The sequence below is a fragment of the Streptomyces abyssomicinicus genome (assembly GCF_008974245.1).
GTDB classification, from domain to species: domain Bacteria; phylum Actinomycetota; class Actinomycetes; order Streptomycetales; family Streptomycetaceae; genus Streptomyces; species Streptomyces abyssomicinicus.
This window is the reverse complement of the sequence record NZ_BBZI01000005.1, coordinates 1,043,711-1,101,381: the sequence shown is the minus strand read 5'-3', so window position 1 is coordinate 1,101,381 and position 57,671 is coordinate 1,043,711. Positions and strand designations below refer to the sequence as shown.

Here is a 57,671-nt window from a genome sequence, read left to right as displayed (position 1 = left end):
GTGCCCGAAACCCGGGGTCGTACCGACTCCGAGATCGCTGACGCCATGGCCCGTCCGTGAAGACCGACGCCGTTCCAGGCTCCGAACGCTCTGCGCCGAGCATCAGCTCTTCCCCGTGGGGAGACCATCGAGCCGGGCGAACACGTCAGCAACGAATGGCTCGAGCCAGTCACCGACAGGTGCGGCGGCAGCTGCCGAAGAAGGAGCGAACACATGACCATCCTGGACGAGACCTACACGCTGACAGGCGGCGTCGAGATCCCCAAGCTGGGCCTCGGCACCTGGTTCATCCACGACGACGAAGTGGCCGACGCGGTCCGCGCAGCCGTGGAGATCGGCTACCGCAACATCGACACCGCCCAGGCATACGGCAACGAGCGGGGCGTCGGCGAGGGGGTGCGCGCATCGGGAGTGCCCCGCGACGAGCTGTTCGTGTCGACCAAGCTGGCTGCGGAGATCAAGGACTACGACCAAGCCCTCATCGCGATCGACGGCTCTCTTGAGAAGCTGGGCCTGGACCACATCGACCTGATGCTGATCCACAGCCCTCAGCCGTGGGACGACTTCCGCGGCGGCGACTACGCGCAGGGCAACCGCGAGGCATGGCGTGCCTTGGAGGACTCCCACCAGGCCGGCAAGATCCGAGCCATCGGGGTCTCCAACTTCCGGCAGCACGACCTGGAGAACGTCCTGCAGGGCGCGTCGGTCGTCCCGCATGTGAACCAGTTGCTCGTGCATGCCGGCAACACCCCCACCGACCTCTTGGCCTACTGCCGGAGCAAGCGGATCCTGGTCGAGGCGTACTCGCCGATCGCCCACGGCGCGATCCTGAAGAACGCCCAGGTCCGGGCGATCGCGGAGAGGTACGGAGTGTCCGTCCCCCAGCTGTGCATCCGCTACACCCTGCAGTTGGGCACCGTGTCGCTGCCGAAGACGGCGAACCCCGAGCACATGCGGTCCAACGCCGAAGTCGACTTCGAGATCTCCGTCGACGACATGGACCTCCTGCGAGACCTGCGCGGCGTGGACTACGGCGAGCACATCGTCTTCCCTGTCTACCGCGGCGAATGACGTCAGGCCGGCCCACCCGGGGTGACGTGCGCTGACGCGTTGTCCCGGATCGCGCGCCGAGCGGTGCGCGACGTCTCCGGTCCCGCTGCAGGCCACGCCTGCCGCGGCGCGATCCCCCACGGGACCCCGATGCCGCGTGCCGCTCCGGCGTCCGCCCCGGGGTGGTTGAGCGCATCGAGGAGGGGATCAACACCTGAAAACCTGTCAAATCACCCCGCCGAGCGCGATACTGGGCCTTCCGACGACGAGCAGCAGGGGAGACGCATCGGTGGATTCCGCACGGAGGACAGGTCGTTCGGACAGGAACAAAGATCGGCACGCGGTCGTGGTGGGCGGGAGCCTCGCAGGGCTGCTCGCCGCTCACGTCCTCGCCGGGCACGCCGACCGGGTGACCATCGTCGAACGGGACCGGTTCCCGGCCGGTACCGGGCCGCGGCCCGGGGTGCCGCAGGCCCGGCATCCGCATGTCCTGCTGGAGGGCGGGCAGGTGGCCCTGGAGTCGCTGCTTCCCGGCTTCGTCGCGGAGCTGCGGGCGGCGGGTGCGCCGCGCGTGGGCATGCCGTCGGACCTGGTGCAGCAGCAGGACGGGCGCTGGTTCAGGAGGCTTGCCGCGACGACGCACATCTACACCGGTTCCCGTGTTCAACTGGAGGAGCTGGTGCGGCGGCGCGTCCTCGCCAACCCGTTGATCAGCGTGGCGGAGAAGACCGAGGTCCTCGGCCTTCGCGGTGACGCCCGGCGGGTGCGGGGCGTCCTGGTCCGCGAGCGCTCCGGTGACGCCCGGGGGACGCGACAGGTCCTCGAAGCCGACCTGGTCGTCGACGCCTCCGGCGCGGGGACGAAGGCTCCGCAATGGCTGACGGCCGTCGGAGCCGAGGCCGTGCGCGAGGAGACCATCGAGACGGGCCTGGCGTACTCCTCCCGCGTGTACCGCGGCCGCAACGGCGTCCTGGACGGCGACACCCGCGGTTACTACGTCTACCCCAGTCCCGCCCAGGTCTACGCCGGTGGTGCGCTGCCCCTGGAGGACGGCACCCACGTGGTCGTCGTCTCGGGGCTCCGCGGCGACGAACCGCCCACGGGCGGCGACGAGTTCGTGACGTACGTCAGGAAGAGGCTGCCGCATCCGCTCCTGCACCGATGGCTGGACGAGGCCGAACCGCTGACTCCCGCGTTCGCGTTCCGGCGGACCGCGAACATCCGCCGCCGCTACGACCTTCCCGGCCGCCGTCCGGCCGGATTCCTCGCCATCGGCGACGCCCTGTGCACGTTCAACCCGATCTACGGTCAGGGCATGGCCGTCGCCGCGATGAGCGCGGTCGTCCTGCGCGACGCACTGGCCGATCCGCGTCGGCCCGCCACGACGCGGCGCGTGCAGAAGGCGCTGCTCGCGGCGTCCAGGCAGGCGTGGGACATCTCGGCCGGGTCCGACCGGTCGATGCCGGGCGCGGTGGGCAACGCCGTGGCGGCCGGGCCGGCGGACCGCATCGCGGACCTGTATCTGCGGCGCGTCCTGGAACGCTACCCCGGTGACCCCGTGGTGGGGCCCGCCTTCCGTTCCGTACTGGGCCTTTGCGCACCGGTCAGCAGCCTGTTCGCCCCGTCCGTGGCCCGGGCCGTGCTCTTCGAGCCGCCCGCGCCGACGCCTGCCGAGCCGCCGACGGCACCGGAGGTCCCCGGGAGGTGAGCGAGACCGCCGGCCGGGCGGGGAGAGGCGGGCCCTCCCCGTTCAGCCGGCCTCGGTGACCTTGCCGTCGACGACCTCGACCCGGCGCGTGGTGCGCACCGAGTCCAGCATGCGCCGGTCGTGGGTCACCAGCAGCAGCGTCCCGGTGTACACCTCCAGCGCCGACTCCAGCTGCTCGATGGCCGGCAGGTCGAGGTGGTTGGTCGGCTCGTCCAGGACCAGCAGATTGACCCCCTTGCCCTGGAGCAGGGCGAGACCCGCGCGGGTGCGCTCGCCGGGCGAGAGCGTGGTCGCGGGCCGCAGCACATGAGCGGCGCGCAGGCCGAACTTGGCGAGGAGCGTGCGCACCTCGGCGGGCTCTGTCTCGGGGACGGCGGCGCAGAAGGCGTCCAGCAGGCTCTCCGTGCCGTGGAAGAGCTTGCGCGCCTGGTCCACCTCGCCCACCACGACGCCCGATCCGAGCGATGCGTGGCCTGTGTCCAGCGGCAGCCTGCCGAGCAGGGCGGCGAGCAGGGTGGACTTGCCCGCACCGTTGGCGCCGGTGATGGCGACCCGGTCGGCCCAGTCGATCTGCAGGGTGGCCGGACCGAACGAGAAGTCACCCCGGGTGACGACGGCGTCGCGAAGGGTGGCCACCACGGAGCCGGAGCGCGGCGCCGAGGCGATCTCCATCCGCAGCTCCCACTCCTTGCGGGGCTCCTCGACGACGTCGAGGCGCTCGATCATGCGCTGGGTCTGCTTGGCCTTGGCCGCCTGCTTCTCGCTGGCCTCGCTGCGGAACTTGCGGCCGATCTTGTCGTTGTCGGTGGCCTTGCGACGGGCGTTCTTGACGCCCTTGTCCATCCATCCCCGCTGCATCTGGGCACGGCCTTCGAGCGCGGAGCGCTTGTCGGCGTACTCCTCGTACTCCTCGCGGGCGTGGGTGCGGGCGCGTTCGCGTTCCTCCAGGTAGGAGGCGTACCCGCCGCCGTAGAGGTTGATCTGCTGCTGGGCGAGGTCCAGTTCCAGGACCTTGGTGACCGTGCGCATCAGGAACTCGCGGTCGTGGCTGACCACGACGGTGCCGGCCCGCAGCTCGGAGACGAAGCGCTCCAGGCGTTCCAGACCGTCGAGGTCGAGGTCGTTGGTGGGCTCGTCGAGGAGGAAGACGTTGTAGCGCGAGAGGAGCAGCGAGGCCAGTCCGGCGCGTGCGGCCTGCCCGCCGGAGAGGGCGGTCATCGGAAGGTCGAGGCCGACGGTCAGGCCGAGGTCGGCAGCGACCTCGTCGGCCCGCTCGTCCAGGTCGGCGCCGCCGAGCGCGAGCCAGCGCTCCAGGGTCTCCGAGTAGGCGTCGTCGGCACCGGGTGCGCCGTCGACCAGCGCCTGGGTCGCGGCGTCCATCGCGGTCTGGGCGTCGGCGACCCCCGTGCGGCGGGCGAGGAACTCCCGCACGGACTCCCCCGCGCGGCGCTCGGGTTCCTGTGGCAGGTGGCCGACGGTGGCGGTGGGCGGGGAGAGCCGGAGCTCGCCCTCCTCGGGCCGGTCGAGTCCGGCGAGCAGGCGGAGCAGCGAGGACTTGCCTGCGCCGTTGGCTCCCACGAGACCGATCACGTCTCCGGGCGCGACGACGAGGTCGAGTCCGGTGAAGAGGGTGCGGTCACCGTGTCCGGCGGCGAGTTCCTTGGCGACGAGGGTGGCAGTCATCAGGGTGCCGATCCTAACGAACGGGAGCGTGGCCCCCGGCCACCCCGGTGGGCGAACCCCGCCCCCCTGACACCCGTGGGCGGCGGCGGGCGACCGAGGCTCGACCCTCCGGCGCACCGCCCGCCCCCACAGGGCCGTCACAGGCGCCGCTCCCCCTGCATCCTCCCGGCACCGGGAACCCCGCCTCTCGCGCCCCACCCTGACGGAGAGCGTTGCTTCGGCAACTCCATGCGACGGTAGAGCCCCGTACTTGTGAGGACAGGCATGGGGCGCGCGTCACGTACGAGAGAAGTTAGAGGTCGCGAGCGATCGACCGACCCCTCTGAACTGGAACGACGCACTCTCGCAGGGAATCGATGACAGTGACCTACGATCCAGCACCGTAGATCACACCTTTGCTTTGCGATTTCCCCGTCGCTAAGAATTGCACTCGTCGCTCAGCAAGCCGCGTCATCCGACCGCGGCACCCCCGTGCCAATGAGGGCACCCCCTGGTCCGCAGCGAGCGGACACCGACCGAGGAGCGACTCCCGCGCCAAGTCGAAGAGGTGCCCCATGCGTAACTTCACCTTCACCGCCCCCGCCGCAACCAAGATCCAGAAGGTGGGCATCGCCGGCGGTTTCGCCGCGCTCGCCGCGGCCACCACCTTCGGTCTCGCCGCGACCGCGGACCAGCAGCCGGCACAGGCCGCCGCGAAGCCCGCCGCCGCCACGACCGCCACCACCGCCACCGTCCTGTCCGGCACCACGGACAAGGCCGTCGGCGAGCGCGCCGGTGACGCGGTGAGCCGCTCCGCCGACCGCGTCGAGGTCCAGCAGGTGGCCTACAAGATGCCGGTGTCGCCCGAGAAGTCTGAGAAGTCTGAGAAGTCCGAGAAGAAGACCTACACGGACAACCTCGACGGATGGATCCGCGAGTCGCTCGACATCATGCAGGCGAAGGGCATCCCGGGCACCTACCACGGGCTGCACAAGAACATCATCCGTGAGTCCTCGGGCAACCCGAAGGCCATCAACGACTGGGACATCAACGCCGTCAACGGCATCCCGTCCAAGGGCCTGCTCCAGGTGATCCCCCCGACCTTCGAGGCCTACCACGTCGACGGCACCCCCGACGACATCTGGAACCCGGTCTCCAACATCACCGCCGCCGCCAACTACGCGGCCGACAAGTACGGCTCCATCGACAACGTCAACAGCGCGTACTGAGCGGACACCACACCTCTGACGAAGAGGCACCACGCGGGACCGAAGGGCGGCGCCCCCACCAGGGGCGCCGCCCTTCGGCACGCCCAGCACCCCCTGCCGCGTGCCGGTCGGCGGCCGAGGAGCCACCGGAGCGGTGATGGACGGGTTGTGAAAGATGCAGTGAACAACGGTTATTGAGTGCCAGTCAGCTCCTATCCTGCTGGACCGGTCACAACGCAGACTGCGCAGGGGGCTTGTGTGAGGGAGCAACTGGGGTCCACGGACCCGCGGCAGATCGGACCGTACGTCCTCGTGGGAACGCTGGGCCGCGGGCGGACGGGGCGGGTGTTCCTGGGCCGCTCCCGCGGCGGCCGCCTCGTCGCGGTCAAGGTCGTCGACGGCACCCTCGCCGACGACCCCGAGTTCCGCGTCCGGTTCGCGCAGGCGGCCCGGGCCGCACGCGGGGTCGGCGGCTTCTACGCCGCCCAGGTGCTGGACGCCGGGCCGGACGACGACCCACCGTGGCTCGCGTCGGCCTACGTTGCCGGGCCCTCCTTGGAGGAGGCTGTGCGCGCGCACGGCCCGTTGCCGTACGCGACGGTGCGGGTGCTCGGCTCCGGCCTGGCCGAGGGGATCGCCGCCCTGCACGGCGCGGGGCTCGTACACGGCGGCCTGAAGCCGGGGAACGTGATCCTTTCCGACGACGGGCCGCGGATCACCGATTTCGCCCTGGCCCAGGCGGTGGAGGCCGCGCATCCGTCGTTGACGGTGAGCATCGAGCACGGCGCGTTCATGGCGCCCGAAACCGCGCGCGGGCAGGGCACCGGACCTGAGTCGGACGTCTTTTCCCTGGCCGGTGTCCTGGTGTTCGCCGCCACCGGACGCGGCCCCTTCGCGGGGGGCGCCGGGGCCGAGTTGCTCCACCGTGTCGTCCATGCCGAGCCGGACCTCACCGGCGTCCCGGAGCCGCTGGCCGGCCCGCTCGCGGCCTGCCTGGCGAAGAACCCCGCCGAGCGGCCGGGCCTGGACGAGCTGCTCGCGCGGCTGGCCCATGACGACGGGCACGGCGCGGCCTGGCTGCCGCCGCCGGTCGCCGCCATGGTGGACGGTCGGCGGGACGTGCCCGAGGCGGCCCCCGTACGGCGGCGGGCGCTCCTGCTGGGCGCGGCCGGGGCCGCGGCGGCGGTGGCGGTGACCGCGGGCCTCTGGCTCGCCTCCGGATCCGACGGCGAGGACGGGGCGGGGGGCGGGTCGGACGGCGGGGCGAAGGGCAGGACGCCCGCCGAGGGGGCCGCCCTCGAGCTCACGCCGACGCGGACGTTGGACGCGGGCAAGACCGACGACGGCGTGGCGGTCGCCTACAGCCGGGACGGCAAGCTGCTCGCCGCGGGCCTGAAGAACCAGGTCGTCCTCTGGGACACGACCACCGGCTCCCGGACCGCCGTACTGGTACCGAAGTCGCGGGGCCGCGCCCACTGCGTGACGTTCGGCGCCGACGGTCTGGTGGCCCTCGGCTCCCTGCGGTCACCGTCCGCGGCCAACGGCGCTTCGCTGGGCGACGGCGGGGTCACGGTGTGGGACACCTCCTCGCACGAGGAGGTCGCGGACTTCACCGCGTCCTTCGAGGGGAGCTTCCTCGGTGTGATGGAGTCGCTGGCGTTCAGTCCGGACGGCCGCGTCCTCGTCGGCACCGGCCCCGGACCGGACGGCAGCTGCGGCGAGCTGGCCCTGTGGGACATGGGCTCCGCGAAGCACCTGCGGAACCTGGTCGTCGGAGCGGGCAGGGGCCCGGAGATGTCCACGGTGCACGACGTCGCCTTCAGCCCCGACGGGAAGCTGCTGGCCGCGGGGTACGGCGGCGCTCTGAAGGGCGGAGTGGTCCTGTACGACACCGCGTCGTGGTCGGAGGTCGCCACGCTGCCGCTGGAGGACACGGACGCCTTCGGCATCACCACGGTCGCCTTCACCCCGGACGGCAAGACCCTGGCCGCGACCTTCGGCGGTGTCGCGCTGTGGGACGTCGCCACGCGCAAGCTCGTCACCAGGATCGGCGAGGCGGGTGACCAGAAGCAGAGCCTGGTGATCAGCCCGGACGGGTCTGTCGTGGCCGCGGCGGGCGGCGGGCACGCGGTGGCGGGCCACATCGGCGTGTGGGACCTGGCGAGCCACAAGGAGCTGGTCTCCGTCCCCGCGGGCCGCAGCGGCGTCGGCGACATGTCCTTCCATCCCGACGGCAGCAGCCTTGCCACCGCCCACACCAACGCCAAGATGCTCACCACCGTCCAGTTGTGGAGCGTCGGGTGAGCCACCCCCTGACGCCGGGCGACCCGCGCCGGGTCGGCCCCTACCACCTCGTCGGCAGACTCGGCCGGGGCGGGATGGGGCAGGTGTTCCTCGGCCGGTCGCAGGGCGGGCGGCTGGTCGCCGTGAAGCTGGTCAACCCGGAGCTGGCCGAGGACACCGAGTTCCGCCGCCGGTTCGCGCTGGAGGCCGAGGCCGCCCGCAGGGTCGGCGGCTTCTACACCGCCCAAGTGGTCGACGCAGGTGTGGACGAGGACCAGCCGTGGCTGGTCACCGCGTACATTCCCGGGCCGTCCCTCCAGCAGGCGGTGCGTGCGCACGGTCCGCTCCCCTGCGCCGCGCTGCGCGTGCTCGGCTCGGGCCTGGCCGAGGGGCTCGCGGCCATCCACAAGTGCGGCCTGGTGCACCGTGACCTGAAGCCCGCCAACGTCATCCTCGCCGACGACGGGCCCCGCGTCATCGACTTCGGCATCGCCCGGGCCCTCGACTCGGAGCACCTGACCGCCTCGGCGATCGGCACGCCCGGATTCATGTCGCCCGAGCAGTGCCTGGGCCGCGAGACCGGTCCTGCCTCCGACGTCTTCGCCCTCGGCTGCGTCCTGGTGTACGCGGCCACGGGCCGCAGCCCCTACGGGCAGGGCAACGCCGTCGCGCTGCACTACCGGACCGTGCACGAGGCTCCCGACCTGACCGGTCTGCCGGCCGAGCTCGTGCCGTTCCTTGAGTCCTGTCTGTCGACGGCGCCGGAGCGGCGGCCGTCCGTCGCCGAGGCCCTGGAGTTGCTGGCACCGGACGGGACGGACCCCGAGTGGCTGCCTCCTGGGGTCAGCGAGATGGTGCGCGAGCGTCGCGAGGAGACGAAGGTCCTGCCGACGGGCGAGATCCCGGCGGACACCCTCGGTGCCCCCTCCGGCCGCGACGGGACGCGGTGGGCCCGGCGGATCGCCCTGTCGGCCGCCGCCTGCGCGGCGCTCGCCGCCGGTGTCTGGGGAGCGGTGACCTGGCTGGGCGAGCCGGACGGCGGGGGCGGCGCAGACTCCGCGGCTTCGGGGGCCTCCCCCAGCGGGAAGCCGGCCGGGAACCCCGACGATCCGTGCGGGATCATCGACAACGGCCTCATCCAGAAGCACCAGCTCGTGGACACCGGGTCGCGGGGCGGCCACAGCGGTGGTGGGACGACCGTGGCCTCCTGCCGGTGGCAGACAGCCGAATTCGGCGACCCCGACACGGACACGGAAGGCTTCTACACCCTGGCCTACGGGCCCGGACCCGTCGAGGCGATCACCGACGGCCGCCGGAGCGACCCTGTGGACCTGTCCGGCATCCCGGGTGCGAAGGCCTACTCCAATGCCACGGAGACCGCCTGTGAGGTGGCGTGGCCGACGTCCTTCGGCCACGCCACCGTCTTCGCCACCGAGGCGGACAACGTCCTGGGCGGCCTGGACTGCGAGATCGTGGGCCGGTTCGCGGAATCGGTGTACGCGAGGGCGCCGAAGTAGCCGAGCGGCCGACGTGCACGGGCGCCGGACCGGCCGGGAGTGCTCGGCCTGAGGGGCTCGGGAAACCGTTGAGCACGGCCTTGGCCGGCGGCCGTCCTGCTGGACAGCGGGGCGGCCGGCCGGCACCGGCCCGCGGTGACGACGTTCGGCTGCCGCGCCTCGGCCGCCCGTCCGGAGAACGGCGAAGTCGCCCGGCTCGCACGCCCGTTGTCCTGACGCACACGCCGCCGGCGACGACGAGGCCGGCCGCGTCAGCCGAGATCCAGCCGCTCCGCGAACCGCTCATGCGCGTGACGGCTGGCGCGAGTCTCCGGATGGTCGACGCCCAGCACCCAGGCGCGGTCGACCACCAACGCGGCGAGCAGCCGGACCGCCTCCTCCACCTCCCCCGCATCACCCACACTCGTGGCATGCAGGTGGCGGCTGACGAAGGTGTCCGGGTGGTCGACGCCGAGCACCCGGGTCCGGGCCTCGACCACGCCCGCGTGGAGATCCCTGGCGATGAGCGTACGGCCCGACAGCCCCGCCCAACGCGCGTGCTCGCTGCGGCTCACCAGCGTGTGCGGGTGGTCCGCGCCGAGAACCCGCACACGGTCCTGCACGAGGAACGCGAACAGCAGCGCCGCGCCGTCCTCATCACCGGCCTCACCGACGTGGAAGGCGTGCTCGTGCCGGCTCAGCAGCGTGTCCGGATGGTCGGGGCCCAGGATCCGGACCCGGTCCTCCACCACGGAGACGAACAGCCGCACCGCCTCGTCCGGGGCTTCCGACCGGCCCACGTACAGCGCGTGGGCGTGGCGGCCGGCCAGCGTCTCCGGATGGCCGGGACCGGCGATCCGCGCCCGGTCGGCGACGAGCGTGGCATACAGGTCCGCGGCACGCTCAGGATCACCGGACGCGCCGACGCAGTGCGCGTGGAGGTGACGGCTCAGCAGCGTGTCCGGGTGGTCGTGGCCCAGAACCCGGGCACGGTCGGCGGCGACGGCCGCGTGGAGGTCCACGGCCTCCCGGGTGCGGCCCGCGTCGTCGAGGGAGTCGGCGCGGTTGTGGCGGCTGAGCAGCGTGTGGGGATGGTCCGGCCCCAGGACCCGGGCGCGGTCCCGCACGATCCCGTCGTACAGAACCACCGCCCCCGCGAAGTCCCCCGTCGCCGAGACGTAGAACGCCTGGTTGTGGCGGCTCATCAACGTATCGGCATGGTCCGGCCCGAGCACGCGGGCGCGGTCCTCGACCACCGAGGCGTACAGCCGCACCGCCTCCTCGGGATCACCCGCGTCCCCGACGTGCGACGCGTGGTTGTGCCGGCTCATCAGCGTCTGCGGGTGATCCCCGCCGAGTACCCGGCCACGGCCGGCCACCACCGCGGCACCGACCCGCACCGCCTCGGCCGCGCGGTCGGTCAGCCCCAGGAAGTACGCGTGCTCGGCGTGGCTGAGCAGTGCCTCGGGATGGTCGGCCCCGAGGACACGGTCCCGGTCGGCGGCGACGGCCGCGTGCAGCCGCGCGGCCAGTTCATGATCACCTGACTCCCCCGCGCAGTACGCGTGAAGGTGGCGGCTCAGCAGCGTGTCCGGATGGTCCGGGCCCAGGATCCGCGCACGGTCGGCCGCCACCGCCGCGTGAAGACCCGCCGCCTCCGCCGTGCCGCCCGCATCGTCCAGACAGTCGGCGTGCCGGTGCCGGGCGAGCAGCGTGTCCGGGTGGTCGGGCCCGAGCACCCGGCAACCGTCCTCGGCGATCTCCGCGAACAGCTTCACCGCCCCGGCGTGATCACCGGCCTCGGCCACCGCCTCCGCCCGCGCACGGCGCACCGCCCAGTCGTCCACCACCACGCCCCCGCCGACTCGGACCATGTCCGCCGTGTGCCTCTCGATGCTCTGCAAGGAGCCCTGTCCAACCTCACGCCGAGGTGGGCCGGTTGGGCCGGCAGACAGGTGAAGCCCCTGGTAGATGGGTTCTCGACCAAGGAATCCGTCTCCGTCAGAGGCTTCGTGTGCTTGTCTACCCGTCCGGTTTCGACATGTCCAGTTCTGCCCTGCGCTTCCTGTCCGCCCAGCTCCGCCGGCGCCGCCGGGAGCTCGGCAGCCGGTGGAGGCGCCTGAGCCCGGGCCGGCAGGCCCTGCTCACGCTCGCCCACCTCCGCAACGGCCACCCGTACGCCCAGCTCGCGGCCGGGTTCGGCATCGGCACCACGACGAAGGCAAAGAAGCGCGGCGTGAACGTGCAGGTCCTGGCCGGTCATCCGGGCAGAGCTGGACACGTCGGCGCCGGACGGGTGGACGAGCAGACGAAGCCTCCGATGGAGATGGTTCTTCTCGGTCGAAACCCCATCCACCAGGGGCTTCACCTGCCTGCCAGCCCAACTAACCATCCAGGCAGCCAGGTTGGAACAATGGCCTCACTGCCGCGGTAGGAGCCGCAGTAGGATGCGTACACCTCACCTGCGGCGGCCGGAGAACCCGCCGCCGCAGGTCGCGAAGATCACCGTTGAGGACCTGTCGCGGTAATTCCGGTATCCACTGCGCCAGTAACCGTCTCGGGGGCGAGTTCAGGCCGGGGAGGGCTGTTCCAGAGCAATGGACTACCGAACACCCGATGTCCCTGCACCAGACATGCCGTCGGCCTCCATCACGGGCATGTGATCCCCTGGACCGGCGCCGTGCTCGCCTCAGGGCGGTGATCCGTGACAAGGGCGGGGACGGGGGCGCGGGTCATCGGAGCCGGTGGTACGACACGGCCGGTGGGTACGACACGGGAGGAAGACCATGCACGCGAACGACAGCGCAAGGAGCAACGGGACGAAGAACGGCCGGTCATCGGCCCGCACGACCACCGGCCGCGCCGCGACGCCGCTTCTGGCCCTCCAGCGCAGCGCCGGCAACGCGGCAGTCGTCCAGATGCTCCGCCGAGGCGGCCACCCCTGGGCCCAGGAAGAGCACCGGCACAGCGCCGACTGCGGCCACCAGCAGGCCGGGCAGCCAGTTCAGCGCTCCACCGTCCCAGACGTCCTGCGCTCCCCAGGCCGCCCCCTCGACGACAACACGCGCACCGAGATGGAAGCCCGACTCGGCGCGGACTTCTCAGACGTCCGCCTCCACACCGACACGGCGGCGCAGGTCTCGGCGGCGCAAGTAGGCGCCCGCGCCTACACCTCGGGCAGCCACGTCGTCATTGGCGACGGCGGTGCCGACAAGCACACCCTCGCGCACGAGCTCACGCACGTCATCCAGCAGCGGAAGGGGCCCGTCACCGGGACGGACAACGGCAGCGGACTCAAGATCTCCGACCCGTCCGACCGGTTCGAGCGCGAGGCCGAGGCCAATGCCCGACGGGCGATGTCCGGCTCGGCACCCGTCCAGCGCACGACCGTGCCCACCGCCGGCCGCCCGGCGCACCAGTCGTCACCCGTGTTGGCCCGGATGCCTGCCGAGGGGGCCGATGCCGAGGTCAAGCCCTGGCTCGTCTTCGGCGTGGACGGTCGCAGCAGGGAACAGCTGACCTCTGCCGTCGCAGCCGGCTACCGGCGCTTCGACACGGCGGAGAGCTACGGGAACATCGAGACCGTCGCCGAGGTGCTGAGTGGCCGGCCCCGGGACTCGTACGAGGTTCTCTACAAGTTCGACGTCAGGTCCGGCGAGTCGGCCGCCATGCTGCGCGCCCGGCTGGAAGGGATCGGCGAGCTGTTCGGGGGAAGGCTCGACAGCCTGCTCATCCACAACCTGGACGCCGACCACCGTGTGCTCGCGGATGCCTGGCAGGTCCTCAATGAGCTCAAGAGCGCCGGAAGGACCGGCCAGATCGGGCTCGGCAACATCGGCGAAAATCACGCGGCGCTTCTCTCCGAGCTCGGCGGAGTCGACGTCGTGGAGAACTCCGTCGAAAGCGTTCTGCTCAACAGGACAGTGGAGAACGCGATCAAGGAGTCGGGCGCCCACCTGTACTACTACGACGTCATCAGGACAGCCCAGCAGATGGACCTCGACCTGTCCTCACCCAACGATCTGAACGGCCTCATCTACACCATGGCGGGCATTTTCCCCCGGGCCGATGGCACGTCCAACTCCACCATGATCAGCAGCAGCGGATCGTCCGGCAGGCAGGCGGCCAACCTGCAGGACTTCGGCGGCGGTCCCGACCACGAGGACTTCACAGGCGACGAGCAGTACGACGCGATGGAGAAGATCGATCGGTGGCGCAAGCAGCAGAGCGCCGGCCAGGAGAACGACACCTCGTTCGCGCTCCGCACCGAACTCAGAACCTGGCTCGTCAGCCTCTGCGAGGGTGACGCCGCCAACGCCCTGCGCAGCAGTATCGACGAGGCCGCGAAAAGGGAGTCACGCCTGGTGGACCAGGCGTTCATCCGGGAGTGGCTGCTGGGCCAGGGTCATGTCACAGCGGACGACCTCACCTCGGTGAGGGTCCCGTCCCGGGTGGGGCTGAAACGGCGTTACATCGGCATGCCGCTGCAGGACACCCTGGCCGCGCTGTTCGGGACGAAGAACTGCGACTGGAAGTGGTCCATCCAATTGGTCCAGCTGATGTTCAGCGGTGCTGAAGCATGGGATTCCTTCCTGCGCTTCGGGGCGGACGAGATCGTCCAACAGTGAGCCGTTGCCAACCTGTCGCAGCGATCCGGTAGTTGGCTCGACAGTTGAGTGAAGCCCCTGGTGGACGGGGCCATACTCGCGCTCCATCACGCCTGCGCGGAAGCAGGATGAAAAGCCTCAAGGTTACCCGCGGGCTGCTGTCCGTCCCTGGAGCCGTGCCGCGCCCCGTCGGGAGGTCACCCGGCCGGATAGAAGTGGGTGAGGGACTCCGCCACGCAGGCCGGCTTCGCCGAGCCGTCGAGTTCGAAGGTGAAGGCGCGCGTCATCTGGACGCCGCCCCGCTTCACCGGCTGCACGTCCGTCACCGCGGCGTGCAGCCGGACGCGGCTGCCGACGGGCACGGGGGCGGGGAAACGGACCTTGTTGACGCCGTAGTTGAGGGCCATGCCGACGCCGGAGACCTGGAGCAGTTCGGCGAAGAGCGGAATGCCCCAGCTCAGCACCATGTAGCCGTGCGCGATCGTCCTGCCGTAGGGGCCCCTCGCCGCGCGCTCGGGGTCCGTGTGGATCCACTGGTGGTCGCCCGAGACGTCCGCGAAGCCGGAGATCAGCTCCTGGGTCACCTCCTTCCAGGCGGAGTGCCCGAGGTCCTTGCCCGACAGCCGCATGATCTCGGGGATGCCGTGGACGGTCAGTGCCATGGTGTGCGTACCTCCTGGTGCGGGCCCGCCCCCTCCCGGACGGAAGGGGGCGGGGAGAACATGGTCGAAGCGGTGGACGGACGGCTCGCGGCCGGTGGCGGGCGCCTGCGTCGTCAGGCCGGGACGGCGGCCGGGGCCGGGGCCTCGGCGGGACGGTCCTCGGCGCGCTCGTCGTGGTTCGGGCGCTTGAGCAGCAGGAGCATGCAGCCGAGGGTCAGGGCCACCTGGAAGACGGCGTAGGCGATGACCGCGACGATCGACTGGGTCTGGTTCAGCAGGAACTGGCCGATGATCGGAGTGGTGCCGCCGAGGAGCGTGCCGCAGAGCTGGTAGCAGAGCGAGATGCCGGTGTAGCGCACGCTCGCCGGGAAGCGGCTGGCGAGCATGCCGGCCAGGGCGGCGTAGTAGAGGCAGTGCGGGATGGTGGCGACGGCCATGCCCAGCATCGCCAGCCCGTAGTTCTCGGTGCCGATCAGCAGGAACATCAGCGGCATCAGGACGAACTCGGGCAGCAGCATGAACGTCACCGCACGGGACCAGCTCCGCATCCTGGTCGCGATGACGGCGCCGAACGGCTGGACGAAGATCTGAACGATGTTGGCGACCAGGATGATCGTCAGGAAGGAACTGCGGTCGAAGTCCAGGCTGGAGGTCGCCCAGGACAGGGCGAAGGTGGACTTGAAGTACGTCGCCGACAGGCCGATCGTGCAGGCGCCGATGCCGAGCACGATCAGCATCGGCTGGGTGCGGATCACCTCGGCCACCGGAAGCTTGGCGACCTTGCTCTTCTCGATCAGGTTCGCCATCGCCGGCGACTCCTCGACCTTCAGTCGCACGAACAGGCCGACCACCACGAGCAGCGCCGAGGCGAGGAACGGCACCCGCCAGCCCCAGGAGACGAACGCGTCGTCCGGCAGCTGGCTGATCGCCAGGAAGGCGAGCGTGCTGAGCGTGTTGCCCACCGGCGAGCCCTGCTGGGCGAACGCGCCGTACAGCACCGACTTGCCCTTGGGCGCGTGCTCCGAGGCGATCAGGACCGAACCGCCCCACTCGCCGCCCAGGCCGATGCCCTGCACCATGCGGATGCACACCAGCAGGATCGGCGCGGCGATGCCGATCGAGGCGTAGCCGGGCAGCAGGCCGATCAGGGTGGTGGAGACGCCCATCATCAGCAGCGTGATGACCAGGGTCTTCTTCCGGCCGAGCCGGTCACCGATGTGGCCGAAGATGATGCCGCCGAGCGGACGGGCGAGGAAGCCGACCCAGAACGTCGCGAAGGCCACCAGGGTGCCCAGCGCCCCGTCCAGCTCCGGGAAGAACACCTTGTCGAAGACGAGCGCGGAGGCCGTGCCGTAGATGTAGAAGTCGAACCACTCGATGGTGGAGCCGATGAAGGCCCCTATACCGGCGCGCTGGGCGGTCTTGTTCCGCCCTGTCGTGGCAGCCGCGCTCATTGTTGCTCCCAGAGGTGTCGGTGAGTCTCGGTGAGTCGAAGTGCAGGGGACGGGCTCAGGCGGCGACGCGCTCGAAGACGGCGGCGAGGCCCTGGCCGCCGCCAATGCACATGGTCTCCAGCCCGTACCGGGCCTGGCGCCGGTGCATCTCGCGCGCGAGGGTCGCCAGGATCCGCGCCCCGGTGGCGCCCACCGGGTGGCCCAGCGAGATCCCGGAGCCGTTGACGTTGATCCGCTCGTGGTCGGCGTCGGTGAGGTCCAGCGCCCGGGTGCAGGCCAGCACCTGCGCCGCGAACGCCTCGTTGAGCTCGATCAGGTCCATGTCGGCCAGGGTGAGACCGGCCCGGCCCAGGGCCGCGCGGGTCGCCGGCACCGGACCGATGCCCATGGTCTCGGCCGGCACGCCGGCGCGGGCGAAGGACACCAGCCGCAGCAGGGGGGTCAGGCCCAGGCGCTCCGCCGTGGCGCGGGTGGTCACCAGGCAGGCGGCGGCCGCGTCGTTCTGGCCGCTGGCGTTCCCCGCGGTGACCGTCGCCTCCGCGTCCTTCCGTGCCATCACCGGCCGCAGGGCGGCCAGTTGGTCCGCCGAGGTGTCGGGACGCGGATGCTCGTCCGCGTCGACGACGGTCTCGCCTTTGCGGGTGCGCACGGTCACCGGGACGATCTCGTCCCGGAACCTGCCCTCGGCCACGGCCCGGGCGGCGCGCTGCTGCGAGCGCAGCGCCAGGGCGTCCTGGTCCTCACGGCTGATGGCGAACTCGCGGCGCAGGTTCTCCGCGGTCTCGATCATCCCGCCCGGCACCGGGTGGTGGACGCCGCCCGCGGTGGCCCTGCCGCGGGCGAGGGAGTCGTGGAACTCCAGGCTCGGCGTCCGGATGCCCCAGCGGCCGTCGTGCGTGTAGAACGGCGCGGCGCTCATGACCTCCACGCCGCCGGCCACCACCACGTCGCTGAAACCGCAGCTGATCTGCATCGCGGCGTCGAGGACGGCCTGCAGGCCGGAGCCGCAGCGCCGGTCGACCTGCACCCCCGTCACGGTGTCCGGCAGGCCGGCGTCCAGGGCGGCGACCCGCCCGATCGCGGGCGCCTCGGAGGTCGGATAGGCGTGGCCCAGGATCACCTCGTCGATCCGCTCCGGGTCCACTCCGCTGCGGGCGACGACCTCGGAGACGACGAGCGCGGCCAGGGCCGCCGGCCGCTGGGAGGCGAGCGCGCCGCCGAAACGGCCGATCGGGGTGCGCAGCGGTTCGCAGACGACCACGTCTGCGGAGTGATCGGACATCGTCGTCCCTTCACGGGTGGAAAGCGGTCCCGCCGACCTTGGCATCCCTCACCATGAAGGTCCAATATCTAATTCGTCCTCCATTGAGACGTCCCCGCTCTCAGTCGGGCGAGGGGAGGCCCGGTGTCGGCAGCGCCTTCTCCGCCGCCGCCAGCACCGTGCGCAGTGCAGCGGACGGGTTGTCGGTGCGCCAGGCGAGCGCCGCCTCCAGGCGGACGGGCGGCCCCGCGAGCGGGCGGTAGACCAGGCCGGTCTGCTGGATGTGCTGGCAGGAGGTGAGGGTGAGCGTCACGCCCACGCCGGCCGCGACCAGCGCCAGGATGGTGTGGGAGTCGGGCGCCTCCTGCACCACCCGCGGATGGAAGTCCGCCGTCTCGCAGGACGCCACCATGGCGTCCCGCAGCGAGGAGCCGGCGTTGGCGGGGAAGCTGACGAAGGGCTCCTCGGCAAGCGCGGCGAGCGGGATCTCCTCGCGCTGCGCCAGCCGGTGGTCGGAGGGCAGCGCGCAGACCAGGGTCTCCTCCGCGATCACCCGGGTGGACACGCCGGGCAGGTTCACCGGCAGACGGACGAAGCCCAGGTCGAGCGAGCCCTCGGCGACCCGGGCGAGCGCCACGTTGGCGTAGGTCTGGCCCGCCATGACCAGCTCGATGCCCGGATGTGCGGCCCGCACCGCACGCGTCAGCAGCGGCAGCGTCTCGTGGCTCGAAGCGCCCGCGAAGCCCACCGTGACCCGCCCGAACTCGCCCCGGCCGGCCGCCTTGGCCGCCAGCACGGCGCTGTCCAGGTCGTCGAGGACCGTGCGGGCCGGGTCCAGGAAGGACCGGCCCGCACTGGTCAGCCGCACCGAACGGGTGTTGCGCTCGAAGAGCTGGACACCCAGCTCCTTCTCCAGTTGCCGGATCTGCTGACTCAGCGGCGGCTGGGCCATCTGCAGGCGTTTGGCGGCCCGGCCGAAGTGGAGCTCCTCGGCCACGGCGAGGAAGGCGGTCAGGTGGCGCAGTTCCATGGGCGGCTTCCCGGTGCTGGTCGGCTGGTCGGGCCGCCCGGCGGACGTGCCCGCGCGATTGATATGCCTGCGGTATCAGTGCGACCTTAATTCGGTATTGGACACTAATCAATAGGTGCTGGCACGGTGTGGAGACCTTGATTTCCATGACGCCGAGGGAGCACCACCATGGGACCGGACGACCCGGCAGTCCCCGCCACGGCACCCGCGCCCGCGCCCGCCGCGCGACCGGTCGCGGACAAGACGATGACGATGCGGGACGCGATCGCCGCCTTCGTCCACGACGGCGACACCGTCGCGATCGAGGGCTTCACGCACCTCATCCCGACCGCCGCCGGGCACGAGATCGTCCGGCAGGGCCGCAGGAACCTCACCGTCGTCCGCATGACCGCCGACATCGTGGTGGACCAGATGCTGGCGGGCGGGTGCGTGTCGAAGCTGGTGTCCTCGTTCGTGGGCAACTCCTCGGCCGGTTCGCTGGGCGAGCTGCGCCGCCGCATCGAGCACGCGCTGCCCGAACCGCTGGAGTTCGAGGAGTACAGCCACTACGGCATGGTCTGCCGCTACCTGGCGGGCGCCCAGCGGCTGCCCTTCTACCCGCTGCGGTCCTACGCCGGAAGCGACCTGGCATCCGTCAACGACGGCATCCGCACGGTCACGTCGCCCTACCCCGGACCCGACGGGCAGGAGGAGCGCATCCATGTGGTGCCGCCCGTCAACCCCGACGTCACGATCGTGCACGCACAGCGCGCCGACCGGGCCGGCAACACCCAGATCTGGGGGCTGACGGGCGTCCAGGCGGAAGCGGTCTTCGCGGCCCGCAGGGCCGTGGTGGTCGTGGAGGAGGTCGTCGACGACGAGGTCGTCCGCTCCGACCCCAACCGGACGGTCATCCCCGCGCACGCCGTGGACGCCGTCGTCGCCTGCCCGCGAGGCGCCCATCCCTCCTTCGCCCAGGGCTACTACGACCGGGACAACGCCTTCTACCGGTCCTGGTCGCACATCAGCAAGGACCCCGAACGCCTCCAGGAATGGATGCAGCGGTGGGTCCTCGGTACGCGTGACCACGCGGAGTACGTCGCCATGCTCGGCGAGGAGCACTGGGCCGGCCTGGCCGTCGGCGACGCCCTCAGCCTGCCCGTCAACTACGGGCGGCGTCTGTGACACGGAACGAACGAGTAGAGGAGAGGGACATGAACGCCGCCGCCTCCGCGACCGCACCGCACGCTCCCGACGGCGCGAGCACCGCCCCTGCCGACGCCCCTGCCACCGTCTCGGCCGACGGCCCTGCCACCGGTTCGACCGACGGCCCTGCCACCGGTTCGGCGTCCCGTGAGCCGGTGACCTCCTCCGAGCTGCTGTCGGTGGTCGCCTCGCGCGAACTGGCGGGCCGGCGCACCGTCTTCGCCGGCATCGGCCTGCCGACACTCGCCACCGCGCTCGCCCAGCTCACCGTCGCCCCCGAGGTCGAGATCGTCTACGAGTCCGGGGTCTGCGGCGCCCATCCGTCGCACCTGCCCGAGACCATCGCCGACGCCGTGCTCATCACCGGCGCGGAGGCCGTGCTGTCGATGCCCGCGCTGTTCGGCTACGTCCTCCAAGGCGGTCACATCGACGTCGGGTTCCTCGGCGCCGCGCAGATCGACAAGTGGGGAAACCTCAACTCGTCGGTCATCGGCGATCGTTGGGACAGGCCGTCGGTCCGGCTGCCCGGACCGGGCGGGGCCATGGAGGTCATGGCCAACTCCCGCGAGGTCTTCGTGGTGATGCGCCGCCACACCCCGCGCTCCTTCACCGCCGAACTCGACTTCTGCACCTCTCCGGGCCCGGACCGCGCCCTGGCCGAGGGCATCCGCCCGCTCGGCGCGGGCGTGACCCGGGTCATCACCGACCTCGGCATCCTGGCCCGCGCCGGCGTCGGCGAGGAACTGCGGCTGGTGGCGACCCACCCGGGCGTCACCGCCGAGCAGGTCAGGGCCGCCACCGGCTGGGACCTCCAGGTCGCCGACGCCCTCGCGACCATCGAGCCGCCGACCGCCTCCGAACTGCGCCTGCTGCGCGAGGACGTCGACCCGGGCCGCGTCTACCTGCGCTGAACCCGCCACAGGGCTCGGCGCCGAACGACCGCATCGCCGAACGACCGCATCGCCGACAAGAAACACGCGTGAGAAGGAGGAAGCAGGTGCGTATCAGGATTGCCGGCGCCGGCGTCATGGGCCGGGGCATCGCCCAGTGGGCGGTGGCCGCGGGCCACACCGTCGAGCTGTGCGACGCCCGCCCGGAAGCCGTGCCGGAGGCCGTCGGCTTCGTCCGCGCCATGCTCGAACGGGCCGCGGCGAAGGGCAGGACCACCCCCGCGGAGGCGGCCGCCGCCGTCGCGCGGCTGGTCCCGCTCGACGACCCGGCCGCTCCGGGCGAGGAGGTCGACCTCGTCGTCGAGGCGGTCCGCGAGGACCTGGCCACCAAGACGGACCTGTTCCGGGCGCTGGAGCGGGTCCTGCCCGCGCGGACCGTCTTCGCGACCAACACCTCCTCCCTGCCGGTCACACAGATCGCCGCCGGACTCTCGGACCCCACGCGTCTGGCCGGGCTGCACTTCTTCAACCCCGTGCCGCTGATGAAGATCGTCGAGGTGGTCCCGGGCGCGCTGACCCGGCCGGACATCCCCTCGGCCCTGGTGGAGCTGGTCCAGGACACCGGACACGCGGCGGTGGTCGTGGCCGACACCCCGGGGTTCCTCGTCAACCACGCCGGCCGCGGGCTCGTCACCGAGGCGCTGGCCCTGCTGGAGGAGTCGGTCGCCGACACCGTGGGCATCGACCGCGTCGCGCGCGACGTACTGGGCCTGCGCATGGGCCCGTTCGAGCTGATGGATCTCACCGGTCTGGACGTCACCGCGGCCGTGATCGACTCCATCTGGCACGGCTTCCGGCACTCCGACCGACTCCGCCCCTCGTTCCTCACGCCCGGCCGGGTGGCCGCCGGACTGCACGGCCGCAAGACCGGCCGCGGCTTCTACCCGTACGGCGACGGGGACCCCGCGCCCGCCGCCGTGCCGGAGGAGCCGGTCACCGGTGACACGGCGCGCCCCGTCCTGGTCCACGGCGAGGGCCCGGACGCCGACGCGCTGCGCCAGGCGCTGACCCGCGCCGGAGCCTTCCTGGAGACCACGCCGGAACCCTCGGCACGGGCCCTGGTCCTGGTCCCCACCTGGGGCACGACCGTGTCCTCGGCCGTGGCCGCCGCCTCGCTGCCGCCGGACCGGACGCTGGGCGTCGACCCGCTCTCCGTCCCCACCGGCCGCCGGGTCCTCGCCCTCACCCCGGCGACGGCGCCGGACGCCGTGCGGGACGCGCGGGCCGTGCTCGCACTGGCCGAGGGCCCGGGCGCGGGCGCGGAGGGCGCGGGCGACGCCGCGGAACCCCGCCGGGTGACCGTGGTCCGCGACACGCCCGGCTCGGTGGCGCAGCGGCTGCTCGCCTCCGTCGTCGGGGTGGCTGCGTCCATCGCCGAGCGGTCAATCGCCGCTCCCGACGCCGTCGACGCGGCGGTCACGGCCGGTCTGGGCTACCCGCGAGGGCCGCTGGCCTGGGGCGACCTGATCGGCGTGCGGCGCGTCCTCACCCTGCAGCAGCGCCTGCACGCCGCCACCGGAGACCCCCGCTACCGCCCGACCCGCTGGGTCACCGAGCGGGCCCAGCTCGGGCTGCCGCTCACGGAACTCGGTACCGTCCCGCCGCACGCCGCCCCTCCGCACGCCGGCCCCTGACGGCCCGGCCGCCGCGGCCCGCACCTCACGACACCCCCTCTCAAGAGGCCGCGCCTGCCGGCCCTTGCCTCACTCACGGAACCACGGGAGAAGACACAGTGTTCTCAAGGGACTTCGGTCTGACCGAGACCCAGCGCGACATCCGGGCCATGGCCGCGGAGTTCGTCGACACCGAGATCGTTCCGCACGCCCGCGACTGGGACCGCGACGAACGGGTGGACCCGCGCATCGTCAAACGCCTCGGCGAACTGGGCTTCCTCGGCCTCGGCATCCCCGAGGAGTACGGCGGCGTGGAGGCCGACATGCTCTCCTACGTCCTGGTCACCGAGGAACTCGGGCGGGGCGACTCCTCGGTGCGGGGCATCGTCTCGGTCTCGCTCGGCCTGGTCACCAAGACCATCGTCTCGCACGGCACCGAGGCGCAGAAGCAGGAGTGGGTGCCGCGGCTGGTCAGCGGCGAGGCGCTGGGCTGCTTCGCCCTCACCGAGCCCGGCACCGGCTCCGACGCCGGCTCCCTGGCCACCCGCGCGACCCGCGACGGCGACGACTGGGTGATCAACGGGACCAAGATGTTCATCACCAACGGCACCTGGGCCAAGGTCGCCCTCCTCTTCGCCCGCACCGGCGAGAGCGCCGTCACCGCCTTCCTGGTCCCGACCGACACCCCCGGCTTCACCGCCACGGAGATCCACGGCAAGCTCGGCCTCCGCGGCCAGGCGACCGCCGAACTCTCCCTCGACGGGGTCCGGGTGCCCGACTCCGCCCGCATCGGCGAGGTCGGCAAGGGGCTCGGCATCGCGCTCGGCGCGCTCTCGCGCGGGCGGATCTCGGTGGCCGCGGGAGCCGTCGGCGTCGCTCAGGCAGCGCTCGACGCCGCCGTCGCCTACTCCACCGAGCGGGAACAGTTCGGCAAGCCGATCGCCTCCTTCCAGCTGGTGCAGGAGCTGCTCGCCGACGCCGCCGTCGACGTCCACGCCTCCCGGCTGCTCACCCACCAGGTCGCCCGGATGGCCGACGCGGGAGCCGGGCCCAAGGAGTACGCGACCGACGCCTCGGCGGCCAAGTACCACGCGGCCGAGACGGCCGTGCGGGTCAGCAACAACTGCCTCCAGGTGTTCGGCGGTTACGGCTTCATCGACGAGTACCCGGTCGGCAAGTACCTCCGCGACGCACGCGTCCTCACCCTCTACGAGGGCACCAGCCAGGTGCAGAAGCTCATCATCGGGCGCGCGCTCACGGGCGTGAACGCGATGGCGTGACCCCGTGTCCGAAGTCCCGCCGGGCCGCGCGGCCCGGCGGGAGTTGGCGTCAGTCGGCCGAAGCGTGCTCGACGGAGAAGGCCCCCGTAGGCGGCGGCCGCGGCACAGCGATCCCCGGAGTGCATACCGTGGGGTGCGCGGGGACGTCCGCAACCGGGCCGGCTCCCTGACCCGCCGCCTCGGCCAAGGCCGCAGCCGGCTCGCGCCTCTCGACAACCCGAACGTCGGCACCTCTGCCCGCCTCCCGGATCCAGCGCAGACGAGCCGTCGGCGGCGCCCATCGACACGTCCCGCCCGACGGGCTGATCGGGTGACAAAGCCACTGGTCGGGCCGAGTGAAGCGAGGACGAAGGGGCAGGCGGCATCCCTGGCGGGCCGACCCAACTCACCAGCCTTGTCGAGCCCTTTCGCCCACCCCGTCCCGTTCGCCGAGGTTCTTCACCACCGTCCCGCCTTCCATTACCCTCCCGGGCAAGGGGGTGGGAATGCCACGAGTTCGGGCGTGTCTGCGGATTCTGTACGGGGCGTGTCTGGCACTCAGCTTCAGTGTGGCGGCCAACCAAGTGCTGTCCGAGGAGCGGTTCAGCTGGTCATGGCTGTACGCCTCACTCTGCGTCGGCACGCTGCTGGCCGTCTACACCGAGATTTTCTCCCCGCAGTCCGCGACGAACAACGCGCCCCGTGTCCGGCGCGGCAACCCCCGCTCGGTCTATCTCCGCCAATTACGGGCGTCCGTCCAGGACATGGAGACGGTCGGCATCGCCACACAGAGCGAGTTCGTCTTCGGTATGCGGCAGGTCTACGTCGATGTCAGCATCGCCTCACAGCCGCTGCACACCGCCGTCCGGGAACTCCATGTCGGCCCGCTGCCCCAGACACCTCCCTCTCCCGCACCCCGACGCACACTCCGTTCGTTCCTGGACGACGCCGAGCGGAACGCCGCTGCCAAGGTGCTGACGGTCATTGGCGGGCCCGGCTGCGGCAAGACCACCCTTGCGCGCAGGACCGCCCTGGAACTCTGCGACGGTTCGACCCCTTTCCGTCGCCGGGGAGCGAGCCGCCTCCCCGTACTTCTTTACCTCCGTGACCACACCACCCAACTCCTCTCCGACACCCCACCCCCGCTCCCCGATGTGGCCGCGTCCACGCCCTGGCTCGACGGGCACGTCCCAGCCTCCTGGCTGTGCAGCCGTCTGGAGCGGGGGGAGTGTCTGGTTCTGCTCGACGGCCTCGACGAAGTCGGCGACCCCGCCGCCCGCGCCAAGGTCGTCACCTGGGTCTCCCACCAGATCCAGCGCTACCCGGGCAACCAGTTCGTCGTCACCGCCCGTCCCCACGGTTACGAGTCCAACCCCCTCCCGGGAGCTGAGGTATTACAGGTGCGCCGGTTCACCGGCCCACAGATCGAGTTGTTCCTCGAGCAGTGGTCATACGCCACCGAATGCCGTCGGCGCGGTGCCTCAGGTCCCGAAGTCCGAGCCGTTGCCCGGAACCTGGCTCAGGACCTGCTGGCGCGACTCCGCCGGCAGCCGGCCCTCTACGACCTCGCGTCCAACCCACTGCTACTGACCATGACGGCCAACGTGCACCGCTATCGGGGCAAACTCCCCGACAGTCGAGCCGCGTTGTACGACGAGATGGTCGACGTGATGCTGCACCGGCGCTACGAGGCCAAAGGGCTGAGCGACGCCACCGGGCTCACCGGCGCGCAGAAGCAGCACGTCGTCCAGCACCTGGCGCTCGCCATGATGCACGCACGGGTCCGGGACTGGCCGGAGACGGGGGTGACAGGCGCGATCCGCAGACCGCTGAGCCAGGTGGGCAGGCAGGTGGCTCCGGCCGTGTTCCTGCGCGAGGTCCTCAAGAGCGGTCTTCTCGTGGAGCGAGAGCACGGGGTGTACGGCTTCGCACACCTGACCCTGCAGGAATACCTCGCCGCTTCTCAGCTTGGTTCGTCCTCGGGCGACCTGGCCGTGCTCACCAGTGTCATCGAAGACCCCTGGTGGCGGGAGACCATCCTTCTTTGGGCTGCCACCCACGACGCCACCCCGGTGATCGCCGCCTGTCTGGACCGCGGCACCGTCCACTCCCTCGCCCTCGCCGTGGACTGCGAGGATCTCGCGCGTATCGTCGAGCCGGAGATCCGGGGCCGGCTCTCCGAGGCCCTGCGAGCCGACACCGCAGACCCGGAACGACGCCGGGTGCTGTCCGGCATCGTTGCCACCCGTGCCCTTCGCGATGCCTTGCCCGTAGGCGACGGCAGCACGCTGCTCTGCACTCGCCCGGTGTCCTGGAGCCTGTACGCGATGTTTCTGCGCGACCAAGAGACCCTCCGCCCCTCGCGCTCGCTCCCCGAGGAACCAAACGCCGCCGGACACCCGTCGAGGGCGGAGCGCAACCCCGGCAGCGAGGCGGTCGGCATCCACGCGCGGGGCGCCCAGCTCTTCGTTCCCTGGCTCAACGCCTTGGTCGGCTCCCCCGTGCACCGGCTGCCGACTCCGGCCGAGCTCGCCGACCTTGCCGTCGAGGCGTCCGTCGCCCTCACGGGCCACACCGTGTGGGCCCAGGACAGCTCCCAGACGCTACTGCACCGCCCGCCGGAGACTCGCTGGCCCTACGACCTGGAGTCAGGTCAGGCCACTTCGGTCGCTCTTGCCGACCTCGAGGCGTCCGCCCTCGCACTGCGCCAGCTCGGCTGCCCGTCCGCCGATGCCGACCGGGTTGTGTCCTGGACCCAGGTATACGGCGCTGCGCTCACCAGCGGACACCGAAGGGCCGCGCTCCACCCCTTGTTGGCCGTGGCCCCCGGCCTCACCCTGATGCGGCTCCTCAGCCGGCTCGTGACCGTTTGCGCGGCAAGCGTCGAGAGCCCCGACCTGGAGGACCGCATCCGGGGTTACCTGGCCGACGAACTGCGCCGGATCAGCGCTCTGGCCGACGTCTCCGACCGTCCGGACTTCCCCGCTCGCCGGGCGGTCGAGCGACTCGTACATCTCATGGGTCGCTCACCTGAAGCGCGGCTCCAGCCCTGCGCGGACACCCTGAACCACCTCTGCGAGATCACCGGTCGGCTGGTCCGGCCAACGGACTTCGAGACCAGCCACGCCTCGGCCATCAACGAGGCGCTCCACCGCGCCACCCTGCGTTCCTCATGGCCCGTCACCGAGGCACTCCGTCCACTCCTCCAAGTGCTGCGCAGCCCCGAACCCCTTACCCCCACCTGGGTCGCCGTCACCACAGCCGGCCTGTTCCCCGAACTGACCCAGATCCTCGCCGGGCACCTGACCACAGCCCACAGCCTTGGCCATCACGATCCCCTTCCCGCCCGCCACGAGCTCTTCCCGGAGTCGTCCCACCGGCTACAGCTCGAGTACACAACCGTCCCCGACACCTCCCATCACCTGCCGGGCCCCACCCCCGACTTCACCCTCGATCTCGCCCTGGACCTGGCCCTGCACCATCACCCGGCTCACCATGATCCCCTCCACGGCCTCCGTCTGCGCGCCCTCGGCATTGCGGCGTCCCGTCTCAGCATCCCGCCGTACGGCCGGATCCCCTACTCGGCCTTCCGCGATCACCTGGCCGACACCGCGGAGAACGGCCTGTCCTTGGAGGTCCGGCCCAGCGACGACCCCGCCGCCTCAATCCTCCGTGCCATCCATCTGCTGAGCTCCGACACCGGTTGTGAAACCCCGGTCCGCAACATCCAACAGGTCCTCGATGAGGCCATCAGCACGCTGGACCTCCTCCCGCTCGACCCCGATGCCTCGGACCTCAGGGCCCTCGCCCCTGTCCGTCCGGCCTTGCTCGCCTGTGCCAACGCCCTCCAGAACCAGCACCGGAACTACACCCAGGCGGTTTCCCACCTGGTTTCCGCATGGCAAAGCCTGGTGGCGTCCTCCTTGTCCACCCCGGGGAACCAGATCCTGCTCATCGCCCGCTCGAACCTGTAGGGTCCGCTGTCGGCAGGCACTTCGATGTGGCTGCCACAGCTCCGCGTCCCTCACGGCCGAGGACCAGCACAGGGGCCAGTCGCGCGAGGATGAGGGGCCTGCGTGAAGCCGGTCTCAGGCCCCGTAGCGCTTCAGTGGCCCTTCACCGAAGCTCCGCCGGCGAAATGAGCGCGTCCAGCAGGCAGGAGTCCCCAAGCGGACCTCGCCGGGGCGGTCCCGGCTCACCGCCCAAGTGGGCGTGCGTTCGCGGGTGACGCCTCCGGGCGCGGTGAACGCTCCGCATGGTCCGGCGGTCATACCTCCTCGTTCGCCACGATGCGTTCCAGCGCGCGTTCGGCGACGGCGGCGATGGTGAAGGAGGGGTTGCAGGCGCCGGCGGTGCCGGGGATGAGGGACCCGTCCATGACGTACAGGCCGTCCTGACCCAGGACCCGGCCTTCGAGGTCGGTGACGGCTTCCATGCACGCGCCGCCGAGGGGGTGGGCGGTCAGGCCGTTCAGTACGTCGGTGAGGTCCACGAGGGTGCCCAGACCGCGGGTGATCTCCGCCATGCGGCGGCCCATGACACGGGCGGACGCTCTGTCGCCGCCCGCCGGGAAGGTGAGGTCCACGGTGTCGGTGAGTCCGTTGTAGGTGAAGCGTCCGCGGTCGGGGCTGACGCCCATGCCCCACACGAACGCGGAGCCGGCCAGCCCGGCCGGGGCGCCCAGCAGCGGACTGTGGGTGAGGGATGTGGCGGTGCGCGGGTCGGTCCAGTCCTTGGAGATGTGCAGTCCGGGGCCGCCCTGCACGACGCCGAACCGTTCCAGGGGGCTGGTCCACAGGTAGAAGCGGTCGCCGTTGGAGCCGTACCCCTCGCCCACCGCGTCGGGCAGATCGGGGACATGCCCCAGTGCCTTGGCCCGGACGAGGAGTCTGGAGGTGTTGAGGCAGCCCGCGGACACGAAGAGGGAGCCGGTGGTGAGGATCTTCTGCTCGACGGTGCGGCCGGAGTCGTCGGTCCGGTCCACGTGCACCGTCCAGCGGCCGTCGCGGGCACGGGCGACGGAGGTGACGCGGTGGTGGGTGGCGACGGTGCAGTTGCCGGTGGACAGGGCCTGTGCGATGTAGGTGCGGTCGACGGAGTACTTGCCTCCGTTGTTCACGCCGAAGTTGATCTCGCCGGTGGTGAAGGCGGGCGCGACCTCGCCGCGGACCTCGGCCATCGGATACGCCCAGTCGATCGCCAGCGGATACTTCTCGATCCGGTGACCGGCCCGGCGCGCGCCGTCGGCGAACGCCCGCTCCACCGCGTAGGTGCGCGACGCGATCAGCTCGTCCGGGGCCCCGCTCGGCTTCAGCAGGGTGGCCGCACGCGGATAGTGGACGCGGTCCATGCGCCGGTAGTCCAGGCCCTCGGGCAGCCAGGTGTTGAACACGGCCTCGGAAGGCTGGATCGTCATGGAGTTGTAGATCAACGAGGTGCCACCGACCCCGGCCCCGCAGATCGGCAGCGTGTTGATCCCCGGCACCAGCTCCATGACACCCACGTACGGGTCCAGTTTCGCCGGGCGAAGACCGAGCCGGGCCAGCGGACGGAGCGCCTCCGGAAGTGTGCCGTACCACAGGGCACGCCGGTCGAACTGGTCAAGGGTCGCGAACGTGTCGGCGTTGGGCCCGGTGGGCCACCACCGGCCGCGCTCCAGGACGGTGACGGGGATCCCGGCCTGCGCGAGCCGCAGGGCGGTGACGCCGCCGCCGAAGCCGGAGCCGATCACCAGGACGCGGTGGCTCTCGCGGGTGAGTCGTACGCGGGCATGGGCGGGGCGGGTGGTCAGGGCGGTCGCGCCGAGGGCGGCGGCCGAGGTCAGCAGTGTGCGCCGGGTGCTGCCCACGAGGACTCCTCACGTCGAGCCGGGACTCCGCAGGGGAACCCGGGGCGATGACCGGCATGCCCCGGCGCGCCGGGGGAACGCGCCGGAGAGCCGAAAGACGCTCAAAAGGTGTCTCTCGACGGGGCGGTGGTGCGGCCGAATCCGTGGCATCTGCACCGGAGGTTCGCAGGACGGCCGCAGTCCGCCTGCGGAGAGTCCGCGATCAGCGGGGCGTCCTGCGTGAGCGCCGTGTCCCGTCGCCTCCTGCCGGACGCCCCAGGAGGCAGGGCCGCCCCGTCGAAGATGCCGGCGCCGGCCGGGCTGAAGAGCACACGACAGCAGACCCTTCGGCGAGCCCGTACCTGGCTGACCGCCGACAACGGCCGCCAGGTGCCCTACAGCCGGAGCAAGATCTGGAAGGACGGCCACCGGCAGGACTGTTCCGGCTGCGTCTCCATGGCTCTCGGCCTCGCCGAGCCCGGCCCCGACACCGTCGGCCTGGCCAACACCCGCGGAGGACGCCGCACCGACGCAGGCAGGCGCGCTCCTCGCGGCGCCGGGCGACCGCGCGAGAGTCGCCGGCACGGGCACCGACCCGTTCCGCCGACACCAGGCGACGGTCCCCGTGGATGTCCGGAACCAAGGGAAGTCCGTCGAGCCGGCCCTGGCCTCGGTCTGCGAGGACCCGCTCCTCCCGGAGCCGTTCACCCGCCTTGGACGGGCAGCTCGTAGACGGAAACGTGGTAGCGGCTGGAGTCCTTGAAGGTGGTTCCGGACCATCCGCCGGTACGCAGTCGCAGTCGCAGTCCTGCAGCTGCGGCCATCAGGTCGAGTTCGCCGGGGGAAGCGTAGCGGAAGGTGACGCGCACATGGCGTAGCCGGCCGTCGTCGAGGATCACGTAGTCGGAGACGTAGTGCTGCCGGACCGGGTGGATGCTGCGGGTGCGCAGTACGAAGTCGGGGCCGGGGGCATTGACGGGCATGGTGCCGCCGGAGACTGTTGCCAAGGCCTCCGGGAGATGGGCGTCCAGGACGAAGAGGCCGCCCGGCAGCAGGCGCTGTGCGGCATGCTGGAAGCAGGCGAGCTGTTCGGCCTGGGTGGTGAGTTCGGCGAACGTGCCGTTGGCGATGTAGACGACGGCGTACCGGCCGGGTTCCTGCTCGGTGGGTGGGGCGGCGAAGTCGCCGATGTCCACGGGAAGGTCGTGGCCGCCAGGTTTGGCGCGCAGCTGCGCGACCATCTGCGGGGAGCTGTCGATGCCATGGACGGTCAAGCCGTGTGCGGCGACGGCCAGGGCGATGCGGCCGGTGCCGATGCCGAGTTCGAGGAGAGGACCGGGCGGGACTTCCTTGGCGAGGGAGAGCAGGAAGGCGACCGTGGCATCGGTGCCCCGGGCAGGTGCGAACCAGTCGTCGTAGCGGTCGGCGAAGCCCTGCGCGTAGGAAGCTTCGGGCGGCGGGTCCTGCGGTGATGCGGGCGGCATCGTGTCCTCCGGTGCGAGCGGGCGAGGGACTGAGGCACTGCCGGTGGGGACGGCTGCTCAGCCGAAGGGGTGTGGTGGAGTCCCGGGGGCGGTGCGGCTGGGCAAGGGCCGGGCGCCGGGGGCGACGAGACGCACCACGGACAGGTCCTCGGTGCGCGGGGGTCCGGCGGCGGAGTCGACCGCGATCACGTCCAGGCCGGTGTACTCGCTCAGCACGGTCACCGGGTCGGGGGAGCCCGGGCCGGGGTTCTCGACGGAACCGGGACCCCCCGCCCCGGTCGCGTGGCCGGGGCCGCCTTGCCAGTGGCTCAAGGCGTCCTGGTGGTGGAAGGCCCACAGCGCGTGCTCCACCGCACCGCGCGGCCGGCCGGCGTCCTCCAGACGTCGGCGGGCGCGGTCCGCGGCAGCGGTTCCCATGCTCCAGCGCACCATCAGCGCTTCGAAGGCCGCCTTCGTCAGTGTCGTCGTCCTTGCATCGGCGGGGCCGCAGCTCGCGCCGAAACTCTGCCGGCGCCCGTCGTCGGTGTGCAGGCAGACCACGGCCACGCACACCTGTTGCGGCGCGGGCGGCAGCAGCACGGTGGCGCTCAGCCGCTCGCGCATCAGCAGTGACGTCAGACCGGTCTGCAGTTCGTCCGGCCCGGACAACGCGTCATGCACTGAGGGGCGGTGGTCCTGCGGGGCGCACCAGCTGCGCCGGATCAGTTCACGCTCGAGGATCTCCCAGGCGGCGTGGGCCGTGGCGGACTCCCGCCGGGGGTGCGCGGCGACACCGGTGGAACCTGCCCGGACGGTGGCGGTGCAGCCCGGTGGTGGGCGGTGCTGGAGGAACGCGGCTCCGGCGGGCACCCACACCTCGCGCCCCGCGCGCAAGGCTCGGCCCACGACCCAGAGCTGCCGAGCGGCCCTGGCGGCCACGGTGCCCCACACGGCCGGGTCGACGGCAGGGATCCCGAGGCGCCGCAGCTCTGTGTACGTGGCGGTCCGTGTCGTCCCGGTCGCGCCGGATTCGGCCTCCCGGCCAGTCAGGACGTTGCCCATGCGTTCCATGAGTTCACCACGGGCGCGCGCTGCGACGTCGGTGGCGCCTGCCCCCGCCGCACTGCCCACCAGGACCCGCATTCCGCCGCCGGCACCGGTGGAGCCGAACGCGTCGGAGCGGGCTGCCACACGGGCGAAGACCACCGCTTCACTGTCCGGGTACGGCCGGAAGATGTCGGGCGTCCATGGCGGCGCGACGCGCGGCCCGTACGCCGCGGGCGGGATGACGGTCACAGGCCACGCCCCGACGCCGTAGGTGACGTGCGGGACGGTGGTGCGACATCGGCCGGGCGGCGGGTCTCCTCTTCGACGAGCAGGTCGCGCGCCTCGGCCAGGACGCTACGCCCGTCGTGGGTCAACGACTTCATGTGCTGTCCCAGCGTGCCGATGCCCTGGCGCGCACCGGCCACGAGCTTGGCGTGCCGGCGACACACCGCCGCGGCGAGAGAGCCGTTGCCGTCGTTCTCGCACGCGCTCTCCAGCGCTCTGCGATACAGCATCACCTGGCGAACCAGGACCACGGTCTGCTGGAAGAGTCCGGAGAGCGGCCGGGGGTCGGGGCGCAAGGGTGTGTCCACCGGTGCCACCTCGTCGGCGGCATGGTGGAGGAACCGTGTCATCAGGGCCGCCGCATTGCACCGCGTGTGCGTTCCCTCGTGGACCAGGGCGTCCGCCAGGCGTAACCAGCCGGGCAGGCCTCCGGGCCGTGAGGTGAGCCGCCTGGCGTTGATGAACACGGCGCCGTGGACGGTGAAGTCGGTGAACCCCTCGATACCCCGTCCACGCAGCAACGCGATCTGCGTCACGCCGACGCGCAGTTCGTCGAGCATCTCCGGCCACAGCGCGGCGAACTTCCCGGACGCCTCGACGAAGACCTGCCTGTCACCGGCGGTCCATTCCGTCACCGTGCAGTCGGCTCGGGGAGGGGACTGCGGGGCGGGAGGAGCCGGCCTCGGCGGCAGGGAAGCCAGCGCTCGAGCGACGGCTTCCCGGAGATGGGTCTCGGGCTCTGCCAGTTCAACTTCCCACGGCGGACCAGCGGTTCGACCGGGAGACACCGGGACGCGACGGAGCCGTTCCGCCATCCGAGGAACCCGGCCGGGGGCCGTCTCGGCGCGTCGGCGCAACTGCTGAGCCTGGGTGGCCAGTGCCTTGACAGCAGGATGGGCGGGCACGGCGCAGGAGAGACCTGCGGTGCGCAGGGTGGCACGGGTGGCCTCCCATACCGCGGCTTCGGCGTGGCGGGCAGCCACGGCATCAGGTGTCACACGCAAGGTTCCGACTCTCCCTCTGTACCGATCGACGACGGACAGATGCGCGGCGGGCCATCAGGCAGACAGCCCGCCGCACACCCTCGTGCACGACGCGGGAGTTCCGGCCCGGTCAGTCGTCGTCGTCTCCGATGTCGATCATCAGGGCGAGCTCGGGGAGTTCCTCGGTGACCTGCTCGATCTCGTGGTCCATGCCACACCTCCCTTCGGGCCTGTGCGGCCCCGACCCGAAGCGGTCGGGTATCCGTCGGACAGCCCAGGAGCTACCCATCGGACGGCCGCCCATGTGGGACCCATCGTTGAGCGAGCGCTATCCGGTCACCGGCGATCCGTCCGATACCGCGCAGTGATGCGGGGGCATGCAGATGCGGGTGATTCACATGCTCATGGCAACGCCGTGCTTCGTCGCCCAGGCAGCCTGCCGGGCGCCCGTGCGGCAGTAGTCAGCGTGACTGAACGGGCCAAGGGCTGCTCGGCGCACGGACGTGATGATTGACCGGTTCTGCATCAGTTCGACATGGAACGTGCGTGAACGATGCGTCCTGGGAGGCGTCAGTCGCTCTCCGGGGTGCCCGGGGTTCGCGTCGCCGGGCGCACCCGATGTCGGCAGCGCGTTGACGACTGCCTCCATCAGGGCGGTGCGCTGTTCCGGCGGCACCAACGTGAGCCCTCCGAATGGTGGGGACGGCACGGAACCGGAGGGGGCGGTGTACGGTCACGCCACGAGACTGAGCACTGAACACTGAGCACTGAGCCGACTGCGGCCCGGCGAGCAGGAGGAGCTCGGCGAGGTACCCGGCCGACCGGCTGCGCCCCTGGCAGGCCGAGGAAGTGGTGCGCCTCCCGCCTCCGGAGAACCCAGGTGACTCACTGCGTGTAGAACGTGGCGTCGGCCCGGTCGGTTGCCGTGCTGAGGGCCTGCACCCGCAGCAGCTGGTCGAAGTGGCGGATGTAACGGCCGGGAAAGTTGGACGACTCGTAGGAGACGCCGGCGGAATCGGCGAGTCCGGACCGTGCCGACCAGGACGCGTCGCCGCGGAACACGGCCGTGCCGTCGTTCTTCTCCACCCACACCTCGAAGTTCCGGTGGCGCAGGAAGTAGCCCGGGAAATTGGCCGACTCCAGGGAGACGGTGCCACCGCCGGCGAGTCCGGTGACGACACGGAACTGCGAGTCGGCCAACGGGCTGACGTTCGCGTCGGTCCTCGCGCGGAACTCCCAGTGGCGTATGAAACGGTCGGGCAGGTTGTACGAGGAGAGCCGGACCGGGGTCACTCCGTCGGCGACCGGTATCCCGAAGTCCGGTGTGCCGTCGGCCTTCCAGTAGAACTTCTGGACGCGAGTACGGCGGTTGGGATCGTTGAGGGGGTCACCGTTGATGTCCCGGTAGCCACGATCGTGGTAGACGAGGATGTCCGACTTTCCGTCCTCGGAGACCGTGAACTGGTTGTGCCCGGGGCCGTACTGGCCGGTGGCGGCGTTGCTCGCGAAGACCGGGCCCGCGCTCTTGGTCCACGACGACGCCTTCGTCAGATCGGCGGAGGCGGACGCCGTCAACATGCCCATGCAGTAGTTGGCGTCCGTGGCGCTGGCCGAGAAGGTCATGAACACCTTGCCGCCGCGCTGGATCACGGCCGGGCCTTCGTTCACCGTCTGGCCTCCCGCGGTCTCCCACGAAGCGGTCGGCCGGCTGAGCATGACCGGCGCACCCGTAATGGTCCACGGGTTGGACATCCGCGCCAGGTAGAGGTTGGTGCCCGCGCCGACCGCCGGGTCGTTCTGTGCCCAGGCAAGGTAGCGGGTGCCGTTCACGGCGAACGTCGTCGCGTCCAGCGAGAAGGTGTCGAGGGGCAGGGCGATCCGGCCCTTCTCCGTCCACGTCCCGGTGACCGGGTTCGCGGCGGCGCACTCCAAGACGTACGGCCGGATCTTCCACACGTCGTTCGCGTCGCCGGCGGCGAAGTAGACATACCACTTGCCGTCGACGAAGTGGAGTTCGGGCGCCCAGATGTGGGATCCCATCGTGCCGCCGGCGTGCTTGGTCCACACGGTCGTCTCGGTGGCCGAGGACAGCCCCTGGATGGTGGTGGCACGGCGCAGCACGATCCGGTCGTACGCCGGCACGGTGGCGGTGAAGTAGTAGTAGCCATCGGTGTGCTTGTTGATGTGCGGATCGGCCCGTTGCTCAACGAGGGTGTTCCGGTACGTCACCCCCGGCGACGCCGGCGCCGCGGCGTGGGCCGTGCCGGCCGAGGGGCCAGCAAGGGTGGCGACGGCGGAGCCGGCGATGACACCGAGGGCTGAACGGCGGGTAAGGCCAGGTCTCACAACTACTCCCTTGCGGGCCGGGGATACGGGCGCCGGACGTTCACACACTGTCGATGCACCGAGCACGGTTCGCAGCCTCGGCGAGAGGCTAGGTTCCGCAGATCACGTCGTCAACGTCATCGGTCGACATCCGGCCCTCGACAGTGGCAGCACGCGCCGCCGGCCGCCGTGGCGCGCCGACATTCCGGTAGAGGGGCCCGGCGCCGGACCGACGAGGCGTTGCCCGCCCGCCTCGGTCCGGTGATCCGCTCGTCGGTGACGAAGGTGACCCCCGCAGTCTGACCGGCCGACGAAGGCCCCTGACAGCCAGGCGTAGACCCTTCCCCCGCGGTTCGGATCCCACGCCGACGAGCCGTCGCCGGCCTCAGCAACGAGTGCCGGCTTCACCCTCGGAGCAGCGAGCGGTCCAGCGACTGGAGCACCCGACACATGGACCATCCCTTGCCCACGGCGACGGCGACGGCGACGGCGACGGCGACGGCGACGGCGACGGCGACGGCGACCAGGTGCTCGGGAAGTTCGCCGGGCACCCAGGCTCTGCCGGCGCGGGCCGACGGTGAAACGGGGACGGGGCCACCCGCGTGTGCGGGTGGCCCCGTGTACAGGGCGTGGCGCCGTCAGCCGGCGTGGACCTTGCCGGGCGTCGGCGCGGCCGGTCCGTCGCCGGCCTCCTCCGCCAGTCGCTCCAGACCGCTGGTGGTCTTCAGCGGCTTCTCCTTGATGAACACGACGGCGATCAGGGCGAGGAACGCGAACGGGGTGGCAATCAGGAAGAGGTCTGCGGTGGCGACGCCGTAGGCGTGCTCCACGATCTCCCGCATCGGTGCGGGCAGGGTGCTGATGTCCGGGACGCTGTGCCCGCCACCGCCCGAGCCCTCTGCTGCCCCTGCGGGGACACCGGCGTTCTGCAGTCCCTTGGTCATCTCGTCGGCGACCCGGTTGGCGAGGATCGCGCCGAGGACGGAGGTGCCGATGGTGCCGCCCATGCTGCGGAAGAAGGACAGCACGGAGGTCGCGGCACCCAGCTCGGCCGCGGGGACATCGTTCTGCGCGGCGAGCACCAGGTTCTGCATCAGCATGCCGACGCCGACACCGAGGACGGCCATGTAGAGGCTGAGCAGCCCGAAGTGGGTGTCTGCGTCGATGAGGGAGAGCATGGCGAGGCCGGCGGTCATGACGACCGCGCCGGCCACCAGGTAGCCCTTCCACTTGCCGGTGCGGCTGATGAGCTGCCCGGCGACGGTGGACGACACCAGCAGGCCCAGGATCATCGGCAGGCTCATCAGGCCCGCGACGGTCGGCGACTTGCCGAGGGACACCTGGAAGTACTGCGAGAGGAAGACGGTACCGCCGAACATCGCGACGCCGACCAGAAGGCTGGCGACGGTGGTCAGGGTGACCGTGCGGTTCCGGAAGATGTCGAGCGGGATCACCGGCTCGGCGGCACGGGCCTCGACGAGGACCGCCAGGGCCAGCAGCACGACGCCTCCGGCGACGAGCGCGGCGGTCTGCCAGGACGCCCAGTCGAACTGGTTGCCGGCCAGCGAGACCCAGATGAGGAGCGCGCAGACACCGGCGACGATGAGGAACGCGCCGAGCCAGTCGATCTTCGCCTCGCGCGTGACCGTGGGCAGCTTCAGTGTGCGCTGCAGCAGGAGGATGGCGAGCAGGGCGAAGGGCACACCGATGAAGAAGCACCAGCGCCAGCCGAGCCAGTCGGTGTCGACCAGCACACCGCCGATGAGCGGTCCGGCGACGGTGCCGACAGCGAAGACGGCACCGAAGATGCCGGAGTACTTGCCGAGGTCCCGGGGCGGGATCACGGCGGCCATGACGACCTGCGCGAGTGCGGTCAGACCGCCCGCGCCGATGCCCTGCACGACCCGGCTGAAGATCAGCGGCGTCGTGTCGTGGGAGAAGCCCGCCAGGAGCGAACCGATCACGAACATGAGCAGGGACAGCTGGAGCAGCAGCTTCTTGTTGAACAGGTCGGACAGCTTGCCCCACAAGGGCACCGTCGCGGTCATGGCCAGCAGTTCGGCGGTGACGACCCAGGTGTAGGAGGACTGGCTGGCGCCGAGGTCGGTGATGATCGTGGGCAGCGCGTTGGAGACGACGGTGCCCGCGAGGATGGCGACGAACATGCCGGCCATCAGGCCGTACATCGCCTGGAGTATCTGCCGTTGGGTCATCGCGGTGGGCGGCGCGCCTGCGGGCGCCTGGGGTGAGGTCACGACATCTCTTTCGAAGGTGGCGTTGGTCGGTGGTCCGCGCGGCCGGGCAGGACGGTGCGGCCCGGGCACGCGGTTCGGGTTGAGGGGGCGGCGGGGGCCGTGGCGGGGCGGGGTGCGCTAGGCGGGCGGGGCCGGCAGTCCGGCGGCCAGGAGCGCGAACACCTCACGGAACACGTCGCGGAAGACGCGCTCCTCCGGGCGGGCGCACCAGTGCTCGGCGCTGACGCGCAGGGCGGTGACCGCCACCGCGGCCAGCAGCCTCGGGTAGAGGTCCAGTTCCTTGCGCCGGTCCTCGTCGGACGCGGCCGGTGCGGTGGGACCGGGCCGCGCGCCGCCCGGGCGGATCCTTTCGGCGATGGCCTCGGCCAGTTCGGTCTCGTCCGCCAGGTGGGCGCCGAGGAGGCGCACCAGCAGATGTGGGGCCGCCCGGAGCACCTCGGCGTGCAGCAGCCACAGCTCATGCTGCTGCTCGGCCTCCGCCAGCTCCGCCGTCAGGGCGTCCCGCAGCGCTTCCAGCGGAGTGAGGCCGGGCGGCGCGTCGAGCAGCTTTCGCCGCACTCGCGCGCCGCTCTCGGCGTCGGTCATGACGAACACGTCGTCGCGCGACTCGAAGTAGTTGAAGAACGTCCGCACCGACACACCGGCCGCCGCGCTGATCGCCTCGACGGTCACCTTCTCCGCCCCCTGCTCGGCAGCCAGTCGCACGGCAGCCTCGGTCAGGGCGGCACGTGTCGCCTTCTTCTTCCGCTCGCGCAGCCCACTGCTTGCGGCGCTCTTCTCCGACATATTTGCATGGTATGCAAATATGCACACCATGCAAAATCTGCCCCCGTACGACTTCCGCCCGGGCGGCCTCCCGGACCCCGTAGCACTTCGGAACTCCTTCGCCAGGGCCGACCCGACCTCGACAAATGAGCCCGAGCATCCCTGCTCCCCGGTCCCCGCTCCGCTCTCCGCTCTCCGCTCTCCGCTCTCCGCGCCGGGGAAGCGGGCCGCGTCGACCTGATCCCGGCCGCTGTCCGGCGCCGCCTCGCCACTGTGCCCGGTGTTGGGCGGCTCCGTACGGGGTCAGCCGCGCCGGCAGAACAGGGCACAGGCCGGCCCGGCCCGGCCCGACCCCGGAACGTTCGGCCCCGACGGAAGGACCGGCCGCCGACAGGAGGTAACCCCGGAGAGCGCAGGGCTACGAGGTCCAGGGCTGCCGATGGCCGGGTCGGCAGGGAGCCGCCGGGTGAGCGCATCGGGTGCGAGCACGGGATGGAGGAGGGTTTACGGAACCTTTGCCTGGGGCCGGGCGTTGGGAAAGTGTGCGCGCGTGAGCGGGCACGCCTTGAAGCTGACGAATACCGAGGTGACGGCGATGGCAGTGTGGGACCGGCTCAAGGACCAGGCCAAGGCTCTGCAGCAGGGTCAGGCGGGGCGTGGTGCGACCGGCGGACACGGCGCGACCGGCGGGCACGGCGCGACCGGCGCGACCGGCGGGCACGCCGGTGGGGCGAGGTCCGGCGGGGGCGGCAAGGCCCAACTGATCGGCCTGTTCAAGACGCAGCTCGGTTCGCTGAAGAACGAGCTGAAGAGCGGGGCGTACCGGGACGCGAGCATGGCCATGTGCGCCTTGGTCGCGGCGGCCGACGGGCACGTGGACCCGGCTGAGCGCCAGCAGGTCGAATCGATGATCCTGAGCAACGACGTGCTGCAGAACTTCCCGCCGGAGCAGCTGCGCCAGCGCTTCGGCAAGCACGTGGACCAGCTGACGCGAAACTTCCAGCACGGCAAGGCGGAGGCGCTGCAGGAGATCGCCAAGACCGCCAAGAAGCCCACCGAGGCCCGGGCCGTCATCCAGACCGGCATGGTCGTCGCCGGCGCGGACGGCCACTTCTCCCACCCCGAGGCGGAGGTCCTGCGCGAGGCCTGCGCGGCACTGGGGCTGTCCCCGGCCGAATTCCAGCTCTGACCCCTGGGCGGCCCTGCGCCAGTCCGTACGGCCGGGTCGGCGCATGTCCCCGCCCGGGATCCGGGGCTGCCTCCTCGAAAGGCTACGGGCGCCATTCCTGCTGGTGGGCGAGGTAAGTCCTGTCCCCAGAGGACCGCAACGTGGCGATGCTCTTCGGCCCCCCGCTCGCCGGCGCCAAGGACCCCGCCAGCGACATCCACCAGGACCTGGACGGGGTGAACCTCGCGACCGACGACTGGTTCGCCCCGTCCAACCCCGGACCACGCGCGAGCCCCCGACCGCGGAATCCTTTGTGCCCGCGCCACCGTGACGCGCCCGCCACAGGCATTGAAGCGGTACTCGGCGCGTTGTCCGGTCACCGGGCACCGGCTGCCGAGGCGGCCGACCGACCGGTTGTCGGTCCCGTGTGAGACCTTGCGGCACATGACGGAGATCAGCACACCTCTGGCCGGCCTGGACGCCATCGACTGGTCGGAACTGGAGCACGCGTACGGACCCGCCGAAGACGTCCCCGCGCAGCTGCGCGACCTGTGCTCCGAAGACGCCGAAGCACGCGGCAAGGCGCTGCACGCCCTGTACGGCAACATCTTCCATCAGGGCAGCCGCTACAAAGCCACCGCCGCAGCGGTCCCCTTCATCGCCCGCATGGCGGCGGACGTCTCGCTGCCCGACCGCCACGAGTATCTGACGATGCTGGCGGCGCTCGCCATCGGCTACGACGAGAGCCACCTGCCCGCCGGCCTAGACGTCCAGGGCTGGCGGAGCGAGCTCGAGGAATTCCGGGCGCGGGCCCCGGAGGAGATGCGTGCCGAGTACGACGCCTGGGTGGAGGCCGCGTCGGACGAGGGCGACCGCCGGGTGCGCGAGATGCGGCGCGACATGTTCGACCATGAGCGGCACCTCGAGGCCGCGGAGGCCGAACTGGCAGCCTACGACGCGGTCCGGGGCCAGGTCCCCACCCTGTTGCCCCTGCTGGCCGACGTCGATCCGGCCGTACGCGCCGCGACCGCCTACCTGGTCGCGTGGTTCCCCGAGGAGGCCCCGGATGCGCTGCTGCGACTGCTGGACGTCCTCGACGCCGAGCCCGAGCCGGCGGTGCTGGCCACCGCGCTGGTGGCTGCAGGGCTCCTGGGCGACGCCTCGCTCGTGGACCGGCTGACCTCGTTCCTCACGGCCGACGAGCCCATCGTGCGGTGGGCCGCGGCGATCGCCCTCGCCCGGCTGATCGCCACGGGCGCCGAGTGCACCGAGAGCGTCGACGTGCTCGCCGAGCTGGCTGCGGCCCAGGCGGAGCCGCCCGAGGCCGGGGTCCCGTTCCACGGGAGTGACCTGCGAGGTTACGCCGCGAGCTCGCTCACCCTGCTGGCCGACCGGTACCCGGACGAAGCCCTGGACGCCGTGACCGACGGTCTGTCCGCGACCTCCGGCCCGGCCACCTTCCCGGTCGCCGAGGCGGCCCTGAAACTGGCCTTCGGAGAGCCCGCACCGAACGGCCTCCCCGCGTTCGACGAACTGACCGAGCGACAGCAGCGGTTGATCCACACCCTCGCCTCACTGGGCCCGGACACCTGGAGGTGGGCGAATTTCTGGTCGATCGTCCAAGCGTGGCGCCTGCCCCAGCAGCGCGAGGAGATGCGCGCCTACGCCGGGCTGCCGCACGAGTGACCGCGCGGCCGGCGACCGCCGGCCGCAGGGCAGTGACAGTCGGCCGAGTCGATCACGTTGCCCTCCATGTCACTGAGGTGGAAGCAGGGGCTGTTGTCCCGCACAGTGACCGACTCGGGCCGATGGTCCACCCGGAACGGTGCGTCCCTGCGGAGGGTCACCAGCGAACCGTCCGCCAGCTCCAGGCGAACCAGATGCCAGCGCACATGCGCGAAGTTCTGCAGCCGGCGCCGCCCCACCGGTCCGTCATTCGCCCTCTGGTCCCCTTCTGCCGCTGCCAACCGGACCCACTCGTCCAGCTCGACGTCCGCAGGCGCGACCGTCCGGGATGAGGCCGGAAAATGCGCAACTGACATCGTCGGGTCCGCGTCTCGCAAAGAGTCCGCGCAGAAAGCCTGTAGACCTGTTCGAGTGGCTACCATCAGCGCGGTCGGCCGTAGATGCGCCCCGGGGGAAGGAGCAGGACGGTGGCATGGGAAGAGTGGGACCAGCTCAAGGGCGAAGCGCTGGAGCGCCAGCAGGGCATGCAGCTCAACCAGTATCCGGCCGATGCCGGGCCGGGCGGAGCGCCCCCGTTGCCCAGCGAGACCGGTGACCTCAAGGTCACGCAACAGGACCTGGCCAAGATCGGCAGTCACGCCCACACCCTCCACAACCAGTTGTGGGACCGGGCCAGGCTCGACAACACCAGTGTCGGCAAAGCTGCGGGTGACCTGAGCACCCAGGGCTTCGCCCTGGGCTCCGGGCTGCAAGAGGTGTACAACCAGTGGTCCAAGCAGCTGGACTCGGTTCTCGACGCCTGTGCCCAGATCTCCAACCACATGCAGGTCACCAAGAAAATCCATGCCGGGGACGAGGCGTACATCTACCGGCAGATGAGCAGCATCGACACTCTGGACGCCGGCTTCGACGAGCGGTCCGGCCCGCCCGGCAGTCAGAATCCGATCTACGGCGACAAGTAGAAATAACCACGTCACGGGGGCGACCGACGATGGATCTCGACGCACTGCGATTCGCCAACTTCAAACTCCTTGATGAGGCGGTCGAGGACTGGGACTTGATCGTGCGCAGCCTCAAGGAGCTGGCCGAGGATGCCGACAAGGGCCTGCACCAAGCGGCCACCAAGGCCAACTGGGCCGGCGAGAACCACAAGGTCACCAAGGCCTTCATCTACAAGACGTCAGGCGAGATCCAGGACGCGCACACGCAGGCCAAGTCCATACACGCCATTCTGAGCGACACGGCCGCAGAGCTCCGGTCCAGTCAAACGAAGCTGAAGACCGCGATGGACAACGGCCTGAAGAAGAACCTGACCGTGATGGACACCGGGAACGGCACATTCACCGTCACCATGAACATCCATCCCGACCGGGCCGCGGAGGGATACACGCCGCCTTCCCACAGCCAGAGTGACGTGACCGCGCTGTGCAAGGAGGTCACGGACATCCTCACCGCTGCCACGGAGAGCGACAACTCCGCGAGCAAGGTCCTCAGCGCACTCGCCAAGCAGACCACCTACGGCTTCTCCGACGGGACCTACAAGGACCGTGACGCCGCCGCTGCGGCCCTGAAGGAGGCCGAGGAACTCGCCGCCATCGCGAAGAAGAAGCCGACCGACCTCACCACTGCCGACATCGACCGGCTCAACAAGAGCCTCGCCCAGTACTCCGACGACCCGCTCTTCGCCGAACGGTTCACCACCTCGCTCGGCCCCAAGGGACTGATGGACTTCTGGACCGGTCTCCACGACACCAACCAGACCGGCATGCTGCTGTACGAACGTGAGGACAAGCTCGACGACCTGCAGCGCAACCTCGGCATGACGCTGGCGGAGGCCACCCAGAGCCAGTCGGCCGACATGGCGTCCTGGAAGGGCCGCATGGTTGCCATGGGTGACGACTTCGTCGGCTCAGGCCGTCAGTACATGGGCTACCAGGTCATGGGAAACCTGCTGCGCACGGGCGACTACGACGACGATTTCCTGAAGAGCTACGGCACCGCCCTGATGCGGACCGAGCGCGAGCGGTCCGGGAACGGCGACGAGCCCGAGTTGGCGTGGGCGCACGTCGGTGACGGCCCGTGGCTCAACCACCTCGGCGAGGAGAGCGGCCGCGACCCGCTCTCCGGCTACCTCAAAGCCCTTTCCAACAGCCCCGACGCGGCGACCGACTTCTTCCACCAGGAGTTCGTCTCCAAGGAGGACTCCCCCTTCGAGAAGGAGGGCGAGAACGGCAAGAAGAGCAACGTCGCGCTCTCCAACTTCGACTACATCTTCGGGGAGCGGTGGCCCGAGGAAAGCACCGACAACAAGGAGATCGTCGGCGCCAGGAACAACCTGGGTCTGGCCCTGGAGGCCGCGATCACCGGCCATCCGGCGGGCGAGCTACCCATGGCCTCGGAGGCTCCTCCGCACACCGCCGACCAGGCACGCCTGATGGAGAAAATGGTCACCTCCATTGCCGAGAAGCCCGAGCTGCTCACCAACCACCAGGTCATGGGCGACAGCATCGGGCAGATCACCTCGGAGTACCTGCCGGACATCAACCGCGCGGTCGCCAGCGACTCGGACGGGGACGTCAACGCGCTCTTCCCTGTCGCGGGCACGGCCGCCGACCTCAAGCACGCGGACGTGGCGGCGCTCATGGTCTCCGTGGGCCAGAACCCGGAGGGCTACGCGGCCATCGAGGTGGCAAACAAGGCGTACATGGCCAACCTGATGGACTACCACTTGAATCCGGACACTCCGCCGGAGTACTCCAAGAATCTCGTACAGACCGTCACGAACATCGCGGAGGGTTCCGGTCAGATATCGGGCATGCTCACGGTCGGCCAGCAGGAGGCCATCGTGGGCCCCGCCCACCAGAAGGCCGAGGACTTCAAGAACTCGGTGGACGTGTGGAAGGGCGTGACCAGCGGGGTGATCGGTACGGGCATCGGGGTCGGCACCTCGTTCGCCGCCACCCCGGCCGTCGGCGCGGTGGCCGGAGGCGCCGCGGGCACCCTCAGCGGGGCGATCCTGGAGATGTTCTTCCAGCAGTTCGAGCCGACCGACATGGAGGAGGCCGGTCCGAAGTCGGGCGCGGCGTGGGCGGACGGCATGGAGAAGAACTCCGCCTACACGGAGAAGGCCGCGGAACTCGCCGCCCAGGCGCACCACCGCAAGGACCTCCAGGATGCGGGCATCGACGAGACCGCCCGCACGGCCTCGCAGCAGGGGTTCAGGAACGGGGGCACCGACGTCCTCTTCATGGCACCCCATCTCAAGACCGAGGTGGAGGGCTGACCCTTCCCGCAGGCCTCCTCCTTCTTCCGACCACGCCGTACCGAAGGGCTTCCCCGTGTACCGCTCCACCGTCCTCTCCGCAGTGAACGTTCTTCTCGGCGCCCTCGCCCTCACAGGTTGCTCCGGCGGGGGCGAGGAGGAGCGGGCATACGACATTCCGGGCGCTCTGTGCGGGATACCGCTCGACGCCGGGCTCGTGGAGCCCTTCCTGCCCGGCGGCAAGACCCTCACCACGAAGGAGTCGGCTCCGAACGGCGGCACCAAACGGTGCGACGTGCTCATCGACGGCGACATCGTTCTGCGCCAGACCCGTACCTGGTGGGCCCGGGGAGAGTCCGCCTCGTCGGTGGCGGCCGGCTACTTGGGGGTGCAAGGCGCCAAAGTCTCCGCCGACTCCCGCTTCGTCCACTCGGGCACCGGCGGAGTCGGGAAGACCTCCTCCTGCACCTCCGACGATCACCCCCGGCAGAACCTGTACACCGTCATCCATGCACTGGCGCCCGACCAGGAGGATCCGGTCGCCATGGAGGCATTGATCGCCGCGTTCACCGCAGCGGTCGAGGACTCCGAGGACTGCAACTGACCGAGCACATGACAGCGTTGAGGCCTCGGGCTCGGGAAATGTGGTCCGCCCGTAGTGCGCCTGCCGAAAACTTCATCCGCGAGGGTCAGGCGGCATGATGGTATTCGCGGAGGATGCCGGCGAGGCGGTCGCGCCGTCGGACGTTGAGGTGGGTGATCTGTGCTGGATCGCTGATCGGGGTCGGTAGCGGCTGGAGTGGTCGCGCGTTGGCGATTCCCTGGTGGGGCGGTGGGAGTTGTAGAAGTCCTCGACCTCGCGAAGGGTGCGGAGCAGACGCTGGTGGTTCCAGATGATGGTGCGGTCCAGCAGATCGCGTCGGCAGGACTGCGCCCTGCCCTTGCCGAAAACCTTATCCGCCCAGGTAGGAGACCGATGGCTCGCCCCACGGAACTTCACGGTCGGTGCCGGGGCAAGACCTTCCACTGAACTTGAGCGGGACGGCAACGTAACCCTCGTGCTCCTGCGACTGGTCTACCTCGGCGTGAGCAATGCGCTGGCGCTGCTACGCCTCCTACCCACGAACGAGCGGGCCAAGGACATCGAGATCCTGGCCCTACGGCATCAGATCACGGTGCCCGAGCGACAACTGGGCTCCGGTCGGCCGCGATTCGGGGTGGCCGACCGGGCGTTCCTGGCGGCGTTGCTGCACTGGCTTCCGAAGGAGAGGCTGCGCTGGCTGCGGCTCCTGGTGCGTCCCGAGACGGTCCTTCGATGGCATCGCGATCTGGTCGCCCGGCAGCACGCCGTCCGCTCCAGGCCCAGGCGTCCGGGCCGCCCGCGGACCGTGCACTCCATACGGGCCCTCGTGCTCCCGTACTGCTTCAAAACCGCTTCACGTGGTTTGACCAGAGCTTTGTCGAGTGGTCAGCCTGCCTGGCGGTACTCGTTGATGAGGCCGCCGACGGCTTGTTTGCGCTGGATTCGGGGCGTGGGTAGAGGTATGACGTTCGGGTCGTCGAGAGGTGCGAGCTGGCCACGGCCTTGGTGGGGCCGCTGTTCGTTGAATTGCTGGGCGTACGCGTGGAGGATCTTCTCGGCGTGGCCGCGGCCATAGATCAGCAGCCGGTTGGTGCACTCCTGGCGTACGGAGCGGATGAACCGTTCGGCGTGCGGGTTGCAGTTGGGGCTGCGCGGCGGGGTCTTGGTCACGGTGATGTTCTGGCCGGTGAAGACGGCGTCGAATGCGGCCGTGTACTTGGTGTCTCTGTCCCGGATCAGGTAGGTGAAGCGCTCCGCCTGGTCGCCGGGGTGGCAAGCAGGTAGGTCATGCGTATGAGCACGAGACCCGATCCTGCCGGACGCTCGACGGGCTCATTCCGCGAGGTCAGCCCTGGTGCAGGAGTTCTGAAGCACTACGGGTCCTTCGGGACATTCGTGAATTCGGAGTCGAAGCGCAGGGCGCCGGCCCGCAACTCATGGGTCCTTCCATTCCTCGACCGTTCGAGAACTCCGGTGCCAACGGCGCTTACAAATGGCCCGAATTTGACAGCCAGGGCAATCCCATCCGCTACACCGAGTGGGGAACGGTCCAGTCGGTCGACAATCCGAAGTGGGGTGGCGAGAGGGTGGTGACCGGGTCGGACGGCTCGGCCTACTACACTCCGACCCATTATCAGACCTACATCGTGATGGAGACCGGCAGATGACTGGCTCTGTTTGGTGGGCAGGAGACGGCCCTCCATCGGCCATTCGCATCGTGCAGAACGACATCACCGTCGCCGTCGGGCACGCGCTACCTCCGACCGGGCTCATCTACTCGGCCCGGATGCGAGGGCAAGAGATGGCCGATTCGGACGGGGTGTTCACACAGTTCTACGAGGCGCTGCGCCTCCCCGACTATTTCGGCTGGAACTGGGACGCGCTACGGGACTGCCTGAGCGACCTTCACTGGATAAGCGCCCAGCACTTCCTGCTGACGGTCGACGACACCGACGCGGTGCTCTCGGCCAACCCTGACGAACGCCGGTTCTTCTTCAAGACACTGCAGCGCAGCGCAGAATTCTGGGCGGCGCAGCCTGAGCTCCCGGGACAGAACCGCACCACCTTCCGCGTCGTCATGCTGTGCCCGCCCGAGCTCACGCAGCAGACGCAGCGCGAGCTGACAGCCGGCTGATGGGCTTGTTCCGCCCCGGCGGGGCGGTTGCTTCGCCCCCGCCGGAGCATCGCCAACACCGGAGTCGCCCGCCAACGATACTCTCGTGGTCGCTCAAGGGCACCTCGACCTCAATCCATGGGCAGCCGTTCCCCCGGGTCGGTGACTCAACCGATCACGCAGCCGGGACCTGCCCTTGCCAGGTCCTCGCGGGCGCCGCTCCCCATTCGCATCGCTCCCGGCATCGTTCTGCATCCGCAAGAAGCGACCGTCTCGACGGCATTCACCGTGAGCATCGGCATGCGGCGCGGCCTCGGCGGACGTGATTTTCGACCGACCTCTACGAGGTCACCGCGAGCCCGCCGCCGTCGTGCGGGGGGCTGTTCCTGTCCCACAGCGACACGTACAGGACGAGGAAACGGCGGTTCAGCGGCAGAGCACGCGGGCCACGTTACGCCCCGTTGTCCGCTGCATCTCCCCCTGCGACACTGCAGCACAGCGCCCTCAGCTCCGCCGTCCGTCCGGGCGGCAGCACCCCCACGAAGGAGCCCCGCATGCGCAGAAGCATCTCCGCCTTACTCACCGCGGCCACCATGGCCGCGCTCACCCTCGTCGGCGTCGGTGCGAGCACCGCACAGGCACTGCCGAACAAGTGCGCCCCCGAGCGCTACCAGTCCTTCTACAACTTCGTCGTAACCTGCACGGGCGGCACCGGATTCTTCCGGGTCTGGGTCGACTGCTGGGTCTCCAACGACAAACCGCCGGTGCGGGTGTACGGCGCGTGGACGCCCACGGACTCGACATCGGCGGCCGCCTGCACGATGGGTCAGAACGGACCGGCCGTCAAAGGTGGCTGGGATGTCTCCGACGTCATCCTGGATCCGCCGCCGGAGGACTGATTCCGGAGCCGGGACCGTCGGACGGGCGACCGTGCCTTCACTCCCGTCCACCGGTCCACGGGGCCGGGCGGCGGGCGATGCTGGCCCGGGAGGGCAAGGTCCGCGGTTGTCCTGGTTCCTCAGGCGTCGCCGGGATCTTCGACGACACCGAAGTGCCGGGAGACCTCCTCAATGGTGAAGCGAGCGCGGAGCTTGCAGGCGGAGTTCTGGTTGGCGAAGAAACCCGTGCGCCACAACGCCTCCGTCCGGGGCACGGCGTGTTCCCACATGACCGGCACGATCCACTCCCGGCGGTCCTCCCCGTCCTGCTGCGCGACCTCGCCGCCGGATCGGTAAACACCCGCCAGAGGGAGGTCGGACATCGGCCGCTCCTCGCCGTCAACCGCGAGGACGGCCTCGTCGAACGGCTGCGGCTCTCCGGTGACGGTGCCGACGCCCACGTATCCCACCTTGGGAATGTGGGTGAACACGCGCGCACCCAGCGGCAGAGACCGAATCGTGCGGGAGAACCACTCCCCGCCACCGGCGGACACGAACCCGTAGCGCAGTGCGTCCTCCCAGCTGCGGCCACCAGTCTCGTCACCGAACGACACGTACCAGTCCGTCCCGTTCCACAGCTCCTGCTTGCCGCGGACCTTCGTCCCAGCGGACGGCACCGCGGCATCGGCATCGTCTATCAGCCAGGTACGTGCCAGGTAGGAACGTCCTTCGTCCTCGAAGTACCGGAAGAACAAGACATTGACCGGCACCCCAAATCCGGATGCCAGGTAAGCGACAATCCGCTCCGTCGCGGCATCGATCTCACTCGCGACGACGGTCAGGGAGTGGGTGGAGTTCAATGCCTCCGGCGGGCTGCCACCGAAGGTGAGCGCGAACGCCTCGTCCAACTCCTCCGCAAGGCCTTTCCGGCGGGCGTACGTGCCGTAAATCTCGCGTATCTGCTCGTTGGTCAGCTCCTGCACCCACGAGCCGTAGTCGAGGACCTGCGCCACCACGTCCCGAGGCGTGGGATCCCGTTTGAGCTCCACCACGTGCAGGCTACCCTCGGCATCGATGCCAAGGAGGTCGATTACCTTGCCGTACGGCGTCGGCACCTGGCGGCCAACCAGCAGCAGAGGTTTCCCCAGGATCGCCGGATCGGCCTCGATCAGGTCCTCGAGCCGGGATTCCAGCGGCATACCCGTCCCCTTCCGCTCCGACCAATCCGGAGACAAGCAGACACCGAGGACGGCGCTTCGATCAAGATCACCCCCTCCTCCGATGACGAGTTCGGGCGCCAGCGCCGCGCAGCTCCGGACGCCCATATTTGCATGGGTGAGCCAGGGGCGGGTGTCTCCCTGGAGTTGGCCGGTCGCGATCAGGATCGTCGCGAGTTCCCAAGGCGACCCGGCCGACCCGGCAGTTGAGACCAGCCGGATCGCCAGCGCCGGGCGTTGCGGGGACAGGGAGGGGTGCCGGGCCAGTGTCCCGAGGGCTGCCGCCGCACAGGCCCTACGGTGGGCACGTGGTGAGTCGAGGTGCGGCAGCGTGCGCACCAGGATCTCGGGTACCGCGTCGAAGCAGGCGAGGGTCGCCTGTTCGAGGACGAGTGGGCCAAGCCCTGTGCCGTCCTTCCACATGCAGGTTTGTACGACGGCGTCGGAATCGACCGACAAGTATGCGGTGGCCCATTCCCGTAGCTCCCGTCCACCGGTCGGCCACACGGGCCCGGATCACGGATGCCCGGTCGCCGAGGTCCGCAAGGGCACCGAACCGGTGGAGCCAGATGAGTAGCGCGTCATGCATCGTCGGATCGTCGGGCCACAACGACAGATCGTCCAGAAGCCCCAGGACCAGGCGAGCGGCGGGCGCCGTCGCGGGCCAGGCCCGGCCGTCGAGGCCACGCACCAGCGACCAGAGGTGCGAGTATCCCTCGACATGAGCCCTGGCGTCATCGCCGGCGAGCGCCCGCAGGTGAAGCGGTGTGTCCGCGGCAGAACCTTCGGCATGGAAGAGCGCTGACCAGTCCACGCCATCATCACGCTCGGTCATGGCCGAGATGGTGCCACAACAGATCCGGCGTCAGCCGTTCTCCGTCCGCGTGAGCGTTGTCGTAACCCCGTGGCACAGTGCGTCGACATGGACATCGCCACGTTTTGGAGCATCGTCGAAGCCGTCCGAGCGGAGGCGGACCGAGCCGAGGACGCGTTCGACGAAATTCTCGTGCGGGAGCTGGCAGGGCGACCGCCAGGGGAGATCCTGGAGTTTCAGTTGCGGTTCGACGAACTGCATGATGCCTTGTACCGCTGGGACGTGTGGGCGGCGGCGTACCTCATCGGAGGCGGCTGCTCGGACGACAGCTTCATGGACTTCCGCGCGGGTGTGATTTCCCTGGGCCGCGAGTGGTACGAGCGGGTCGTCGCGGCGCCGGACTCCCTGGCCGACCACCCTCTGGTGGTTGAGCACGCTCAGGACGACAGCCTGGACCGTCCTGAGCAGCTCTTCTACGAGGAGGTCAACTACGTGGCCTCCCGAGCCTACGAACGGATTGCCGGGGACGAGGACGCCTTCTATGAAGCGCTGAACGGACTCCAGCCGGACGCCGACGCAGGCAGAGCCGAGGAGGATATGGGCGAGGACTTCGACGACGCCGCGCTGATGGCCGGCCGACTTCCACGCCTTGTCGGGTGTCTCTCTCAACGGGCATGACGCGCCGATGCCAAGTTCGGCGGCTGGGTCACAGCCGATCCCAAGCGACGCGCTTGAGCACGCTGCCACCTGGCCCGCCAGCTCGGATCCGGACGCGCGAGACCGTTCTGGGGTCTTGATCAGATTCTGAGACCGGCCTGCTCAGCGACATCCGTGTCGAAGATGACGAGTACGTCGTCGGTGCCCAGGTGGAACGGTCCGTCAGATTCATACGTGGCCGGGCGGCCGGCGGCGATCCACACCTGGCCGGTGGCGGTCCGTATGTGGATGGCTTCCGGCACCGGCACCCGAGCTCCATGTTCCTGGCCGCCCCATTGGATGCGGCAGTACTCGATCGGAGCGGTGACGATGCCGGCCCACCGGGAGTGCTCCGCGACAGTGACGCGCGCCGACCCGCCCGGCTTGTCAACGTGGGAGAGGAAGTCGCTCATGGGCGCCAGATAGAGCTCGAGTCCGTAGTGGTCGAACGTACTGCCCCACACCGCTGAGTAGGTGTCGCCGTCGTCCAAGGTCAGCTCCACGCCCATGGTGGGCTCGTGCCAGGCGCCGTGGTCCCACTCGTCAGGGTCGGTGCCTTCCTCGCCGCCCATGAGTACGAAGTAGTCGGCCGAGACGACGGTTCGTCCGTACAGGCCGGCGACGAGTCGCTCGTAGCTGTCGGAAGTCGGGCACGGCCTGGTACTCACTGGGGCATCCTGGCATCGGCCTCCGACCTCTGCGAGCGGATTTCTCAGGTGCGGGGAAGGACAGGCGTCCCACGTTCGCAAAGCGACAGTTCAGCCCTGCCGATGGCGGGGCAGAGGAGAACCGCCTCACGGTCGGCGACCGATCTTCACTCGTTCGGGTCAACTATTCGATGTCCGGGTGCAATCAGTTGCCCGGCAGGGCAACTCGCAGGAAAGGCAAAGGGTGCCCGGGGAGGTTCCCGTCATGGCACAGGATGCAGTCGGGACAGCCTCCGGATCTCCGCCTCCCCTCGGGCTGCTGTCCAATTGGGCTTGCGAGGCCTCCAGTTCCGCGTTGTCGGGCCTCTCGTCAGGCAGTCTTCGGTTCGCGTTCTACGGTCGGATGTCCACGGAGGACCACCAGGACCCGGCAACCTCAAGAGCGTGGCAGCTGATGGGTGCCCAGGCGCTGGTGTCCGGACACGGGCGGATAGTCGCGGAATACTTCGACGTCGGCCGCAGCCGCACCGTCTCCTGGGCGCGCCGTCCCGAGGCTTCCGCGTTGTTGGTGACGTTGGCGGATCCGGAGCGGGAGTTCGACGCGGTGGTGATCGGCTCGAGTGAGCGGGCCTTCTACGGCAACCAGTTCGCGTCCATGGCTCCTCTCTTCGAGCATTACGGGGTCGAGGTGTGGGTGCCGGAACTGGGCGGTGCCGTCGATCCCAAGGTGGCCGGACAGGAGGAATTGATGATCCTCCTGGGCATCCTGTCCAAGCGGGAGATCGCCCGCGCCAGGATCCGCACCCGGGCGGCGATGACCGTTCAGGCCCGGGAGCCAGGGCCGCTACCTCGGCGGCCGCCCGCCCTACGGTTACCGGCTGTTGGACGCCGGCCCGCACCCGAACCGGGCTCTCGCCCGCCGCGGCGTGTGCGCGCAGGCCTTGGCGGTGCACCCCGAGTGCGGTCCTGTCGTGTCGTGGATTTTCGCCCAGCGGCTGGTCGGGCACAGCACATGGCCCGCATCACCCGGGCACTCAACGACGCGAGCATTCCCTGCCCGGCCGCCGCGGACGCGGCCCGCAACCCTCACCGGACTGGACGGCGGTGGGTGCTGCACTCGGTGAGGGCCATACTCGCCAACCCCCGCTACACCGGACGCCAGGTCTGGAACCGCCAGCGCACCGACCACGACCTCACTCGGCCACCGGGACGTCACCCGGTGGAACACCCCAGGCGACTGGATCATCTCCACCCGCCCCGCACACCCCGCGCTCGTCAGCGAGGCAGACTTCATCGCCGTCCAGCAGATCCGCACCCGCCCGCAGCCCACACCGGGCCGGACCTACCTGCTGGCCGGTCTGCTGTGCTGCGGCATCTGCGGACGCCGCATGGAATCACACTGGGCTCACCAGCACCCCGGCTACCGGTGCCGCCACGGACACACCAGCAGCACTCGTCCAGACCCTGATCGCACACCGAACGCCTACATCCGCGAGGACCAGGTCCTCCCCCGCCTGCCCGCCCTGCACCTGCGCCTCACCGGCCGTATCGGAACGGTCAGGCACGAAAGTCCGTGCCTCGGGCCGGCGTCGCCGCCCACGCTCGAGCAGGCCATCGCCCACCTCCGCGACCAGGAAATCACCCTGGTCTACGACCCCGCGGCCAGGACCCTGACCGCGGACACACCCCGAGCAGAAAGGATCACCATCGACTGACGAACCGCGAGGCCGGCAAGACACCGGGGAAGGGAGAGAGCGCCAGGAAGGGACCGGAAACGCAGAACACCCGCCCCGGCCGGGAGCCGATGCGGGTGCCGATCGCCCCTGCCCAAAAACCGTGCCCCGTGGGGCAATTGTGTGTCCGAGGTGAGTCGCCCGCCAACGATACGCTCGTGGTCGCACAGGGACGGCTCGACCTCAACCCATGGGCATCCAGTTCCGCAGTGCGGTGACCCACCTCCGGCCGGGCCGGACGCCTGCGCACGTACGCGAAGTTCTGCAATCAGCACCGCCCCCAACGAGCCGTCACAGGCGCCGCTCTGCTGAGCCCCTTCCCGGCGCTGCGAACCCGACCCACTCGTCCACCTCGACGTCCGCAGACGCGACCGTCGCGGCGGCATTCTCCGCGCGCACCAACATGCTGCGTGACCTGGTCGGACGCGGTTCTCCGCGCCCACAACGCCCGGCAGTCACGACGGCCTGGTCCGGCCGAAGACGATGTACGCGTACGCCTCCCCCTTCCGGGGCTCGCGGGCCCACGAGCGGGTGGTGAGGGTGTGAACCCGGCCCCGGGTCAACGCGAAGCGGGGAAGGTGGAGTCCGAACTCGCCGCTGATCGCGGCCAAGGCGCGACGTTCGCCCGTTTGCCCGTGACTGGAGCCATCCTGCTCGCCGGGAGTGAACAGGCGGTCCGGGTCGAGAGTCTCGGGGGCCACGCCGGAGAGCTCGATCTCCGTGCCGCGCACGGTGAACGCGTACTGTTCCACGCCATCCTCGGCGACCGACAGGTGGAAGACGGCGGGGCTTCCTCCCGGGTAGCGGGTGGGAGTGCTCCACACGACGACCGCCCGCGAACCGTGGGAGGCCTCCACCGCGGGCGACACGTACCGCTCGTGCGGGCCCGAGGGCGGGTGCGGCTCGAAGGCGAACGCCCAGCCCTCACCGCCCCGGCCGACGGCTGCCCTCGCCCGATCCTCCCAGGGCTGCGCTTCCTCGTCTCGCCGGCGCACGAGACGGATCCGTCCCGCGTCGACCAGGTCGCCCATTTCGGCTCCCTCCTCACCGATCAGCTCCGGCAGGCCGGCCGGCTCCACGCCCTCCACCCATACGCACCGGTACCCGGTCGGTGCCTGCCAGCCGGGCGACGACTCGGTGAGCCAGGTCAGTCCCGGAGGGTCCAGGTCCCCAGCGAGGTCCGGCGCGGGACCGGATCCGCCCGCCCGGGGTGTGGCCAGCAACTCCAGCCCCCGCTCCGGGGTGATCAAGGAGCCGAGCAAGGGATCGCCCAGCAGCCCCACCGGGGCGATCAGTTCGGGACCGGGCTGCACCCACGCAGGGAGCGCAGCCAGCAGCATCCGCCACGCCGCGTCGATGTCACCCCAACGGGCCAGCTCCCTCGCCAGGGTCACTGCCTCGCCGAAGGCGCCGGGCGGCAGGTACCGGTAGGTTCCGTCCGTCATCGGATCCAGCACCGACGCCTCCGCGCCCGGCACCCGCGCGGCGAGCATCCTCCGCGTGATGTCACTCGGCCGGCCCCGCATCCCGTTCTCCGCCGCCACCAGCGCGGGCACCAGGTCGGCGCTGTACCGGGGGTCGTCCAGCAGCCCGTGGAATCCGGCCAGGTACGGCCGTCCTTGCAGATGCCGGATCTGGTCGAGCATGCCGCGTGCGCCCGGACGACCGAACTCCGCGGCCTGCGCCAGCAGTTGCTCCGCCTCTTCCCAACGGCCGCACAACGCTGCCTCCCGGGCCCGGTCCACCCGTGCGTCCTGCTCCCGGGTCGTCGCGTTCACGAACGGCCGTCCGCTGCCTGCGCTCCGCGCATGGAACGCCCGGTACATCGCCTCCATGTACGCCCTGAACGACGGGTACCGCACCGGGTGCTCCCCGCCCCACCCCTGGTACACGTACAACGCCCACTCCCCGTCCGGGCCCGTGTCCCCCGGGTCGAGGAGAGCGTGACAGCCGTCGTCGCCCTCCGTCTCCAGGCGCAACGCCCGCCGCCACATGCCGGCGAGCAGCACCTCCTCGTCCGTGGGGTCGTCGTCCAGGCACTCCTCGTACACCTCGGCGAGACCGTACGGATCGTCGTGCCGATCAACGTCCTGGACACCGCCGAGCCGGTACACGGACGCAATGGCTCCCACCCACCACCCGTCGCTCGCGGCCAGGAACCCCCGATACGACGGCGGCAGCCGCATCCCCAGCCGCCGCTCCGCCGCCGCGATCGTCTCCTCGGCTGCGGCCGGCCGGCCAAGCACGGAGGGCTCACTGCGCTCCGGGTCGGGATCCCACTCCTCCTGCCAGCGTTTCAGGAACGATGGCCAGTCGAACGTCTCGTCGGTCATGCCAGGATCGTTCCATCCGGCACCGACATCGATGCTGAAACTCGGCTTCCGGCGGTAGTCCCCCGGGCCACTGATGGACGCATCGCCTCCCACGGATTCGGACACGGCGCGCAGGCGACCACACCTTCACTCCCGTCCACCGGTCGCCAGCTCCGCCTGATCGTCTCCCCCCGACACCCTGCTGCGCTGGCACCGCGAACTCCTCCGCCGCCGACATGCCAGGGCTTCCCGAAGCGCCCGGGACGCCCCCGCACCATCCGCTCCATCCGCGCCCTGGTCCTACGCCTCGCACGGGAAAACCCCGACTGGGGCTACAGGCGCATACACGGCGAACTCGCGCCCTCGGCATCACGGTCGCCGCCTCCACCGTATGGAGCATTCTCAAGGAACACGGCATCCCACCCGCACCAGACCGGCAGCACACCACCTGGGCCGCCTTCCTCCGCTCCCAAGCCGAAGCCACCCTGGCCGCCGACTTCTTCGAAACCAAGACCCTCTCCGGCACGAACCTGACCGTGCTGGCAGTGATCGAACACGCCACCCGACGCATCCGCATCCTCGGGGTCACCGCTCAGCCCTCCGCAGCCTGGGTCACTCAGGTCGCCCGGAATCTCGTCATGGACCTCAAGGACGCCGGAGCAGAGATCACATACCTGGTCCGAGACCGCGACGTACGCTACCCGGCAGGATTCGACGCCGTGCTCGCCGGCGAGGGCATCGAGGTCGTGCAAACCGGGGTGAGGATGCCCCGGATGAACGCGCTCATGGAGAGATGGATCCGATCCTGCAGGAGCGAACTCCTCGACCGCACGCTCATCTGGAACCACGCCCACCTCGTGCACGCCCTGCGCGAGTACGAGGAGTTCTACAACCAGCACCGCCCCCACCGGGCCCTCGCAGGCGCCGCTCCCCTACACCCACTCCCGAAACCGCTCGAATCCGATGCACTCGTCCACCTCGACGTCCGCAGACGCGACCGACTCGGCGGCCTTCTCCATGAGTACCAACATGCCGCGTGACCTGGATGGACGTGGTTCTCGGCACCTACAGCGTTACAGAGCGGACTCCGCACATGAACGGTCGCTCCTTCGCTGTTCACCCGCCCTACTCCGCAGCCCTCGCACGAGGCCGTCCCGCGCAACGAAGCGCGCATCACGCTGGGCCTTGGGTCAGGGCTGCCACTCCACGGAGCCACTCCCCGCTCCAACGTATTGCGTGCCCCAGATGGGCGGCTCGTTCACTCTATCCGTGAAGATGTCTACCGCCGCCCCCCACTTCCCTGCGTGCGGCGGCGTAATGTCGCCGCGTTCGCAATGCTCTGTCTGGCCAACTTGCGAGAACACTACGGTGCATGACTTCACGGTGTCGCGTACGGGCTGACCACCCTCGTCCGTGAGCCATACCCAGAGCGTGTACTCGCGTGCGTACTCCGACTTGAACGAGCTGGAGATACTGACCGTCCCGTTCAATTCGATCGTGATGCAGGGGCTTGCGTAAGCCGCACCCCGTACCTTCGCTGGCTTACTCGCCTGGGCGCATGATGACCGAGGCGAGGCGGGTTGGCTTTCACCCGCCGAGTCCAAACCTCGGTCCGTCGCGGAGCCAGAGGCCCCCGTGTCACCGCTGCCGGAGTCGATGGCGCTGTTAGACGGAGCCGTGGGAGTGACCGCCTGCTGGCTTCCCGAAGGCTTGGCGTCTTTGCTCTCATCGACGTTCTGAGTCGGAATTGGGCTTTGACTCACGGAAGGTTCGGACCCTGATCCTTTTGAGTCTCCATCATTCGAGAGCGCCGCAGTGATGAGGGAGCTCGAGATACTCCCAATTAGACCGACCACTCCGACGACAAAAGCCGCCAGAATTGTCACCTTCCCGGTCTCACTCAAGCTGTGAAACCAGTCGAGTGCTCGGCGCCGAGCCGACCTTCCGGACCGAGGTCCCTGTGATGGCGCAGCCGGAGTCCCTGCGCTCGCGTCCCCCTCCGACGTTGAACTCGACTGCCCCGCTCCTCCCGCCACTTCCGCCCCCTTCGACCTCAACCGATCCGACGGCCGGTCATCTTAACGCAGATCACTTCATCAGCGCGGCTCCAGGATGGTGGCCCAGCGCGGAGGCGCCAGGCGGATGCACTACGGACTCACATCATCATGCAGTCCGTTGGCGCGC

43 protein-coding genes and 4 pseudogenes (1 of these 47 cut by a window edge) are annotated in these 57,671 nt (G+C 70.3%); 27 read left to right on the top strand and 20 right to left on the bottom strand.

Annotation, left to right across the window (positions count from 1 at the left end):
* The 3 genes from GBN72_RS04475 to GBN72_RS04465 all read left to right on the top strand — a co-directional run.
* Nucleotides 1-60, top strand: the end of a protein-coding gene (locus GBN72_RS04475; RefSeq protein ID WP_151770281.1) for a sugar porter family MFS transporter. Its footprint begins 1,257 nt before the window's first position; the window shows 60 of its 1,317 coding nt (coding positions 1,258-1,317); the start codon falls outside the window, past its left edge; the stop codon is at nucleotides 58-60.
* Between the two features lie 153 nt (nucleotides 61-213).
* Entirely contained in the window at nucleotides 214-1,071 is an 858-nt protein-coding gene (locus GBN72_RS04470) for an aldo/keto reductase (RefSeq protein ID WP_151770280.1), read from the top strand.
* A gap of 328 nt (nucleotides 1,072-1,399) precedes the next feature.
* Complete coding sequence (locus GBN72_RS04465; protein ID WP_151770938.1) at nucleotides 1,400-2,758, top strand: FAD-dependent oxidoreductase; 1,359 nt, start codon at nucleotides 1,400-1,402, stop codon at nucleotides 2,756-2,758.
* Between the two features lie 42 nt (nucleotides 2,759-2,800).
* On the opposite strand, the gene GBN72_RS04460 is transcribed toward GBN72_RS04465, so the two are convergent.
* Entirely contained in the window at nucleotides 2,801-4,441 is a 1,641-nt protein-coding gene (locus GBN72_RS04460; RefSeq protein ID WP_151770279.1) for an ABC-F family ATP-binding cassette domain-containing protein, read from the bottom strand.
* Between the two features lie 554 nt (nucleotides 4,442-4,995).
* On the opposite strand from GBN72_RS04460, the gene GBN72_RS04455 reads away from it, so the two are divergent.
* The 3 genes from GBN72_RS04455 (at nucleotide 4,996) to GBN72_RS04445 (ending at nucleotide 9,428) form a co-directional block, all read left to right on the top strand.
* Nucleotides 4,996-5,649, top strand: a complete 654-nt coding sequence (locus GBN72_RS04455) for a transglycosylase SLT domain-containing protein (RefSeq protein ID WP_151770278.1) — start codon at nucleotides 4,996-4,998, stop codon at nucleotides 5,647-5,649.
* Nucleotides 5,650-5,886: 237 nt separating this feature from the next.
* A complete protein-coding gene (locus tag GBN72_RS04450; RefSeq protein WP_164540371.1) occupies nucleotides 5,887-7,932 on the top strand; it encodes a serine/threonine-protein kinase in 2,046 nt (681 codons plus the stop codon).
* Complete coding sequence (locus GBN72_RS04445) at nucleotides 7,929-9,428, top strand: serine/threonine-protein kinase (RefSeq protein WP_151770276.1); 1,500 nt, start codon at nucleotides 7,929-7,931, stop codon at nucleotides 9,426-9,428. Before GBN72_RS04450 ends, GBN72_RS04445 begins: the two co-directional genes overlap by 4 nt.
* Before the next feature lie 251 nt (nucleotides 9,429-9,679).
* On the opposite strand, the gene GBN72_RS04440 is transcribed toward GBN72_RS04445, so the two are convergent.
* A complete protein-coding gene (locus GBN72_RS04440; protein ID WP_151770275.1) occupies nucleotides 9,680-11,311 on the bottom strand; it encodes a tetratricopeptide repeat protein in 1,632 nt (543 codons plus the stop codon).
* 110 nt (nucleotides 11,312-11,421) lie between these two features.
* Between GBN72_RS04440 and GBN72_RS04435 the strand changes: the two are divergent.
* Both GBN72_RS04435 and GBN72_RS04430 read left to right on the top strand, forming a co-directional pair.
* A pseudogene (locus GBN72_RS04435) lies at nucleotides 11,422-11,629 on the top strand (transposase family protein); the annotation flags it as partial.
* 564 nt (nucleotides 11,630-12,193) lie between these two features.
* Nucleotides 12,194-14,035, top strand: a complete 1,842-nt coding sequence (locus tag GBN72_RS04430) for an aldo/keto reductase (RefSeq protein ID WP_151770274.1) — start codon at nucleotides 12,194-12,196, stop codon at nucleotides 14,033-14,035.
* 176 nt (nucleotides 14,036-14,211) lie between these two features.
* Here GBN72_RS04430 and GBN72_RS04425 read toward each other — a convergent pair whose 3' ends face one another.
* The 4 genes from GBN72_RS04425 to GBN72_RS04410 form a co-directional block, all read right to left on the bottom strand.
* Nucleotides 14,212-14,676 carry a MaoC family dehydratase gene (locus tag GBN72_RS04425; protein ID WP_151770273.1) on the bottom strand — a complete coding sequence of 155 codons (465 nt, stop codon included), beginning with the start codon at nucleotides 14,674-14,676 and terminating at the stop codon, nucleotides 14,212-14,214.
* A 113-nt stretch (nucleotides 14,677-14,789) separates the two neighbouring features.
* Nucleotides 14,790-16,130: an MFS transporter gene (locus GBN72_RS04420; protein WP_151770272.1), complete on the bottom strand. Its 1,341-nt coding sequence runs from the start codon at nucleotides 16,128-16,130 to the stop codon at nucleotides 14,790-14,792.
* A gap of 55 nt (nucleotides 16,131-16,185) precedes the next feature.
* Complete coding sequence (locus tag GBN72_RS04415; protein ID WP_151770271.1) at nucleotides 16,186-17,412, bottom strand: acetyl-CoA C-acetyltransferase; 1,227 nt, start codon at nucleotides 17,410-17,412, stop codon at nucleotides 16,186-16,188.
* Between the two features lie 100 nt (nucleotides 17,413-17,512).
* Nucleotides 17,513-18,421, bottom strand: a complete 909-nt coding sequence (locus GBN72_RS04410) for a LysR family transcriptional regulator (protein WP_151770270.1) — start codon at nucleotides 18,419-18,421, stop codon at nucleotides 17,513-17,515.
* Nucleotides 18,422-18,667: 246 nt separating this feature from the next.
* On the opposite strand from GBN72_RS04410, the gene GBN72_RS04405 reads away from it, so the two are divergent.
* The 5 genes from GBN72_RS04405 to GBN72_RS04385 all read left to right on the top strand — a co-directional run bounded on the left by GBN72_RS04405 (nucleotide 18,668) and on the right by GBN72_RS04385 (nucleotide 27,402).
* On the top strand, nucleotides 18,668-19,585 hold the full coding sequence (locus tag GBN72_RS04405; RefSeq protein ID WP_151770937.1) for a CoA transferase subunit A: 918 nt from the start codon (nucleotides 18,668-18,670) through the stop codon (nucleotides 19,583-19,585).
* Between the two features lie 29 nt (nucleotides 19,586-19,614).
* Complete coding sequence (locus GBN72_RS04400) at nucleotides 19,615-20,517, top strand: CoA-transferase subunit beta (RefSeq protein WP_151770269.1); 903 nt, start codon at nucleotides 19,615-19,617, stop codon at nucleotides 20,515-20,517.
* Between the two features lie 86 nt (nucleotides 20,518-20,603).
* Nucleotides 20,604-22,190, top strand: coding sequence for a 3-hydroxyacyl-CoA dehydrogenase (locus GBN72_RS04395; RefSeq protein WP_151770268.1), 1,587 nt, complete (start codon nucleotides 20,604-20,606; stop codon nucleotides 22,188-22,190).
* Nucleotides 22,191-22,288: 98 nt separating this feature from the next.
* Nucleotides 22,289-23,449, top strand: coding sequence for an acyl-CoA dehydrogenase family protein (locus GBN72_RS04390; RefSeq protein WP_151770267.1), 1,161 nt, complete (start codon nucleotides 22,289-22,291; stop codon nucleotides 23,447-23,449).
* 548 nt (nucleotides 23,450-23,997) lie between these two features.
* Nucleotides 23,998-27,402 carry an NACHT domain-containing protein gene (locus GBN72_RS04385; RefSeq protein ID WP_164540369.1) on the top strand — a complete coding sequence of 1,135 codons (3,405 nt, stop codon included), beginning with the start codon at nucleotides 23,998-24,000 and terminating at the stop codon, nucleotides 27,400-27,402.
* Nucleotides 27,403-27,695: 293 nt separating this feature from the next.
* On the opposite strand, the gene GBN72_RS04380 is transcribed toward GBN72_RS04385, so the two are convergent.
* The 9 genes from GBN72_RS04380 to GBN72_RS04340 form a co-directional block, all read right to left on the bottom strand.
* The gene (locus GBN72_RS04380; protein WP_151770265.1) at nucleotides 27,696-29,276 is read right to left on the bottom strand and encodes a GMC family oxidoreductase N-terminal domain-containing protein; all 1,581 of its coding nucleotides are present in this window, start codon (nucleotides 29,274-29,276) and stop codon (nucleotides 27,696-27,698) included.
* A 683-nt stretch (nucleotides 29,277-29,959) separates the two neighbouring features.
* On the bottom strand, nucleotides 29,960-30,739 hold the full coding sequence (locus tag GBN72_RS04370; RefSeq protein WP_151770263.1) for a class I SAM-dependent DNA methyltransferase: 780 nt from the start codon (nucleotides 30,737-30,739) through the stop codon (nucleotides 29,960-29,962).
* 57 nt (nucleotides 30,740-30,796) lie between these two features.
* Complete coding sequence (locus GBN72_RS04365; RefSeq protein WP_151770262.1) at nucleotides 30,797-31,924, bottom strand: YcaO-like family protein; 1,128 nt, start codon at nucleotides 31,922-31,924, stop codon at nucleotides 30,797-30,799.
* Nucleotides 31,925-32,010: 86 nt separating this feature from the next.
* Nucleotides 32,011-32,685, bottom strand: a complete 675-nt coding sequence (locus GBN72_RS04360; RefSeq protein ID WP_246212246.1) for an aKG-HExxH-type peptide beta-hydroxylase — start codon at nucleotides 32,683-32,685, stop codon at nucleotides 32,011-32,013.
* A 478-nt stretch (nucleotides 32,686-33,163) separates the two neighbouring features.
* Nucleotides 33,164-33,322 (bottom strand): hypothetical protein, encoded by a 159-nt coding sequence (locus tag GBN72_RS33975; RefSeq protein ID WP_164540365.1) that lies wholly within the window; start codon nucleotides 33,320-33,322, stop codon nucleotides 33,164-33,166.
* Nucleotides 33,323-33,918: 596 nt separating this feature from the next.
* A complete protein-coding gene (locus tag GBN72_RS04355) occupies nucleotides 33,919-35,379 on the bottom strand; it encodes a family 43 glycosylhydrolase (RefSeq protein ID WP_151770260.1) in 1,461 nt (486 codons plus the stop codon).
* A 383-nt stretch (nucleotides 35,380-35,762) separates the two neighbouring features.
* Nucleotides 35,763-35,909 (bottom strand): hypothetical protein, encoded by a 147-nt coding sequence (locus GBN72_RS35815; RefSeq protein WP_164540362.1) that lies wholly within the window; start codon nucleotides 35,907-35,909, stop codon nucleotides 35,763-35,765.
* 87 nt (nucleotides 35,910-35,996) lie between these two features.
* Nucleotides 35,997-37,571, bottom strand: a complete 1,575-nt coding sequence (locus GBN72_RS04345; protein ID WP_174887086.1) for an MDR family MFS transporter — start codon at nucleotides 37,569-37,571, stop codon at nucleotides 35,997-35,999.
* 159 nt (nucleotides 37,572-37,730) lie between these two features.
* A complete protein-coding gene (locus GBN72_RS04340) occupies nucleotides 37,731-38,399 on the bottom strand; it encodes a TetR/AcrR family transcriptional regulator (protein WP_151770257.1) in 669 nt (222 codons plus the stop codon).
* Between the two features lie 574 nt (nucleotides 38,400-38,973).
* On the opposite strand from GBN72_RS04340, the gene GBN72_RS04335 reads away from it, so the two are divergent.
* The 6 genes from GBN72_RS04335 (at nucleotide 38,974) to GBN72_RS04305 (ending at nucleotide 45,098) form a co-directional block, all read left to right on the top strand.
* Nucleotides 38,974-39,567 (top strand): tellurite resistance TerB family protein, encoded by a 594-nt coding sequence (locus GBN72_RS04335; protein WP_151770256.1) that lies wholly within the window; start codon nucleotides 38,974-38,976, stop codon nucleotides 39,565-39,567.
* 140 nt (nucleotides 39,568-39,707) lie between these two features.
* Nucleotides 39,708-39,977, top strand: a complete 270-nt coding sequence (locus tag GBN72_RS04330; protein WP_151770255.1) for a hypothetical protein — start codon at nucleotides 39,708-39,710, stop codon at nucleotides 39,975-39,977.
* 13 nt (nucleotides 39,978-39,990) lie between these two features.
* Entirely contained in the window at nucleotides 39,991-41,232 is a 1,242-nt protein-coding gene (locus tag GBN72_RS04325) for a HEAT repeat domain-containing protein (protein ID WP_151770254.1), read from the top strand.
* Nucleotides 41,233-41,699: 467 nt separating this feature from the next.
* A complete protein-coding gene (locus GBN72_RS04315; protein WP_151770253.1) occupies nucleotides 41,700-42,194 on the top strand; it encodes a hypothetical protein in 495 nt (164 codons plus the stop codon).
* A 29-nt stretch (nucleotides 42,195-42,223) separates the two neighbouring features.
* Nucleotides 42,224-44,515, top strand: a complete 2,292-nt coding sequence (locus tag GBN72_RS04310; protein ID WP_151770252.1) for a DUF6571 family protein — start codon at nucleotides 42,224-42,226, stop codon at nucleotides 44,513-44,515.
* Between the two features lie 82 nt (nucleotides 44,516-44,597).
* Complete coding sequence (locus GBN72_RS04305; protein ID WP_151770251.1) at nucleotides 44,598-45,098, top strand: hypothetical protein; 501 nt, start codon at nucleotides 44,598-44,600, stop codon at nucleotides 45,096-45,098.
* Nucleotides 45,099-45,183: 85 nt separating this feature from the next.
* On the opposite strand, the pseudogene GBN72_RS35035 reads toward GBN72_RS04305, so the two are convergent.
* A pseudogene (locus GBN72_RS35035) lies at nucleotides 45,184-45,425 on the bottom strand (integrase core domain-containing protein); the annotation flags it as partial.
* Nucleotides 45,426-45,552: 127 nt separating this feature from the next.
* Here GBN72_RS35035 and GBN72_RS35030 point away from each other — a divergent pair.
* Nucleotides 45,553-45,948: pseudogene (locus tag GBN72_RS35030) on the top strand (hypothetical protein); the annotation flags it as partial.
* Nucleotides 45,949-45,962: 14 nt separating this feature from the next.
* Here GBN72_RS35030 and GBN72_RS04290 read toward each other — a convergent pair.
* Nucleotides 45,963-46,247, bottom strand: a complete 285-nt coding sequence (locus GBN72_RS04290) for an integrase core domain-containing protein (RefSeq protein ID WP_246212245.1) — start codon at nucleotides 46,245-46,247, stop codon at nucleotides 45,963-45,965.
* A 266-nt stretch (nucleotides 46,248-46,513) separates the two neighbouring features.
* Between GBN72_RS04290 and GBN72_RS04285 the strand changes: the two genes are divergently transcribed.
* The 3 genes from GBN72_RS04285 (at nucleotide 46,514) to GBN72_RS04275 (ending at nucleotide 48,089) form a co-directional block, all read left to right on the top strand.
* Nucleotides 46,514-46,744 carry a ribonuclease domain-containing protein gene (locus tag GBN72_RS04285; protein WP_151770250.1) on the top strand — a complete coding sequence of 77 codons (231 nt, stop codon included), beginning with the start codon at nucleotides 46,514-46,516 and terminating at the stop codon, nucleotides 46,742-46,744.
* 50 nt (nucleotides 46,745-46,794) lie between these two features.
* Nucleotides 46,795-47,211 (top strand): barstar family protein, encoded by a 417-nt coding sequence (locus GBN72_RS04280; RefSeq protein ID WP_246212244.1) that lies wholly within the window; start codon nucleotides 46,795-46,797, stop codon nucleotides 47,209-47,211.
* A 533-nt stretch (nucleotides 47,212-47,744) separates the two neighbouring features.
* Nucleotides 47,745-48,089, top strand: coding sequence for a hypothetical protein (locus GBN72_RS04275; RefSeq protein ID WP_151770248.1), 345 nt, complete (start codon nucleotides 47,745-47,747; stop codon nucleotides 48,087-48,089).
* Nucleotides 48,090-48,208: 119 nt separating this feature from the next.
* Here GBN72_RS04275 and GBN72_RS04270 read toward each other — a convergent pair whose 3' ends face one another.
* Nucleotides 48,209-49,744, bottom strand: coding sequence for an endonuclease NucS domain-containing protein (locus GBN72_RS04270; RefSeq protein ID WP_246212243.1), 1,536 nt, complete (start codon nucleotides 49,742-49,744; stop codon nucleotides 48,209-48,211).
* A gap of 463 nt (nucleotides 49,745-50,207) precedes the next feature.
* On the opposite strand from GBN72_RS04270, the gene GBN72_RS04265 reads away from it, so the two are divergent.
* Nucleotides 50,208-50,777, top strand: a complete 570-nt coding sequence (locus GBN72_RS04265; protein ID WP_151770247.1) for a DUF4240 domain-containing protein — start codon at nucleotides 50,208-50,210, stop codon at nucleotides 50,775-50,777.
* A 119-nt stretch (nucleotides 50,778-50,896) separates the two neighbouring features.
* Here the strand turns inward: GBN72_RS04265 and GBN72_RS04260 are convergent, their stop codons facing one another.
* A complete protein-coding gene (locus GBN72_RS04260; RefSeq protein ID WP_151770246.1) occupies nucleotides 50,897-51,463 on the bottom strand; it encodes a hypothetical protein in 567 nt (188 codons plus the stop codon).
* Between the two features lie 244 nt (nucleotides 51,464-51,707).
* Here GBN72_RS04260 and GBN72_RS04255 point away from each other — a divergent pair, with 244 nt between their 5' ends.
* Both GBN72_RS04255 and GBN72_RS35025 read left to right on the top strand, forming a co-directional pair.
* Nucleotides 51,708-52,910: a recombinase family protein gene (locus tag GBN72_RS04255; protein WP_369695871.1), complete on the top strand. Its 1,203-nt coding sequence runs from the start codon at nucleotides 51,708-51,710 to the stop codon at nucleotides 52,908-52,910.
* Nucleotides 52,831-53,157 (top strand): hypothetical protein, encoded by a 327-nt coding sequence (locus GBN72_RS35025; RefSeq protein ID WP_246212241.1) that lies wholly within the window; start codon nucleotides 52,831-52,833, stop codon nucleotides 53,155-53,157. The genes GBN72_RS04255 and GBN72_RS35025 overlap by 80 nt, the downstream gene beginning before the upstream one ends.
* Before the next feature lie 473 nt (nucleotides 53,158-53,630).
* On the opposite strand, the gene GBN72_RS04250 is transcribed toward GBN72_RS35025, so the two are convergent.
* Nucleotides 53,631-55,508, bottom strand: a complete 1,878-nt coding sequence (locus GBN72_RS04250; RefSeq protein WP_151770245.1) for an SMI1/KNR4 family protein — start codon at nucleotides 55,506-55,508, stop codon at nucleotides 53,631-53,633.
* A gap of 156 nt (nucleotides 55,509-55,664) precedes the next feature.
* Between GBN72_RS04250 and GBN72_RS04245 the strand changes: the two are divergent.
* Nucleotides 55,665-56,527: pseudogene (locus tag GBN72_RS04245) on the top strand (integrase core domain-containing protein).
* Nucleotides 56,528-57,671 lie beyond the last annotated feature (1,144 nt).

Coding starts and splice junctions, on each gene's coding strand:
- GBN72_RS04470 (WP_151770280.1), top strand. CDS start 214: ATGACCATCCTGGACGAGACCTACACGCTGACAGGCGGCGTCGAGATC.
- GBN72_RS04460 (WP_151770279.1), bottom strand. CDS start 4,441: ATGACTGCCACCCTCGTCGCCAAGGAACTCGCCGCCGGACACGGTGAC.
- GBN72_RS04455 (WP_151770278.1), top strand. CDS start 4,996: ATGCGTAACTTCACCTTCACCGCCCCCGCCGCAACCAAGATCCAGAAG.
- GBN72_RS04430 (WP_151770274.1), top strand. CDS start 12,194: ATGCACGCGAACGACAGCGCAAGGAGCAACGGGACGAAGAACGGCCGG.
- GBN72_RS04425 (WP_151770273.1), bottom strand. CDS start 14,676: ATGGCACTGACCGTCCACGGCATCCCCGAGATCATGCGGCTGTCGGGC.
- GBN72_RS04420 (WP_151770272.1), bottom strand. CDS start 16,130: ATGAGCGCGGCTGCCACGACAGGGCGGAACAAGACCGCCCAGCGCGCC.
- GBN72_RS04415 (WP_151770271.1), bottom strand. CDS start 17,412: ATGTCCGATCACTCCGCAGACGTGGTCGTCTGCGAACCGCTGCGCACC.
- GBN72_RS04410 (WP_151770270.1), bottom strand. CDS start 18,421: ATGGAACTGCGCCACCTGACCGCCTTCCTCGCCGTGGCCGAGGAGCTC.
- GBN72_RS04405 (WP_151770937.1), top strand. CDS start 18,668: ATGACGATGCGGGACGCGATCGCCGCCTTCGTCCACGACGGCGACACC.
- GBN72_RS04400 (WP_151770269.1), top strand. CDS start 19,615: ATGAACGCCGCCGCCTCCGCGACCGCACCGCACGCTCCCGACGGCGCG.
- GBN72_RS04370 (WP_151770263.1), bottom strand. CDS start 30,739: ATGCCGCCCGCATCACCGCAGGACCCGCCGCCCGAAGCTTCCTACGCG.
- GBN72_RS33975 (WP_164540365.1), bottom strand. CDS start 33,322: ATGGGTAGCTCCTGGGCTGTCCGACGGATACCCGACCGCTTCGGGTCG.
- GBN72_RS04345 (WP_174887086.1), bottom strand. CDS start 37,571: ATGACCCAACGGCAGATACTCCAGGCGATGTACGGCCTGATGGCCGGC.
- GBN72_RS04340 (WP_151770257.1), bottom strand. CDS start 38,399: ATGTCGGAGAAGAGCGCCGCAAGCAGTGGGCTGCGCGAGCGGAAGAAG.
- GBN72_RS04335 (WP_151770256.1), top strand. CDS start 38,974: ATGGCAGTGTGGGACCGGCTCAAGGACCAGGCCAAGGCTCTGCAGCAG.
- GBN72_RS04325 (WP_151770254.1), top strand. CDS start 39,991: ATGACGGAGATCAGCACACCTCTGGCCGGCCTGGACGCCATCGACTGG.
- GBN72_RS04310 (WP_151770252.1), top strand. CDS start 42,224: ATGGATCTCGACGCACTGCGATTCGCCAACTTCAAACTCCTTGATGAG.
- GBN72_RS04285 (WP_151770250.1), top strand. CDS start 46,514: ATGGGTCCTTCCATTCCTCGACCGTTCGAGAACTCCGGTGCCAACGGC.
- GBN72_RS04275 (WP_151770248.1), top strand. CDS start 47,745: ATGCGCAGAAGCATCTCCGCCTTACTCACCGCGGCCACCATGGCCGCG.
- GBN72_RS04265 (WP_151770247.1), top strand. CDS start 50,208: ATGGACATCGCCACGTTTTGGAGCATCGTCGAAGCCGTCCGAGCGGAG.
- GBN72_RS04255 (WP_369695871.1), top strand. CDS start 51,708: ATGGCACAGGATGCAGTCGGGACAGCCTCCGGATCTCCGCCTCCCCTC.
- GBN72_RS35025 (WP_246212241.1), top strand. CDS start 52,831: ATGGAATCACACTGGGCTCACCAGCACCCCGGCTACCGGTGCCGCCAC.
- GBN72_RS04250 (WP_151770245.1), bottom strand. CDS start 55,508: ATGACCGACGAGACGTTCGACTGGCCATCGTTCCTGAAACGCTGGCAG.